Below are 55027 nucleotides of genomic sequence, written 5' to 3'. Positions count from 1 at the left end.
AGGGCCCAGGAATTTGTCTACTGGAAGCACGACGACTGGCACAATCACAAGGTCAGCCAGCTGGATTGGAAGAGCATAGAGGTCACTCTGCTGACGGTTGGGGTCAGTGCACCCATCGATAAGGAATGGAGCTTAAAGAGTAGATTCGATGTCGGTATTGGCGGCGACGGGCACCTGCTCGATCGCGATTGGGTCAGCAAGCTCCACGACAGCTGGAGCGGCCGCGCGGTTATGCCCGATACCGACCTCGATCACTATTTCGCCGGTTCGATCGAGGTTGACCGGATCGTCGGCAGCAATGAGACCGGCAGTCTCGCGGTCGGTGCGGGCTTGCGCTATACCGATGTTAAGTGGACAGCCTATGGGGGATACGGCATCGAATCCAGCGGGGATCCGCTCTTTCGCGACCGACACGAAATCTGGTCGGGAAACCATAAAGTCATCAGCAATCGGCAGAAAATTCCGGTTGGCTTCGTGAGCCTGAGCGGCGAACAAGTCCTCGGTGACCTTAGCGTCAGTGGGGGCATTCGAGCTGGCCTGAGCATCGGCTTCGAGGACATAGACGACCACTGGGGCGAGCATCGCACTTACAGTGACCTATACACAGCACCGACGATGGGAGCCGATATCGCGGTTAGTTACGCGGTAACGCCATGCACTTCGCTGTATCTGCGGGGGTCCTTCGATCGGGTGTTTCACACCCGCGGCGACGAACAAAGCTTAGACACGGCCAAAGGGCAGCTCAAGGGCCCGTGGAAAGACAGTGTCGCGGCGACGTTCCAAGCCATGTCAGTCTCCCTTGGTCTCAAGGCCACTTTTTGAGGATGCTGAGACATGCACCTTTGCCGAAGCGCCGAAGGAGGCCGAGACTGCTATGGGCGCTCGATCGCTTCCAGCCATTGCTTCAGCCGAAGCGGCACGCTCACCGAGTGACGTATTCACGATCGCTGGGCGCCGGTGCGCTTACGTTCTTGATTGTCGGGCCGTGATTTATCCATGGTCGCGCCAGCGCCGACAACCTTGCTAAAACCCGCTCCCGACGTACGATGATAGCGGGGTCGTTCACAAAACCTGTCTGGATTGCGCACGCTTCAGATCAGCTCGGGCCGCCATCGGGCATGCCAGACATTGTGTCTGGCGGGCCAATAAGCTGGCGCATCGCCGTAAACCCGCTTCGTCGCGAGGACGCGCTTTTCCAGGGCGCTGCTAAGATCGGATTTTGCCGCGATATGCGGCGCGGGACGGTACCCGCCGCGGATCTTCATCTACTCAAACGAGCACCGGGCGGCCCGATTTGCAAGACATGTGGGGCTTCGCTTGGGTCAATACCTTCCGTTCGTCCGCCACGGCATTGCGAACATGCTTGGGCGATGAAAAAGCTGCCAGTAGATTTTCGGGCTATTGCGGCGGATGGATTGCCAGGTGCGCTGCGAAATTCCCCCTGGGCAAGTTGCTGTCCCTGGCGCGCAATTCGGCAGGGACTTCCGGCTGGAGGTCCTTCGTCCCCGAGTTCCTGGGTGACATTTTCGTCGGCCCCGGGGTCGCGTTGGCTGAGGAAACGGAGCCTCCGCCGAATCCTGCCTCAGCCCGCATCGCCGTATGCTGCCACAAATGCTCCCGCCCGCAGGATGAGGCGAAGCGCCCCGGTCCATATCTCGCCACTGGCACTGCCGCCCGGTGTCGGGCTGCCGTCTTTTTTCTTGTCGGAACGCCAGTCAGCCGGCGAACAATTCCCTGTAGCCTGTCGTCACCATCCAGTTCGCCCGATCGAGATGGCTGCGGGCCGCATTGCGGGCCCGTTCCGGTTCGCGTTCGGGATCGATGCCGAGGATCAGCTGCGCCATTTCCTCGTAACTGGCACTGTCGGCGGCGGCGTCCAGGAACCGCATATAGGTCGTAAAATGCTCTTTGTCGTAGGCCGTGAGGCTATCCGACCAGGGAACTTCGTCTTGCATTTCGATGTCCAAGTGCTTTGTGCGAGTTCGGCTTCAGGGCGCGTCTTCCACGATCCCAGATGTGTTTTGAGCGGCTCACTATAACGAATAGGAACGATCGTTCCTAGAACGATAGTTCCGGTTCTGGTCCGTATATCGCCATGGACCTCAAAGAGGTGATGGCGATCAACATGCGTCGCGTGCGCCATCATCAGGACCTGACGCAGGAGGAATTGGCGGCTCTCGCGCAGCTCAGCATGCGTTATGTGGGCTCAATCGAGCGCGGCCGCGTCTCCGCGAGCGTAAGTGTCCTGGGTCGGCTCGCAAAAGCTCTTAATGTTGAACCTTGCGAATTGATCAAGCCGCCCCGGTGATCAAGGAATCCATATTCCCCGTCGGCATGACTCGTTAATGCATGTCGCCCAGAAGTGTGCAGCGGTTCTGGGACAACGACATGCATCAAAATAAAGACCTAAAAGCGCGTCGCCTGAATCCGTTTCAGCGCGACGCGCTCTGGATGGCGGCGTCCAACCCCTTGAACTGAGCGGCGGCTGCGCGCAGACGGCGCTCACCGGACGCTCGGGAAATCGAACCTGCTCGGCGATGCGCTCGGCCCGATGGCTGCGTCAGCCGTTTTCCGGCGTGACAGCAAAAGAGCTATCGTTGAGAGGTCGACAGCCAGGAATGATTGTGGCCGATTGTTTAATAGTCGCTTCGAAGTTCCGCAATCGTTAAACAATGTTGTAACGAAAGTTTCACAAAACTAGCTTTTATTGTTAGTTCTATTGTGTAAAGTGTTATAGATATGCTTCGATTTGGTTTCGGTGATGCTTTGGTGATCTGGGGGAAGATTGCAAGACATATTGGGTCGGCCACGTTATTGATCTCAGGTCGGCAACCGGATTCATAACTATGATAGGAGATGTGACCATAACCGCGAACTCTAACAATGGAACTCGCCAAGCATCCACCGCATCGGCGTTGCGGACTCTGGTATGTTCGAATGAAATCGCTTTCCTTATGGAAGCCCACGACGCCCTGTCGGCGTCGGTCGCGGAGGCCGCCGGCTTTCGAGGTCTGTGGGCCTCAGGACTGTCGATCTCGTCCTGCCTGGGCTATCGCGATGCGAACGAAGCGTCGTGGACTGAGATCGTCGATGCTGTGCACAGAATCGTCGAGGCCACGCAAATACCTGTTCTTGTCGACGGCGACAGCGGATTCGGGAATTTCAACAACGCGCGCCTGTTCGCCCGCAAGCTGCACCAACGCGGGGCGGCCGGTGTCTGCGTCGAGGATAAGAGCTTCCCAAAAAAGAACTCGTTTGTCGCAGACCGGCACTCACTCGCTGAGATCGGTGAGTTCTGCGGACGTCTAAAGGCTATTCGGGACCACGTGCCGGATCCGGAATTTGTTGTGGTCGCGCGGATCGAGGCACTCATCGCGGGGCATGGTCAGGATGAGGCGCTGACGCGGGCACATGCTTATGCTGACGCCGGTGCCGACGCGATCTTGATCCATTCGCGCAAACCAGATGCAGCGGAAATTCTCGCCTTTAGCCGCGCCTGGAGGAACCGTCTTCCGGTAGTGATCGTCCCGACCAAATATTACAGCGCGCCGGTCGCGCAATACAGAGCCGCACAAATCTCAACCGTGATTTGGGCGAACCATAATATGCGTGCTGCGATCTCGGCCATGCGCCAGGTTTGCGACCGCATCATCCGCGAAGAGAGCACCGCCGGGATCGAGCGCGACGTTGCGACGCTCGAAGACCTCTTTGATCTGCTGAAATATCAAGAGCTCTCCGCGGCCGAACAAAAATATCTGCCGCAAATAGCGAGCGGTGCACGATAAACGGGCCTGACTTCCCAAATCAAGGCAAGGAGGCGCCGATGCTTGCTCGACGCACAAGCTCGTTCGGTTCATCTGGAACCGCCGCGGCGCGGGCCGCCGCAAGACAGGCAGCCCACAGCCGCCAAGAGGTGATCGACCTGACCGCTGGCGAGATCTGGAGCGAGCTCGCTCCGACCATTCGCGAAGGCGCGATCAATGCTATCAACAACGGCGTCAATCGTTACACCGATACGCTCGGCATGATGGAATTGCGCGAGGCGCTGGCGCGGAAGGTCTCCTTCGATACGGGCCAGACCTGGAGAGCCGACGAGATCGCGGCAACGACAGGCGCCAAGCAAGCGCTCTTCAATGCGACCATGGTGCTGCTGAATCCAGGCGATGAGGTGATTATCCCTTGTCCCTACTGGACGACGTTCTCGGCCCAGGTCGTAATTGCAGGTGGCAAGCCGGTTTTCGTCGATACGCGTTCCAACGCATACGTCCCTCGGATCCAGGACATCGCTGCGGCATTGACCGAAAAGACCCGTGCGATCGTCGTCAATACGCCCGCCAACCCGTCGGGTGCGGTCTACGATTTTGATACGCTGACGGCGATCGCCCATCTGGCGATCAACCGCGACCTGTGGGTCATTTTCGATGAATGCTATGCCAACTTCGTCTACGGCCATCATGTGCATCACCCGATCGTCTCGGTTGTGCCCGAAGTCAGGTCTCGAACAATTATCGTCAACGGATTCAGCAAGTCGCTGGCCCTGACGGGCTGGCGGATCGGCTATCTGGCGGCTCCAAAGGAAGTTGTTGATGCCGTCAGGGCCTTGCAGTCCCATACCACCTCAAATCCCAATGTGATCGCCCAACATGCGGTGCTGGCTCACCTTGAGCGGGGAGACGGCCGCCATGAGAGCAAGCTGGGCTTGCAGCTGGCAAGTTCCAGACAGATCGGTCTCGGCATCCTCTACTCATTGAGGCGGATCCCCGCGCCTCGGGCGCAGGGCGGCATTTATTTCTATCTTGATCTTTCCAAGTTGCGACCCGCATTCAAGAATGGTCAGGCGAGCGCCGATGACGTTGTGACCTCGCTCCTTGCCGACGCCGGCGTCGCAGCTGTATCGGGCACCGCCTTCGGCGACCCCCTCGGTCTCCGCCTGTCCTATGGAATTCCTCCCGAACAACTCCAAACCGGGCTAACCCGGCTGGTTGATCTCCTCAACAGCTGGAAATGACACCACGAAGAAAGGGGATCGACATGCCTGTCGCCGCGCCCAAGAAAGCCGTCATTCTCGCCGCCGGAATGGGCTCACGTCTGCGCCCGCTGACCGATCTGCGGCCGAAGCCCCTGATCGAAGTCAACGGCACATCGATCCTGCACAATGCGCTGCGAAACCTCGCAGCAATCGGCGTGGAAGAGGTCATAGTTGTCGTCGGCTACCGCAAAGACGCTATTCAATACGCATGCGGCAACCGCTTCCACGGCATCGAGATCACGTATGTGGAGTCAACGGTTTTCGACCGCACCGGCAGCGCCTATTCGCTTTGGCTAGCCCGCGATATGCTGCTTTCGGGGGATTGCTATCTTCTCGAAGGCGACGTCTTCTTTGAACAGGAAGCACTCCACTGTCTTAACATAGCCGATGCCGCCGACGTTGCCGCCGTTGTAACGTTCGACGCTACGATGCAAGGGTCGGCGGCGGTGCTTTCGGCGAGCGGATTGATCTCGACTTTCCGCACAAAACAGACCGCGGCAGATCTTGCCGAAAGCGGGCCCAAGCTCTTCAAGACAATGAATCTGCTGCGTTTGGCCGCGTCTACCCTTGGAGGCCTCATCGTTCCCGCGCTCGACGAGGTCATCGGCTCAGGTGCTACTCAGGCTCACATAGAGGAACTTCTTGCCTATCTTGTGGAAAGGCGCGGGCTCCAACTAGCCGCGGCCCGTTGCGATGGCGTGAAGTGGTGCGAGATCGACAGTGCCGAGGATCTGCACAGCGCGCACAGCATCTTTGCTGATGCCGCGCAGCCGATCCACCCCGCCCGGGCATAGCGCCTGCGATAATCAGCGAGGGAGGTCTCGATGATCCGCCTGCTTGTCGATCCGGCAAATGCGATGACCGCCATGGGCCTCGCACTCTCCTCGATCGGCATCGATTTCTCGATCGCCGGGTTTCCGGAGATCGGCGTGGCAATCGTTTTGTGGGCGCTCTTGGCTGATCATTTCGACGGTGTCGTCGCGCGGCGAATGCGAGGCAGCCGTTCGGCGCAAACGGGAGAGGTCGGCAAGAATTTGGACTCACTCGCCGATCTCGTCAGCGCTGGAATTTTTCCAGCCGTGACCCTGATCGTCGTCGGGCACGGATCGCCACTGTGCGTTGTTTGCGGAGCCGTTCTCGTCGTCGCCAGCGCCTTGCGGCTGAGTTTCTTCAACGTGGTCGGGTCTCCGACAGGGCGGTTCGTCGGAGTGCCGACCAGCTGGGTCATGCCGGTGACGGCGATTCTGTTCTTGCTTCGTCCCACTCTCCCCGAAAGTATTTTTGCGAAGCTGTTCGCATTCCTCCTCATCCTGCTCGCCATTCTCCACGTCTCGCCGGTTCGCGTGCCTAAAACCGCGGGCTTCATGTATTTGGTCGTGACGGCGTTTTGCGTCGTTGCATCCGCGGCGCTCGCATTTCGGGGCGCGTCTTGAGGTTGGCGGAAAGTGCCGCGAGCACGGCAGGCCGACGTGCCCTTTGTGTCCGGGCGACCGTGCTCAGCCATTGCGGCAGGCCGACGTAGGGCTGAACAATCGATAAGGCATGTCACATCGCGCTATGTTTCCTCATTCGTCCATCGCCAATGTTGTATGATGCAGCTTCGCGCTTGGCCCTGTCGTCCCCGAGGTCGCTCGCCGGTACGTTCGCAAACGACGACAGCCACGACTTCAAGCTTCTTGCCCCTTGTCGGCACCCACGAAAACCAGGGAGCGCCTCATGAGCCGTCCGCGAACCAGCGCAATCGATCTTTCCACCGCGCTGCCGCCGTGCCCATCTTTTCTGGGAGAGGCTTTGTCTCGATCCCTCGTCCAACTGGCCTCGCAATCGCAGCTCCACTGGCGGATCCGGAAAAATCGGCCCGGTGGAGAGGAACGGGATCGCGAGATCGGCTCCATATGGATAAAGCCGCGCGTCGGTGAGATCCTCCCCGCGGATCGCATCCTGGTGACCAACGGCACCCAAAACGCGCTCGTCGTCATACTGCGGCACTTGTGCAAACCGGGTGACGTCATTGTGGCGGAAAAGCTGGCTTATCTCCTCATACGTCCGATAGCCTTGTCGCTCGGCCTTATCGTAATCGGTGTCGAAATGGACGCCGAAGGGGTCGAGCCGGCCGCGCTCGAGGCTGTATGTCGGCGAGCCAGTCCCAAACTTCTCTACTGCACCCCGACAGTCCAGAATCCCACCACGGCAGTCATGTCAGCAAGTCGGCGAGCCGAAATTGTCCGCGTGGCACGAGCGCACAACATTGCGATCATAGAAGACGATGTGCTCGGCCGTCTCCATCCGGAAGCACCACCATCACTGTACGCCCACGCCCCGGATACCACCTGGTACATTATGAGCGTTTCCAAGTGCTTCGCGATGGGCCTTAGATTGGCCTATCTGGCGATACCCGAGGGCCTCGCGGCGGCAGATGTCTTCAGGCCGCATCTAAGATCGTCGTCGATGTTTGCCAACTCTTTGTCCTGCGAGCTCGTTGCGCATTGGGTCGAAGGGGACAACGCTGGGCAAATCGTCGACACCGCGCGTGTCGAAGTCACGGCAAGGCAACAATTGGCCCTGCAGCATCTTGGCCGATCCGGCGCCAAAACCGTGCCGGGGGCTTTGCACTTGTGGATAGAACTGCCTCAAAATGCGAGCTGTGACGCAGTCGTCGAAGCCGCTCTGGCGGCTGGCGTCCAGATTAGACCCGCCAAGGTTTTTTCGGTGGACGATCAGCCACCTCCCAATGCGATCCGCGTGGCGATTACAGGTCCCCAGGATTACGCGCAGCTTCATGCCGGTTTGTCGATCGTTGCGGAAATCCTTTCCGACCATCTCTCACACGACCCACCATGAAGACGTTAAACAGTGCATCCATCAAGACAAGGAATACGGGAAATGAGCACAACAGACCGTCAAATAATGACCACCGCGCCTGCGGATCTGTTTGCGGGAGCCGCCTACTATTTTGCGCGCTACCAAGCAGACTATCCGACCGCGATGTTCGATTTCTTGACGCAAAATTACCTTTCTGGCCGAGAGGCCGTCTTGCTCGATCTTGGCTGTGGAACGGGCCAGATCAGTGTTCCGCTTGCTCGATTTGCCGATGAAGTCATCGCCGTGGACCCCGATCAAGGTATGATCGATGAGGCGCGCCAATACGCCGCCAGGTCCGGCGCTCGCAACGTCTCCTTCGTGACTGGAAAATCCGAGGAGCTTGGCTTGGACATCGGCCCGTTTTCACTGGTCACGATAGCAGGCGCGTTCCATTGGATGGATCGGGAGCGGGTCCTGAAGTACCTCGAGAAGGTGGCGGCGCACGGCTGTGCTATCGCTGTCATTTCGAGGCACCGTTCGAACTGTTCACCCGATGATTGGTGGTTGGAACAACTCGCCTATACCGAGGCTTTCTGGGGCGGTTTCTTTCCGGCGGGCAGCGAAGGTATCCGACCTGCCTTGAAGGTCGCGAATGGTGTCATCCTTGCCCGTTCTGCCTTCAGCGACATTCAGGACAAAAGCTTTCCTTACGAATATCATTGGGATCTGGATTCGCTCGTCGGCTATATCTTGTCCACATCCAAGGCTTGCCCTGGGGTACTCGGCGACCGACGGCCGGCATTCGAGGATGGCTTGCGGTCCCGACTCTCGGCGATGTCGCCCACCGGAACGTTCATCGAGCGCGGCGTCGCTTCTTTGCTCTTGGCAGCGCGGCCATAACGAGCAGTGTCTCGCCCGTTGGGGCGCGGATCATCTCAGCCTCGTTCAGCATGTCGCGCCGAGGCTTGGCGGGACATGCTGAACGGCTGATATCATGCAGAAACCGCTTCCAGTTTATATGGCGACTGCTTCAAACGACCAAGGAACTCACGAGCGCCATAGCTCAACATATGGTTCGCATGATCATAAACGAGCCGAACGCCCTTATCGACGAAGGACCCCACGTCGCTATGGTTGACGAGCGTGCCGCAGATCTTGCCTGCGTCCACTATCGTTTTGATCGCACGATCGACGACTTCGGCAACGGCTTGCGGCTTGTTGCCTTGCTGCCATTCGTAGGTGATGGGCTGAGCGCCGATCGTGAGGGCCAGGTCCCCAGGAGCAACCAAATAGGCGTCGACGCCTTCGACGGCCATGATTTGCGGCAAGTTGTTGACTGCCTCGATGGTCTCAATCATCAGGATAAGCAACCGGTCCTGGTGATCGAATGGCGCGGAGAACCTGAACCGGTCCACGATGCTCTGCGCTACTTTCGCGTCCGACACCAGCGGGATCATTAGACCATCGACGCCGCATTCGAGATACTTGGTCACCATCCATGGCGAGGGATCTTCCGGCCGCAGGATCGAAACGATTCCCGACAGACTCGAAGCGCGCGCCATCTCTTCCACCCGTTCCGGACCGGCCGAACCGTGTTCACAGTCGATGAGGACGGCATCGAACCCGCATTCAGCCAATTTTTCCACTAGGCTGGGCGACGGATGACTGGAGTGTACCAGGGTGCCGAAGCCCCCGGAACGGAGTTTTTCTTTTAGCGCCCGAGAGGCCGACAAGTCACGCTTTAGGAATGATGCCATTTGATAAAACCTTTTGATTGAGGAGTGGTTGGGATCAGGTCGGTCAATGCAACGGCAGCAGATCGGAGACGTCACGTCCCATCTGCTCCAGTGCCTGCTTGGGCGCGACTTTCAGCAAAACCACCGACGCCAGGTGGTTCTTTATCACGGTGGTGATCTTGACTGAGTTCTCGCCCGGGAACGCTTCCCATGGTCCCATCACCGACAACGCCGGGATCAGCGCCTGGAGGTTGGGACGCGATGCATAATATTCCCGGAGCGCTTCGGTGCCGAGCGCGAGATCGTTGGCCGGGAGATAAGCCGTGCGCGTCGCCACGATCGTCTGCCCCGCGACACCTGAAGCGAACTTCATGAACTCCCATGCCTTTTGTCGCTGCTCCGGATCCTTGGAGAACATGATGCTGATGGGTCCGGCGGCGGGCAGGTGACCGGCTTCATTGGCAACCGGGAACGGCCGCATCGCAATTTGAAACTGTCCTTCGGCGCGTTTGGCGATAGCCGCGTAACTGCTGCTTGAAGTGCACAGGATGCCGATCTGACCCGCAGAAAATGCCTGTCGTGCCTGATCGCGTGACATGTCCGTTCGCGCTTGTCCGCATGCGCCGAAATCCCGCAAAATTCCAAGAGCGGCGAGCCCTTCGGGCCCGACAAATCCGACGTTGCGTTCGTCATCGGCCAAGATGCGGCCGCCAAACCCATTCAAGAGGCAATGGAACGTCCAGTTGCCACCGTTGTCGTACTCCATAAACGCGCCCACGACCTGGCCTTTGCCCATGGCATCGAGTTTGCGGCCCAGCGCCGTGATTGCTTCCCAGGAGTCCGGCGGCTCGCTGACCCCAATTCGCTTCAAGAGGTCGAGGTTATAGAGGATCACCGGCATCGAGACCGCAAAGCCAAGGCCGTGCATGCTTGCTCCAAAGCGGCCGATTCGTGTCACGGCCGGTGAGAAACTTTGTCCCCAACCGGCTTCGTTGCGCTGGTAATCATCCAGGCTTTGCGCAAGCTTTCTGTCGGCGAATACACGAAGACAGTTCGGGCTGATGAACAGGACGTCCGGCAGTTCCCCAACCATTGCCGAACGCAGCACGGTGGTGACGGCGGTCTCATCCTCTCGAATCGAGGTGTCTATGTTCAACGCAACGTCATGTCCCGCCTGATAGGCAGCTCCCAGCGCGGAATACATGTCGGCGAATATGGAGGGGAGCGCGACTACGCGCAGCGCATCCGAGGGCGCCGCGCGCGCGACAGACCCCGTGGTAAGGAAGATGGATGATGAACCGGCGAGAAAATGGCGCCGCGTGATTTCGAACATTGGTTGATCCTCATTGTATTGTGAGCTGCGTTCATTTCACTGACCCACCAGTCATTCCCTCCACGAACCACTTCTGCGCGGCCAGGAATGCGATGAGCAAAGGGGCGACGACCAGTGTCGATGCGGCCATCAATGGGCCGTAGTCATTCCCGGCCTCTTCGTTCTTGAAGGCCATGATCCCGAGCGGCGCAGGCATCAGGTTGCCGTCGCGTACCGCAATCAGCGGCCAGAAAAGATCGTTCCAGTGAGCGACAACCGAGAAGATGGAAAACGCGATGACGGCAGGCAGCGCCATCGGCACCATGATTTTCCAGACGATGGCAAGTTCGCACAGGCCATCAAGCCGAGCCGCGTGGACAATGTCGTTCGGGATCTTCTTGAAGAATTGGCGCAAGAGAAAAATACCGAACGGTGAGACGACGTATGGAATAACCAGGGCCAGGTACGTGTTCAGGATGTCGAGCTTGTAGCAGAGGATGAACAAGGGAAGGGACAGCACCTGGTGCGGCAGAAGCAGCCCGACGAGAACCATGGCGAAAATGAAATCGCGACCCCAGAACTTGAGCTTGGCCAGAGCGTAAGCCGCCGGCGCGCACACGAGAATTTGTGCTGCCAGGATCAGCGCGCAGACAAGGAGGCCGTTGCCCATGTACCGCGGCAGAGGCACCGAAGTGATCGCCTTGGCGTAATTGTCGACACCATAAAATTGTGCCGGAAGGACCGAGAAGGTCGCCCGAAAAATCTCACCAGGCGATTTGAGCGACAGGCTGACCATCCAAACGAAGGGTACGAGAATGAATGCGGACGTGAGGACCAGCACGCCGTGGCGCAGGATGGCTGCCGCAGGAGAAAGGCGGATCGCGCTCATTGATAGTGTACCCGTTTGTCCATGCTACGCGCCTGGAGCAACGTCAGCGCCACGACGATTGCGAGAAAGACGATGGCGACCGCGGCGCCATAGCCCGCGCGCAAATATTCAAAACTTTCCCGGTAGATCGTGAAAAGCAGCATTTCCGAGGAGTGGCCCGGGCCGCCTTGGGTCAGGATCTGGATCGTGTCGAAGGTTTCGAAAGCTCTAAGCGCCACAACGATGACGACGAACATGGACACCGGTCCAAGCATTGGAAGGGTGACGGTTCGCAGGCGATCGAGCCACTGATCGGCCCCGTCAACATCAGCGGCGTCGTATAAATCGAGCGGGATCGACTTCAGCCCCGCCATGAAGAGCACCATGGCGTAACCGAGATTCTGCCAGATGCCGATAACGGCGAGAACAGGCAGGGCCGTCGTTTCGTCGCGCAGCCAGTTGGCGACAGGTAAACCAAGGGCCGCGAGGCTGTGGTTGACCAGGCCGATGGTGGGATGGAGCAAGGCCTCCCACGAGATCGCCATTGCAGTTGCCGTGGCCATGAAGGGCAAGAAATGAACTGCTCGATAAAGAGCGCGGCACGAATGGCTGCTCTCTATGAGCAGCGCGATCAAAAGTCCCGCAAGGACGGTTCCCGGAACAACCATCACTACATAGACGATAGTATTGATCAGCGACGCTCGAAAACCCTCGTCAAAGATGACTTCGCGGAAGTTTGCGAGGCCGACGAAGGAAAGCGAGCTGGCCCCGAACTGCCAGTCGCTAAACGCTATGACAAAGACGCCGATAACTGGCAGGAAGAACAGAACGACGAGAAAGATGAGAGCGGGCGCAATCAGTGTCCAACCCCACATTGCCTCATGCAACGAGTGTCTTCGTAGCAGCGAGACGCGCGACGATAGCTTCCCCGCGACCCCTTCCGCAGGCTGGGCAAGCCGACTGACAGCATTTAGGCTTGCGCTCATCAGGCCCATTCCCTGACTGGTGTGGACGAGTGAGCGCGCGAGACGTCTCGCGCACGAACCCGACGACCGTCGCTGTTGAAGACGAGCAGCTGGTCCGATCTGACTGAGACATGCAGCGTCTGTCCGGTGACAATATGGCGTGCGCGCTCGGCGGAAAGCCTGGCTATCAACGGTTGCTGGAGGCCGCACGGGTCGAAATAAACGAACAAATCGGAGCCCATATGCTCGACCATGCGTACCGAGCCGGTGATCACGCCCGGGCCGGAATGTTCAGCAAACTGGAAAGCCTCTGGGCGGATGCCGACAGTGAATCTGGACCCCGGCGCTATCTCGCAAGCAACCGAAAGGGCGGAGCCCGCAAGATCGACCAAGCCTGGTTCGCGCATTGTTGCGTCCACGATGTTGATCTTTGGCGATCCGAGGAACTCAGCCACGCGGATGTCGTTCGGGTCGGCATAGATCTCCTGGGGCGGGGCAACTTGCAACATCTCGCCGTCGCGCATCACAACGACACGATCGGACAGCGTCATCGCTTCCGCCTGGTCGTGCGTCACATAGACAAATGTCACCCCAAGGCGCCTGTGCAGGTCCTTGATCTCGGCACGCATTTGGACCCTCAGCTTGGCGTCGAGATTGCTGAGCGGCTCGTCCATCAAAAACACGGCAGGATGGCGCACCATGGCGCGACCGACCGCCACCCGCTGACGTTGTCCGCCCGACAGTTGTCCCGGTTTGCGATTGAGCAGATGCGCAATTCTCAGCGCTTCGGCGGTGCGAGAAACCTCCATCTCGATCCCGCTTGTCACCGGCCCGGAGCCTGGTAGCCATCGGCCGATGAGCGGCAGGCGCTGCGCGCGGCTCAGTCGTCGCATTCGCAACGGCAGGGCGATGTTCGCGGCGACAGTCATATGCGGGTAAAGCGCATAGGATTGGAACACCATCGCCACGTCGCGACGCTTCGGGCGTACTCCATCCACCACACGACCGCCAATCTCGATGCTGCCTGTGTCCTGGACCTCGAGTCCGGCCAGTATGCGCAACAATGTCGATTTTCCGCATCCCGACGGGCCGAGAAGGGTCAGGAACTCGCCATCCGCAATCGAGAGCGAAACGTCATGCAGCACCCTTGTGGCCCCGAACGACTTGCGGATATTTGTTATGGTAATCCCACTCACGCGGCGACCTCCTCATTCCTCACGGAAGCGACGACACGGCCAACTGACCTCGTCGCCGCGCACCACGGATGGTAAAGGACGCAGCGCTCAAGCGGTCTGATAGACCAGCTGTCAAACGTGCCCAACGCAAGACGATTGGGTAACCTGCGCCAGATTTGATGGCGACATGCAATGCGAGCTGTCGGCTCACGTTGCGCAAAGCAATAAGTAACAAAGCCGAGGCTATTGAGTGGAAATGTCATGCACCCATCCTGGGGCCGGAACTGATGGCTACGCGGTACCGCCGGGACACGACAGTCCGGTGACAAATATCGAATAATGTGATGGATGGTCCCAGTTTGGAGATGAATGGCCGTAAGGGATCAGCCCTCCAACTATTTTTCCGGAGCTACCGATGACGAGCGAAGACGAAGCAGTGCCTTTGAACGCAATCCGCGCTTTCGTAACGATCGTGCGCGAAGGAAGCCTGACGCGGGCAGCTAACGCATTAGGCACGACGCAGAGCTCAGTCAGCCGCTACCTAGCGGTTCTGGAAGGATATCTCGGGACAGACTTGATGGAACGGCGGGGCAGGCGAAGCGAACTGACCGAGTTTGGAAGATTATTCGCCAACACTGTCTCGGAGCCGCTCGATACAGTGTGCTTCACCGCTCAAAGAATGCGGCGGCGGACTCGGCCGAACGCCAACAGGATTGTCGTGCGCACATCACTTTCGACTTTTGCCTATTCATTCTTGATCCCAAATCTTCAGGCATTCTCCACCGAAATGGGCGGCGTGATGGTTGACGTGATCAGTTCGCTTTCGCTGCCGACATCCACCGACGATTTCGACATCTTGATTACACGCGACCTTTCGGTCGTCGAACCTGCCGATCATTGGGAAATCTACAACGAGCAACTCGTGTGTGTCGGCTCTCCAAATCACATAGCGGGCAAAAGTCTTTCGGTCGTTCGCTCGATGCCGATAATCAACGTCACATCTCGTCCCGACATACTCCCCACCTGGCTGAGAGGGATGAATCTGACATCAAGGGATATCAAGTCGGGCGCGCGATACGATCACAATTACCTTGCGCTGCCTGCCGTCATGACAGGAAAAAGCCTTCTTGTAGCGCCCGAGATCATCGTCAGTGACCTGGTGCGCACTGGCGCTTTGAATGTGGTGCCGGGATCGCTTACGCCAAGCGGTATGCAATACCGGGCCTATGCGGTCGATCGCTCTGACAATCCCGAACTCGCTCGCGCCTTTTGCCGGTGGTTGGCTCGACTGTGTAAGAAGGCGGCGATTTCGGAGGCTCGTTAATATCGCATTCGGCTATGGAAAGGTCTCAAAAATCGATCAATCCGTTTGATTGCCAACGACGTCGCTGAATACAGGTGGCAGTAATTCGATCATTCGTCGATTCCAGAGGCGAGCAAGATGCTGCAAAGTCAAAGCCCCAAGCACATCTCCGGAGCCTCCACGCTGACGAGCAGGGCATCTCTGCGAGCCCATATCTGCGCCGGCCATCTGGCCCACGTCATGGCGGCGCACAGTCCCTTGTCGGCAATCCTGGCCGAGGAGGCAGGCTTCGATGGCATCTGGGCCTCCGGTTTCGAACTTTCCGCTCTTTATGGACTGCCCGATGTAAGCCTTGTCTCCATGACGCGGCACCTCGACATGGTCCGTTCGATGGCCGAGCAATCATCGCTGCCGATCATAGCTGATATCGACACCGGCTTCGGCAACGCCATCAACGTGATCTACGCCATCGAGCAATACGAGCGTGCGGGCGCCGCCGCGGTGGTCATTGAAGACAAGGCTTTTCCAAAGGTGACGAGCCTCCTGGCAGATGGTCGCCAGGAACTCATCCGGACCGAGGAATTCGCGGGAAAGATTCGGGCGGCCGTTGCCACGCGCGCAGACGCGGACTTCCTCGTCATTGCGCGCACCGAAGCGCTGATCGCCGGACTGGGTGAAGCCGAGGCCCTGAAGCGGGCCAGGGCGTATGAAGAAGCTGGCGCGGACATGATCTTGATCCACTCCAAGCGCAAGACGCCCGACGAGGTGGAAAGTTTTGTACGAGCATGGCGCGGCGAAGTTCCGATAGTCATCGTGCCGACGGCCTACCCGGAAATGAACGAGTCGCGCATCCGCGCGCTCGGCAAGATTGCGATGGTGATCTATGGCAATCATGCCATTCGAGCAGCGGTCACCGCCATGAAGGACGTCTTTGCCCGCATCCGCGCCGACGGCGGTATTCACCGCATCGACCCCGAAATCGTGCCCGTGGAGGAAATCTTCCGACTGCAGAAAATGGACGCCGTCAAAGCGAACGAGGATAGGTTTCTGTGGTGACGTCACCAGGGCTACTTTCCGGACCATCGAAAATAGGTCTGAGGATGACCTCCTGATGCAGCCAAGTTCTTACCGTTTCTGCATCTTCGGTGTCGGGTTCGAGGTGCCGAGCTCATTTCGGTTTTCAGTTCGCAATGCGGGCACTGAGCTTCAGGCGCCCGCGTGTCTCTCGCGGCAACGGATTTTTCGATGCTATGGCTTGCGGCCGAGTTTTGTTGTCTTTCCATCCATGGAGCTCAGGCTGCTGCATGGTTCGGCGCCACCATCGTGCGAGCAGGCGCCGCTTGGCCAGCTACTTTTCGCGCGAGGTATGCCTCGCTGGTGCCCTACGGCAAATGATGCAATGGAGGTTTCGCCGAATTGAAAATTTTCGAAAGGCTTGAAGCGTTGATCGATGCGCCGGGCGCGGAAACGGTCAATGAGGCACGCTCGATGCTGCGTCAGTTCGAGTCGGTCGTGACTGCCGACGCGATCCACCAATTCTTGCTGGATCTGATGACCTTGGTGTTTGTGGTGGACGCTGCTCCTCAAAATTATCACGCGGCGGTGCGCAAGCTCGTCAAGGTCCGGCTGGCAATGCTCAAGATGCTTGGCGAAGCCTCGGCGTGAGCACCGGCCAAGCAAGCCTGTCGCGTGGCGCAAGCACTATCAGCCGGATGGCGAAACGGCTGAAAATCTGTCGCGGCTGCACGTTGAATGGCGCGTGCCGCGGATCCGGTGTCATCGCCTGTCGGTTCGAATTGGATGCTGAAGAGGTTCGAATCGGCATTCTCCCATCGTTGGAATGCCAGCCGGAAGGTGACGGACTGGCCATCGCGTAACGCTCCGTGCCGGCGAACGTGGCCATGTCACCTTGGCAAGCTGCCCGCCGGCTTCCGCGACTCCGAATGCCACGCGGCGGAAGGGTCTGGGGACGACTAGGCATGCAATTTGTCTTCGAGACCTTCCTGGAGCAGCTTTCGGAAAGCGTCGATGAGACGGATTTCCGCGACGCGATGGCGCGTGCTGCCGCGGCATTCGATCTCGTCAAATTCGCCTATCTGTGCCTGCCGCCACGGGCGCCGGGAAAGCCAAGGCTGATCTCGAACTATCCGCCACGCTGGACCGCTCATTACCTGAGCAACCATTATCACGCCATCGATCCGGTGATCGCGCGGGCGCAGGGCGGCCAATGCCCGTTTCTGTGGGGGCTTCACTACAGCCGAACCGGGCTGTCGGATTTCGAGCAGAAGCTCTTCGACGAAGCGGCCGCGTTCGGCATCCGCTGCGGTTTCACCATCCCGATCCTAGACAAGCGGGGCAACGTCGCCGCCATGAGCTTTGCCGCCGACGGGCTCAATCCGGCCCTCCTGCGGGTGACCGAGCGCTACCAAGAGGCATTTCGCTTCATGGCGACCTGCTTTCATATCTGCGTCCGCCGCAAGCTCTCGGCCGATCGGGTGGTCAATGGCGTGCAGCTGACGCCGCGCGAATATGAATGCCTGGAATGGGCCGCGCAGGGCAAATCCGCACGCGACATCGCCTCGATTGTTGGCATCAGGCGCCGCACCGCCGCCTTTCACCTGGAAAACGCCAGGAAGAAGCTTGGGCTGCGCACCCGCATGCAGGCCGTGGCGCAATTCTCAGCCGCCAGAACGGGTCTCGGCTGACCAGGCACCTGTACCGCTGTACAGGCTGCTTCGGCCTGACGCCTGGCCTCCAATGGCAGGGTCAATCCCGCCAGGAGGCCGATAATCATGCTGCAGCTCATTGCTCCCGAATGGTACGGCGACTTCGCCGACGAGCTCCACGAAATGCACCGTCTGCGCCACCGTGTCTTCAAGCAGCGGCTGGACTGGGACGTCGACACCAGCGGCGGCTACGAGATCGATCGCTTCGACGCGCTGAAACCCCACTATCTGCTGCTGCGCGGCTCAATTGGCAGCGTCGACGGCTGCGTCCGCCTGCTTGCCTCGACCGGGCCGACCATGCTTGGCGATATCTTTCCGGCCCTACTGGACGGGCGGCCGACGCCGCAGGATTCAAGAATCTGGGAAAGCAGTCGTTTCGCGCTCGACCTGCCGCCATCGGCCGCCAAGGGGGCAGGCGGCATCGCTATCGGCACCTACGCGCTCTTCGCAGGCATGATCGAGTTCGGCCTGTGGCGAGGTCTGAGCCGCATCGTCACCGTCACCGACCTGCGCATGGAGCGCATCCTGCGCCGGGCCGATTGGCCGCTCGAGCGGCTCGGCGAGCCGCGCGCGATCGGCCCCACCAAAGCCCTGGCCGGCTACCTCGAGGTCTCAAGCGAGCGCCTCGATGCCATTCGCCGCAATGGCGGTCTTGCCGGTCCGGTGCTGTGGGCGCCGGTCAATTCACGAGGCCGCATGATGGCTTCGCTTCATGCTTCAGGCGGAGAGACCTGATGAGCCTGCCAGAACCTGAAGCCGACCGGCCGGACTGGCGCGATGAGCGGTCCTATGACTACACCCTTGAGCTGACGCGGCGCGGCTGGGCCTGGGAATTCCTGCGGCGCAATCCGGCCTTCCGGGATGATCTGTCCCACGCATTGGAACGGGCGAGGTCCGTCGATCAGCGGCCGTCGCTCGACGTCATTTTATCCTCCGCCGACCTGTCGCGCTGGGGGCTTTTGTTTCGCGTCCTCGATGCACCGTGACGCAGCCACGTTCTGGTGTCCGAGCCGATGCGCTCAGGTCTTGCCGGTCGTCGCCGAACAGGTGTCCTCCTCGCCGGCCATGCCGGCATTCGAACCGGCGAGTCTTCCCTGCCGTGCGAGTGTGCTCAGGCTGGTTGACAGCACCCAGCATCTCCTGCTGCACAGCGCCGGCCGGCAGCTTCAGCTCGCCGTTTCGGGGTCGAGTATCCTCGGCCCCGTTCGGCTGCGCGCCGATGCGGTCTGGCCGGCCGGTGAGTGGCGGCAACGCCTCTGGGCGCTGAAATGCCTCAATAGTCTCGTTGCAGGGGGACGCTTGCCGAAAAGACTGTTTGCGCCGGAAGCGCGCGGTCGTCGCCTAGGCTTTGTTCTGCGGGCTCTTGACGGCTCAGTTGCGGGCGCCTCGTACCGAGACATCGCCGAAGCGCTGATTGGTCAGACGCGTGTGCGGGCCGACTGGACGGATCCGCGCGACCATCTGCGCGATCGCATCCGACGTGCCGTGGCACGGGCTCGCGTGCTCATGAATGGCGGCTATCTCGACTTTCTTGCCTAACCTGTCTTGCGCCATATAAATGCGTCACCTGGTGAACAGCTCCCTGTAGCCCGTCGTTACCATCCAGTTCGCCCGGTCGAGATGGCTGCGGGCCGCATTGCGGGCGCGTTCTGGTTCGCGCTCCGGATCGATGCCGAGGATCAGATCGGCCATCTCCTCGTAGCTGGCGTCATCGGCGGCGGCATCCAGCAAGCGCATATAGATGGTGAAGTGCTCCTTGTCGTAAGCCGTGAGGCTGTCCGACCATGGCGCTTCATCCGCTACCGGCATAGTCGAGTGAGGCTGCCTCATCGCTGATTCAATCTCCCAGAGCGGTCTCGCAAAACCCGTCCGCGAGTGGATCGAGACGCTTGGTGTGGAATACATATTATAGTTGATAAACTCAAGGAGCCTGATCCGCTGACTTCTCACGCATGGACATGCGTCAGTTGGTCGGTCGGAATGTGATAAGGATCAGGCTGAAGAAAGGTCTGACGCAGGAACAGCTCGCCGAAGTTTCCGGCTTCAGCCAGCAGTATATCAGCGGTCTGGAGAAGGGCCGCCGTAATCCGACGATCGTCACCATCTATGAACTGGCATTGGCGCTTGGCGTCAGCCACATGGATCTGGTTCGTCCCGACAAATAATCGGTCTTGGCGTGCAAATTGCTGGGCACCTGCGCGCCTCAAGGCGCGCATCGGGTGCTCGTGAACCGAGCCCGCTTGTCTTCGCGTCGCTCAGGCGGTCTCGGCCATTCGGCTTCGCCCCCTGGCGCGGGCAGCCCTTGCGGGCTGTGCCGGTCACCGCCCCAGGGGCGGCGTTGTTTTTTGATTTGGCCTTCCCGGCGACGCGGTGTGGGCGGCTCTCCCTTCTAGGCCCGCCGCGGCGGCCCGCAACCCTTCGCTCGCGCTCCGGGTCCTCCACTTGCGTTCCGGTCCTTCGGATGCAGGCCACCTCTGACGGCGGGCCTTTCCGGTCGTTTTTCGCCGCCCACCCCGCTTTGCGGGGAAGGGCGCGGCGAGATTGGCGAGCGGAGATTTTATTATGCGCAAGACCGGCAAACATGGCGCTAGCGGAGAAGTTGGCGGCAAGAAGGGCGAGCCGCTTAAGGGCAGCCTTTATTCCGAGATCACAGACCGCATCATCGCCGATCTGGAGCGGGGTTGCGTGCCTTGGGTGAAGCCTTGGGGCAGCGCCAAGGCCAGCCTTGGCCTGCCGAAGAATGCCGCCACGGGGCGCGGCTATTCCGGCATCAACATCCTCATCCTGTGGGGCGCGGTCATCGAACACGGCTATGCCGGCCAGAACTGGCTCACCTTCCGGCAGGCGCTTTCCCTCGGCGGCAATGTCCGCAAAGGCGAGCACGGCACGACCATCGTGCATGCCGATCGCTTCATCCCGAAAAACGAGAAGGAACGCGCCAAGGCGGAAGATACCGAGCCGCAGGCGGTGCCTTTTCTCAAGCGCTTCACCGTCTTCAATGTCGCGCAGTGCGAGGGCCTGCCCGACGCGCTTTACAGCCAGCCCGAGCCGCTGCCCGAACGCCACATCATCCCGCATGCCGAGGCGCTTGTCCGCAAAACCGGTGCCGATATCCGCATCGGCGGCGACCGCGCCTTTTACATGCCGTCTGCCGATTTTGTTCAACTGCCGCCGCAACCGGCGTTCTTCGAGCAGATCAACTATTACCGAACCTGCTTCCACGAGCTTGGCCATTGGACCGGGCACCCAACGCGGCTTGCGCGTGACCTCTCCGGCTCGTTCGGCAGCAAGGCTTATGCGCGCGAGGAACTGGTGGCCGAGATCACGGCTGCCTTTACCTGCTCGAGCCTCGGCATCGAGCCGACCGTGCGTCACGCCGACTATATCGCCTCATGGCTCGAGGTGCTGCGCGAGGACAACCGCGCCATTTTCCGCGCTGCCAGCCTTGCCTCGAAAGCCGCCGATTTCCTGCTGGCCTTGCAGACGGATGCCGAAACCAAGATGCGCGAAGGGATCGCGGCATGAGCGCTCCCGATCCCGTTGCGCTGCAGAGCGAGCCGACGCCGCAACGCGAGCAGACGCTCGTTCCCGATGTCCGTCCGGCCGACCTTCCTTCGCCCGCCGAAGCGGGCTTCGCGAAGGCGGGTCACCGCCCGCGACCGGTTTGACCTTTTGATGGACGCGCCGATGCGCCCGCGCGCGGCGCAGGAAGACACTCGATTTCGGCCGCTTCGATGAAGCCAAACGAAACCAGCTCGACCTGTTCCGAGCCAGTGCGACTTATTCTGACGAGGAAGCTTTGCCATGATCCTGATCACCGACGAATTGCGCGCCCGCCTTTGCGCCAATGGTGCCGCCGAAATCGAAACCGACCATGTTCCGGTCGTCAAACTGTTCAATCCGGTCGGCGCCGCGACTTGGCTTCTGAGCGAACTCGACGCCGACGGCGACACGTTGTTCGGCCTTTGCGATCTCGGCTTCGGCTTCCCGGAACTGGGCAGCGTCAGCCTCGCCGAACTGCAAGCCTTCAAGGGACCGCTTGGCCTCGGCATCGAGCGCGATCTCTATTTTCGTGCGCGATTTCCGCTCTCAGTCTATTCCGAAGCCGCGCGCCTTGCCGGCCACATTACCGAGGCCGAGCGGCTTTTGCGGCAGGCCGCCGCCGCTCTCGAAATCCCCACTCCCGAGCTTCCGCCAGACCGGGCGGAATGACCGCGCCGCCAGGCGCACAACATCCCGCCGCTCGGCCTGCGGCCTCGCGGTGGGGCTTTTGAAAGCCCAGACAAAGGAGAAAGACCCATGCAACTTGCCCATATTTCCATCGACCAGTTGAGCGTTTCCGCCATCAACATGCGTCATTCAAAGCGCGCGCCAGACATATCCGACATCCTGCCGTCGGTCAGGGCGCGCGGCGTGCTCGTGCCGCTTCTGATCCGGCCCAATGGCACGCCGGACAGCTTCGAAATCGTCGCCGGGCGGCGGCGCTATTTCGCAGCCAAAACGGTCGCCGACGAGCGCGGCGAGGCCGAACCGCTGCCCTGCGCCATCATGGAAGAAGGGGACGATGCCGATGCGCTGGAGGCTTCGCTCATCGAGAACATCGCCCGCCTCGACCCTGATGAAGTCTCGCAGTGGGAGACCTTTACGCGCCTGATCAAGGAGGGGAGGGGCATCGCCGACATTGCCGCCACCTTCGGCCTCACCGATCCTCAGGTGAAGCGCATTCTGGCGCTCGGCGACCTGTTGCCGAAGATACGCGAAGCGTATCGCCGCGAGGAGATCGACACCGAGACGGTGCGGCATCTCACCATGGCTTCCAAGGCGCAGCAGAAGGACTGGCTCGCGCTTTATGCCGACCCCGATCAACATGCGCCACGCGGCTGGCAATTGAAGCAATGGCTGTTCGGCGGCCAGTCGATTTCGACCAAGGTGGCGCTGTTTCCAATCGAGGACTATCCCGGCCTGATCGTCTCCGACCTGTTCGGCGAGGACAGCTATTTCGCCGATGCCGACCTGTTCTGGCAAAAGCAGAACGAGGCCATCGCGGCGAAGCGCAGCGCCTATCTCGAGGCCGGCTGGCCCGAGGTGGAAGTGCTCGAACCCGGCCAGTATTTCCATTCGTGGGACTACGAAAAGACGCCGAAGAAGAAGGGCGGCAAGGTGATCGTCACCGTCTCGCAGCGCGGCGAGGTGGAATGTCATGAGGGCTACCTGTCGCGCAAGGAAGCCCGCCGCGTCCGCGCAGAAGGCGAGTTTGGTGAGCAAGCCGAACCGCGTGCCAAACCGTCGCGTCCCGAGTTGAGCGGGCCGATGCAGAACTATGTCGATCTGCACCGTCACGCCGCCGTGCGCACCGCCTTGCTCGATCATCCGGGCGCAGCACTGCGCCTGATGGTGGCGCATGCCGTCGTCGGCTCGAGCCTGTGGACGGTACGCCCCGAACCGCAGCGCGCGGCCAACGAAACGGTGGCCGCCAGCATCGCTGCTTGCAAGGCCGGAGCGGCGTTTGCCGAGAAGCAGCGCGAGGTTCTGACCCTGCTCGGTTGTGTCGATGAGGATGGTCCAGTCGCCGGCGGCAATTGCGACGACTTTGCGCTGGCCTGCGTCTTTGCCCGTCTGCTGGCACTCCCACACGACGATGTCCTGCGCGTTCTGGCGCTGGTCATGGCCGAGACGCTTTGCGCGGGCAGCGCGATTGTCGAAGCGCTCGGCAATCATCTTGGCCTCGACATGCGCGGCCATTGGCAGGCCGACGATGCCTTCTTCGAGCTGTTGCGCGACAGGCAAGTCGCCACCGAAATCCTCGCCGATGTCGGCGGCAGGCTCGTCGCCGATGGCAATTCTTCGCAGAAGCTGAAGACGCAAAAGAAGATCATTCGCGACTTCCTTTGCGGCGAGAACGGCAGGCAAAAAGTCGACGGCTGGCTGCCGCGCTGGATGGCATTCCCGGTGTCGAGCTACACGGACCGTGGCGGTTTGCGCACCGCCGATCAGTGGGCGAAGGTCCAGACGCTGTTCGTGTCGGAATGATCCTCGCATGGCGGGCGGCGACGTTTTCTGGCGTCGCCGCTCGTGCGCCAACCGGGCAGCATTTATCGCTCGGCAAAGTCTCGAGTAGACCGCAGCGCCGGTCCGGTTTCAGCCGCGCGCACCGGCCGATGGATTTCGAAAACACCCGGCCCGCTGGTGGTAATCTGGCGCTTTTGTGCCTGGCACGATAGCGCTGGCACGGCGCTGGAGCGTCCGCAAACCTGTCCTCGGCTAACTTCTGCCTGGCTACCGCGACCGCGTCTTCGCGACATCTCCTTTTGCTCGTGCGAGCACCATTCCCCTGCCGCTGGCTTGATGACCTATGGGCGGATCCGGCCCGCCCGAAACCCTCGGCCAGCAGCTTTTTTCCCCGCCGCCTGCGGCGGCTCCTCGCGCCCGCTTCGCTTCAAAAAAGCTGCCCGCTCGGGTCCTCCGCTGCCGCTGCGGCCCTCCGGGTTCAGCCGGCCCAGACGCGCCCATCACGGTCCGCCATCGCAGGGGAATGGTCCCCGGCGACAAGCAAAAAGGAGACTTGAAATGACCGCGATCGGATACGTTACCAAGCAGGACAACGGCGCCTACAAGGGCCAGCTCAAGACGCTCAGCGTCCGCGCCGAGATCGCCATCGTGCCCAACCAGTCAAAGAGCGCCGACACCCATCCTGACTTTAGGGTGCTGACCCAAGGCGTCGAGGTCGGTGCCGGCTGGATCAGGATCGGCGAGGCATCCGGCAAGGACTATGTGAGCCTGTCGATCGCAGCACCGGAGTTCGGCCCGCGAAAACTCTACGCCAATCTCGGCCGCGCCGCCGGCCAGGATGACGACGACACCTTCGCCATCATCTGGAACCCGGCCGACTGACGCAACAGGCCCCCGCGCCACCGGCGCGGGGGCTCTTTGAGCCGAACTGAGCCAGCCCGCAGGGGCGGCGAAAACTCGCCGTTGACTCTTCGCCCGTCCCGCAAGCGCTTTTCCTTGCCGATCCTCCCCACCGTCTTCAGCCGACGAAACGAGGATCATCATGGACGACGAAAACGAACGCGCCGCCCGCGCCAAGAAGGGCAGTCCGTTCCTCAACACCGCGCAGGCCGCTTTCTATGTCGGGCTCTCTCAGCGGACTTTGGAAAAGATGCGGCTCAAGGGCGGTGGCCCGCAATTTCGCAAGCACGGCCGCTTCGTCCGCTACCACATCGACGAGCTCGACGCCTGGTCGAAAGGCCAGCCGAAGGGCTTTGACGCCGATGACAATCGCGCAGGCCAGCCATGATCGCGCGGCGTTCTCTTCATCTGATCGGCAGCCGTTTGCGGCGCGTTCGCGCGCGCAAGACGCTTGCCGCGGCAAGCATCGGCCTTGGCCTGATCGGCTTCACCGCTTTCGTCAAGCCGACGCCCGTCCTGGTCTGGAATGCCTCGGCCAGCGCGCCAATCGGGCTCTATGGCCTTGGCCTTGGTGCCGCTCGCGCCGGCGATTTCGTGCTTGTCCGCTTGCCCAAAATGGCCGCTCACCTCGCCGACCAACGCGGCTATCTGCCTCGCAACGTGCCGCTGGTGAAGCGCATCGCCGCACTGCCGCACGAGCATGTCTGCGCCTTCAATGACGCCATCATCATCGGCGGCGAGATCGTGGCACGCCGCGTTCCGGTCGACACGCAAGGCCGAAGCTTGCCTTGGTGGAACGAATGCCGGGCACTCGCCGGCGACGAAGTTTTCCTGATCAATGGCGAGGCTCCCGGCTCCTTCGACAGCCGGTATTTCGGGCCGGTGCCGGCCGCCAATATCGTTGGGAGGCTCGTGCCGCTATGGACCGAGTGACCCTCCTGATTTTGGGCATGGTGTCGATTGCACCATGCGCCTGTTCCGCCGCGACCGGCGCACAGCCGGCCGCCATCTCCCAAGGTCCGCTACTGGCAAGATGGCAAGAGTTCGTTGCCGAGGCAAGCCAGCGCTTCAGTGTTCCACAGTCCTGGATTTATGCCGTCATGGATGCCGAAAGCCGTGGGCAGACCATGCTCAACGGTCGGCCGATCACTTCACGAGCCGGTGCGATTGGGCTGATGCAGGTGATGCCCGACACCTATGAGGAACTGCACGTCGAGCATGATCTCGGAGCCGATCCGCACGATCCGCGCGACAATATTCTGGCCGGTACAGCCTATCTGCGCGCCATGTATGATCGCTTCGGCTTTCCTGGGCTGTTCGCGGCCTACAACGCCGGGCCCGATCGATATGAGGCGCATCTGGAACGCGGCAAGCCGCTGCCGACAGAGACAGTCTTGTATCTGAAACAGCTTAAGGCGGCGGGTGTTTCGGCGGCCGACATGGATCGGTTCAAGGGCAAATCTCGACCGCCAAAAGCGCCGAAAATCTCCTTAGGGCGCGAATTGTTTTTCCTGAGGGATGGCGTTTCGGCGGGCGGTTCGAGTGGCGGAATTCTGGTGCCGCTCGGGTCTCAGCCAGGCGGGTCGGCGCGGCCGGACGGCAGATGAGGGCAAGGTGCTGCGGCGACGGGTGGGAGCACGCTATCGCCCTCCCTTGAGCTAGCGCCAGATGGGCACCAGCCGTTACACGGTTTGGGCGCATCCGCGTGATGATCGTCTCGCGGCGCTGCGCCGCCAGTGCGGGATCGCAGCCGTTGACGTGGTGGGAGGGCGCAGGACCGGCTGGTCGCCGGATACGGACACGGCCCCGGTCGGGGCCGTGGGTTATCTCTCTCTGACTGCCCATTGTGGCACCGCCTCTGCGGCGTCAAGGACGAGCGGTCCCCCCAATTTTGCCGCCGGACGCTGAAGCGCCCGCCGACAAAATCGGCTCCCCCGCACGCCGCGTTGCGGTCGCTAAAGCGATCCTTGACCCCTCGATGCGCCGGTGCGGGCTCCTTCCGTCAGAGAACGAAAGGAGATTTCCATGACACATCGCAAAATCGTCAGCATCGACGGCGGCAGTGCAGAATATTGGCGGCAGCGCAAGCTGGGCTTCCTGCTCATCCATGAGGCCGAGTGGGCGCTTTCGCGCCTGAACCGGGCGCCGATGTACCTCCACGGCGGCTATGACGAGAACGGCGACGTCATCCCCATCGAAAACCTCCGGCCATATGCCGACATGGAGGACGCGATCCGGGCGATCGAGGCGAACGAGACGGCCGTCAGCATCCTGGTCGCGCAACGCCGCACCAAGATCGGGGACTATGAGGTCAAGGCGGTGATCTGGGAGCTTAAGGATCGGGACCGCGACTAAAGTCGAGACGAGAGGCGGCATCCGCCGCCTCTCGTCCTATGTCGCCGCCGCGGAATTCCGATCGCGCGGCCGCATCTCGGCGGCGCGTTGCCCGCCGTTAGGCGCCGAGCTCGAAGTAGCGCATGGACCGCCGGAGGCAACAATCCGGCCGTGAGCTTGGCTTATGTACGACTGAAATGAATCGTGCCGTCTTTACTGCGATGGAGTTGGAATTAGCAATTGATGTTGATGAATTATTGCAGGTTTATGGGGGTCTAATTGGTAAGGCAAGATAAAGGTACCGCCTCCATGAGGCGGTCAAGTCTTTGTCTGCACATCGTTTTCTCTGGAGGCTAGCAGCGGCATCAAGAGGCCGGGGCGCGCAAGCCGCTGATTTTGCTGCAGTGTGTCGGGAGACTTGCATGACAGATGACGAGTTCAGGCCAAAGCTTGGCAAAATCGGGTCGCGCGGCTCGAAGGCAGGAAAACGCTTCGCCGGTCAGCTCCGGGCAGCAATCAACAGGGCCGGCGGCAAGTCCCGACGCGGCAACTATTTCACTGGAAGTCGGGTTGGGCGCGGAGGGGCGGCCGCCGCGCTGCTCAAGTCACGCGATCGCTACGCCGCCTTCCGGCAGCGACGGGTTGTGATCAAGGCGCGGGTGGTCAAGCTGGCCGGCAAGGGTGTTGACGGCGCGCGCGCGCACCTGCGCTACCTCCAGCGCGACGGCGTTACCCGAGAAGGCGAGCCTGGCCAACTCTATGGTGCCGAGAGCGACCGGGTCGATGGCAAGGACTTCATCGACCGTGCGGACGGCGACCGGCATCAGTTCCGTTTCATCATCGCCGCCGAAGACGGCATTGAGTACGACGATCTCAAGCCACTGACCCGGCGCCTTATGGCGCAGATGGAAGAGGATCTCGGCACCAAGCTCGATTGGGTTGCCGTCGATCATTTCAACACCGGCCATCCGCATACGCACGTCATCCTTCGCGGCAAGGACGACCGCGGCGAGAATCTGGTCATCGCGCGCGACTACATCTCCTCTGGTTTGCGAGAGCGCGCGGCTGAGCTGGTGAGCCTCGACCTCGGTCCACGCACCGACCGGGAGATCGAGCAGCGCCTGCGCCATGAGATGGAACAGGAGCGTTTCACCAGCATCGACCGGCAGCTGCAACGAATGCGCGACGAAGACGGAGTTGTTTCTCCGGTTGGCCGCGACGCGTTTCGCCAGACGTTGCATCAGGGTAGGCTGCGCAAGCTCGAGCGGATGGGGTTGGCCGAGGAGGTCGCACCGGGTCGCTGGCGCCTGGACGATGAGCTCGAAGCGACGCTGCGTCGGTTGGCCGAGCGCGGCGATATCATCAAGACCATGCATCGCGAACTGACCAGCAAGGGACTAGCGCGCAGCGCCGCCGATTGTGTGGTCTACGATGCGGAACAGAATGCCGAGCCCGTGGTAGGCCGCGTGGTCGCGCGTGGGTTGTCGGACGAGATGAACGACCGGCACTATCTTATCGTCGACGGTGTCGACGGCAAAAGCCATTACATTGACATCGGCAAAGGCGAGGCCACCGAACCGATGCCCGACGGATGCATCGTGCGTATCACGCCCCGGAACACCGAGCCCAGACAGGTGGATCGCACTATCGCCGACGTCGCCGCAGCGAATGGCGGGCGCTACAATGTCGATAGTCATCTGCGGCACGATCTGTCCGCAACCGAACGCTTTGCCGAAACCCATCTCCGGCGGCTGGAAGCGATCCGGCGGGTCACCGGCGGGGTGGAGCGAAGGCCGGACGGCACATGGATCATCGTGCCGGATCATCTCGACCGTGTTGCGGAATACGAGCGGCAGCGGGCCAAGGCTGAGCCTGTTGTAGTCGACAAGCTCTCGCCGATACCGCTGGAAAAGCAAGTCGGTTTCGACGGTTCCACCTGGATCGACCGGGAGCTGGTTTCCGACAAGCCTGAAGTCACACGGAACTCTGGCTTTGGGCATGATGTGAGGGAAGCACAATCTCGCCGGCGGCAGTGGCTGATCGCGCAGGGGCTGGCGCATGAGGAGAAGGATCGGATCGTCTACCGCGTCAACATGATTTCTATATTGCGCCAGCGTGAGCTCAATCGCGTCGCAGGCCAACTGTCAGTCGAACTTGGCCTGCCCTATGCCGAAGCTCAGTCTGGTGACCGAATAGATGGCACGCTTCGTCGATCCGTCGACCTTGCCGGCGGGAAGTATGCCGTCATTGAAAAGTCGCGCGAGTTCACCCTCGTACCGTGGCGGCCCGTGCTTGATCGTCATGTCGGAAAGGAGGTTTCCGGGATCATACGGAGAGAGGGGATTTCTTGGACCATCGGTCGACAAAGGAGCGGACCGAGTGTTTCGTGACACGCAAATCGTTGCTCAGTCGAGAGGAGGATGCACGTTGTCTGGCCACAGAGCTAAATGACTGATAAGGCAACATTATCATTCGTTTTGTATTGCCGACAAGCTGTGCGTTTTAGGGTGAAAATTGTGGTGCAAAGCGCACGCAACATTTACCCTCAAAATCATGATTCGCCTCGATCCAGCGACCGCCAATCTTGCTCCGCCGACCGTGCCGGGTTGGGCGCTCGAGACCGTTGGCGTTCCGCATGACGCGGACGCTGCCTTCCGGGCCGGTGCCGCGCTGGCTTCTCTCGACAGCCTCGCCCGCGCGCAGCCTGCCTGGGCCGGCGCCTGGCGCCAGCGGCTGGCGCTTAAATGTGCTGCCGCCAGCATGCGGCTCGCCGGCCGCGCCGAGAATGAAGCCGCCCTGCGTGACGCCTGGCAGCTTTGCCCGGCCGGCGCCGATCCCGGCCCCGCCGGCGCTATTTTTGGGGCCTGGCGCCAGCTGGCGCTGCAGCCGCCGGCAGTCAGCACCGATCGGCTGGCAAAAGTGACCGAGACGCTAGGGCTCGCCTGGGACGATGAGGCTTTCGCCGACCTCTGCAAAGAGATCGAGGAAGTGGCGGGCTCGCCGCGGCCGGCGCCGTTCGCCGCGGCGGCAATCGCTGCGCACGTCGTCGCCATACGCCCCGAGGCCGAGCTTTTGGCCTGGTGGTTGGCCGATTTGGTGCTGGCGCAAAGCCTGCGCTGGCCGCGATCGGTACCCCTGTTGATCGTCCAGGCGTTTGGCCCGGCCTTCCGCATCGAGGGTGGCGGCGGCAAACGCATCCGACCGGGCGAAAAAGGTTTTGAGCACGCGGTTTGCCTGGCGCTGGTGCAAGCGGCGGCGGAGGCCTGCCGGCTGGCGACCGAGCTTTCGCGCCGTTCCGAAAAACTCCTTGCGGTGACGCCAAAGCTGCGCGCCAAGGGCGCCGGCGACGTGATTTTTTTGCTGCTCAATGAAGATGCCGTCCCCGGATCGCTGACGACCAAAAACCTGTCGCGCTTCGCGGCGCGACGGCTGTTCGAGCGCCTGCAGCAGCTCGAGGCCGTGCGCGAGCTGTCGGGCCGCCCGACCTTCCGGCTGTTTGGGCTGTAGCGATGAGCCAAGCCTCCGTCCGCCGCAAGCCGAACGATCAGCCGGCGCTGCTTGACACCGAGCTCGAGCACCTGCCGCCGGAACTGCGCTGGCGCGAGTGGATGGGCCGCACCGAAGCGGTGATCTTTGCCGCCAGCGAGCCTGTGCCGCGCGAGGTGCTGGCGCGGGTTGTGGGAAGAAACTGCAACATCGATCTGATCGTCGACGACATTCGCGCCGAGCTCGCCGGCCGCCCCTACGAACTGGTCTCGGTCGCCGGCGGCTGGCAGCATCGGACCAGGAAAGTTTTTGGCGACGTCATCCACGCCGCCTTCGGCGCGCCGGCGGGGCAGGGCACAAAAGAGCTGACGCAGTCGGAAGCGCTCGTCTTGATGTGCATTGCCTACTTCCAGCCGATCACGCGGGGCGAGCTGTCTTCCTTCTTCGGCAAGGAAGTGTCGCGCGATCTGATCGGCGTGCTGCGCACGCAGGGCCTCATCGCCTCGGGGCCGCGCAGCCCGCTGCCGGGCGCGCCTTACACCTATGTGACGACGAAAAATTTCCTGTCGCAGTTCGGGCTCGACACGCTGCGCCAGCTGCCGGATTTCGAGGCGCTCGAGGACGCGGGCCTGCTGTCGAAGGAGAAGCTCCTGGCAGGAGACACCTCTCTGGGGTTCATAGGAGCACAGTCGGATAAGAGCGATATTTTTTCTGACGATTAGCGCCGATAACAAGATGCGCATGATAGCCATCGGCGCCATCTTTCATCGCGGACAGAACACCTATTGCAAAACGATCAGTATCGGGCAGTACTGAAGCGGGAAAGGGGAGTGCTTCGAGTGATTGCTTTTGAAAGGGTTCGACAAAAGAGAGTGCGGTCTGTGCCCAATAATCTCCCCCCGGCACTCCGAGAGATTATCGATTACCGCAAATCCGGGCTGAGCCTTAATCACATTGTAGGCTGTCCTTTGGATTGCGGCTACTGCGTCAGGCACATCTTCGCAAACTACGAGATGAAACGCCCTCACCTGATCGTGGACGATGAGGTGGCGGTTGAGCAACTGGTCGGTCATTGGGCGTTCGTGCCGCATCGAACGCCTCTGCAGATATTCAACCGGGCGACAGACCCATTTCTCCCCGGTGTCAAAGATCATCTCTTTGCCACTTTGAAGCAGATCGATGATCGTGGTCTTTCAAACCCGGTGCTCGTGATCACCAGATGGGAAATCGATGCCTCGGACGTGGCTTGGCTGGAGACGCTAAGGAATGTCAAGCTGACGATCCTGGTGACGTGGTCGGGGATCGACAACGACAGGATCGAACCGGTCTCGTCACGCATCGCGGAACGATCGCTCGAGGTCTTGCGGAGCGCGGCCAGCCGAACGAAAATCGTGCTGTATTGGCGGCCGTTGATAGCGGGATTGAACGATACGTGTGCCAATCTGCAGCGCGCGCGCACACTCGCGCAGTATGCCGATGCGACCGTTTTTACCGGTTTGTTTTTCAGGGAGGAAATCCGGGAACATTTCCGGGCTGCCGGCATCCCTGACCTTTACCAGGAAGTTGCTCGGCGCAAAATCCTTCCCAGCTCGGTCGAGCGGCGCGTGCTTCGCGCGTTTGAAGGTGTCCCGATATTTCGCAAGACCTCGTGTGGCGTTGCATATGCCCACGGAACGGCGGATTACAACGGTCATTTCGGGATCAGCGAGATCTGCGATATCTGTCCCAACGACCAACGAGCACTCTGCGGCAAAGCGCATCGCCGCCCAGATATTGATGAGGTGCGGAAACTGGCGGAAATGGTCAACCTACAAACCGACAACGCTCTAGTGACGGACCGGGCCGTAGAGGTGAGCGGCAGCACCGAGTATCAGCGCTACTTCATACAACACGCGTTGAACTACCAGGTGCACGATCGCGCACAACCTCATCGACCATATCGTCACGGCAGAGCGGAGGTCGGTTGGGAATGAGTTCGGACCGATATTGGGTCATAGATGTCGAAGGCAACGGCGCCTCCCCCCCGGAGATCGTGGAATTGGCCATGATAGAGCTCTCAGCGTTGGTGCCGACTGGAAAGCAATTCCATTGGCTGGTGAAGCCTTCGCAGCCGATCCAACCAGCGGTGACCAGGATCCATGGGCTTACAGATGATGACATCGCCGATGCGCCGGAGATTGCAGACATAGCCGATGAAATTCTGACCTGGACTCAAAATGGGAGGATCATCGGTCACAATGTCCGTGTCGAGTTGGAGACCATCCAGCGCCAGATTCCGGAGTGGAGACCGGTCGCCGCGATAGATACGCTCAAGCTGGCTCGGTCCTTGAAACCGGGCCTAGATTCCTATGGCTTGGAAAAGCTCGGTTCATTCTTCGGGCTTATCGATGAGGCCGCTCGGCGAACGAACCGCAAGCATCATTCCGCCCTCTTTGATGCGATGCTTACCGCGCTGATCTTTGCTGACCTATTGATGCCACTGGAGCAAAGCGCGCGCGTGGATTGCCTTCGCGACGCCGATGTCCTCTTTAGCCGACAGAGCAGCTTCTTATGACACGAACCGTCGTGAAAATCGGGCTAGCAGGAACACACTCGACCGGAAAGTCCACTTTCCTGGAGAGGCTAAAGTCTCGGCTGTCTGATGGTGGGTACAAGACCGGACAAATCGAAGATCTTGCAGCGCGCGCCCGCGCCCGGGGCTTTCCGATTCTGACCCAACACACGTTCGAAAGTACACTCTGGATCATGGCAGAGGGTATGAGGCTGGAAGCTGAAGCCTCTCTCAATGAAGATGTTATCTTGATCGATAGGCCGGTCTTCGACGCTCTGGGCTATCTTCAAGCTGCGTTGCAGATTTCCGGCCGATCGCTTCCTCCTCGGCGAGTCGAAGAGCTCCAGACTATCGCCGCCGCTCACGCTGGCGACTACGACATCATTCTCCTTACGGAACTCGATCCAAGCATTCCCCTCGGCGAGGGGCGAGATGAAAATCAAGCATTTCGTATTGCGGCTGGCGAGCACATCGCAGCGATCGCCGATAGATTTGGATTGCAGCCACTTCGTCTCACCTCTGGAAATGCAGATGAGCTCCTGAAGACTGTCTACGACATGATCATCAAAAGTCTCCCGCAGGCACAGATCTCCTGCCATTGCTGCACAGAGTGACAGCATCAACGCTGCCACATCCATTTTTTAGTAGGTCCTTGTCACTTCTGGCGCCGGCCAAACATTTAATCTGAAATCATGCCGCTCAGGGCGAGCCGTCAGTAGCGCTTCTGAGTATTGCGTTCGGGCAATTGAATAGCCGGCGGCGTCAATCCATTCGATGCCGTCGTCGCGGACTACAGGGCGCACATCATAGGACCCGCGCCGACCGTCCGTTGCCGTGAGCCGGGCTGCGCTTCCCCGTACGGCCTCTGCAGCATCTCCTTGCCTCACGAGCGTCCTTTGCCATTCAAGGAACCGTTGCGGATCGATCAGCGTCTCAGCGCCACGATCGTAGCCTTCTTGTGCTAGCCATGCTTCGAATGCCAAACGTCTCGCCGCCGCCTCCTCGCGGGTCTGCGCTAGCCCTTGTGCGAGAGCGAATGCGACGAAGGGATCGAGCGTGCCCCAGCGCAGAAGTTCGCGGAACCAAAAACCTACCCACGGCAAGCGGGTCGTCGCCCGCCATGTATCGAGAGTGGGTGTTTCTAGACCGGCCGCATTCTCGCCCCAGGCTCGTGCCACCGCTGCACCAACTGCAACTCCCAGCTTGAACTCGATGTTGTCAGCGACAAAGCGTTGCCAGGAGCGTAAGCGCTCGGCCTCCGGGGCTTGAGAGCTGGGTAGCTGCATCCACCAGCCCATGATGCCGCGCCAATTCGCAAGCGAAGCTTGGTCGTTGACGGTGTCTCGCACGCGGAAGCCAATCCCGGGCTCTGCCCGGACGCGCTCTCCGAGACGGATGAAAAGTGCGAATTTTTGTTCTGTTGGCCACGCGCCATACTCGACTGCTCCTTGCAGCTCGGCGATCAGCTGAGGTGCCACAAGTTCGAAGCGCCGTCCGATGTAAGGCGTGAACCCGTACTGGTACAGCCGTTGACGCTGCTCCGTGTTTGGGTAGAGCCGCTCAACAAAGGCCCGTCCCCGCCTCACGAAGCTTCGTTCCAACCAAGCCTCTTCGGCAGCGGCAACGCGGGCGAATGTTCGTTGCCACAGGTCCTGCAACAGCGCCTCGGTTCGCGCCCCATCCAAAACCTGCTGGTCCGCCCGAGCGAGTTCTTCGATCGCGCTGAGCAGGAACCCGTCCAGCTCGTCAAGACTGTCGCCGAGCTGATCCGCCGGAATGCGCGATGCGACACCGAGATTGGCGCCGGCGCCTTCAGGCAGTGTCGCTTCCAGCCAGGAGAGAAACTGTTCTTCCGTTCGAAGTCCGGATTGCGCCGCAGCCTTTTGCCAGATGGAGCGCAGGAGTACGACAAGCGGACTGTGCACAGGACCGGCCGCTTGCTCCGCCTGAAGTCGGCCGAGCAGATTGTTATAGTCGGCCTCTGCTCGCCGGATTTGACGCGATTGCTCTCTGCGCTGGCCGCGCGCGGTGGTCGAGACAGCTTCCGGGAGCGCCACCAGCGTCATGCCCTCGATCGACTCCGCTGCGCCCGGCCGACCCGCACGGCCCGCCAAGTTGCGGAACTCAGCAGTCGACATCGGCACTACGATCGGCTGACGAGCTTGGGCGTCGTAGCTGCGACGCTCCAGGCTGGTCAGGAATATGATGTCGAATGGCAGATTTACGCCTTCCGTCAGCGTTGCCGTGGCGATCGTGACCGGACAGATCCTGCGATCGATAAGGTCGGTCATCAGCCGCCGCAGGCGCTGTGGCATCTGACCATGACTCGTCGCGATGCCGCGATCGAGCAGGCGGAGTTCGAACGACTGCTGGCCACAATAATCGATGCAAGCTGCACGGGCTTCCTGAAAGCGCGCCTGCCCCTCGGCGTCGGTCGGCGGGACGAAGGGCGGAACATTTTGCCATCCGGGAAGGTCAAACGCCTCGACATAGCGTTTCATCAAGCGCTCCGGCGATTGAGCGACTGAAATCAAAACGCGCCGGTTTCCCTCAAGCAGGTGCAGCGCCGTCCACAAAACATACAACTCGTTGTAGTGCGGCAAGCTGTTCCGAATGCCGGCTGCAGGAAGCGGCATGGCTGGGAGGCGTAGCGGAAGGTAGACTGGCGCGTCTCGTCCTCGGACATACAGCGGCTGACCATTCACGATATCGAGGACGGCTTCAGGCGCGCGTCGTGGATTTACCCGCAGGCCGCCAATCAGCTGCCGGCTGCTGCGATAACCCAAGCCAACCGGCATGGCGTCTGCACGCCCCTCTATCCATCGAGCAACGGGACCCGCCGCGCCGCCAGCGACCGCGGTCAAGGCTATTCGCGCCATTCCCGGCTTCACCGAGAATAGTCGCGATACCATTGCCTCCAACCGCATCGCTCGGCTGGTGTGGGCGGCGAGCGCCTCCTGCGCGTTAGCGTCATTCTCGCTGACGACCTGATGTGCCTCGTCAAGGATGAGCAGTCGCAGCCGCTGGACCAGCAGGTGACCCACATAGCGCATCAGCGCCTCGGCCTTCTCGACCGTGGCGATCAGTACCACTGGACGGTCAGCGGTGAGCCAGTAGTCGGTGATCCCCCAGTCGGCACCGCCGTAGAGCCCTGTCACAATCAGGTCGCTACCCAACTCTGCCGTCAGCTTTGCTTCCACCTCGCTCGCCAGCGCACGTGAGGGAACTAGGTACAGCGCAAGTGGTGCGGCCCCTGGTTGTGTGTCAACCAAAAGGAGTTCCTTCACGAGGGCCAGATTGGCAACCAGAGTCTTGCCTGAACCGGTCGGAGTGCAGAGTGCAAAGCTGTTGCTCGTGATGAGGCGTTCGAGACCTTGAACCTGCGACGTCCACAACACACCTCGACCGCGAGCATACTGCTCACGCGCGAACCTCCACATCCGCGCTTGCAGTCCCGGTACGTTTGCCGCCAGTCGCGAGACGCGGCCATGAAGGCTGTCGTCGGAATACCGCTTTGCGGTCGCCTCGATCAGATTGATCAGTATCCATAGTTCGTCGCTGGCGAGGCGTGTCGCCAACGTGCTCAGACCCGACAGTTTGTCCACCGCCTGCTCGATCCGGGAACTATTGCCTCTGCGGAGACTGTCGCCAATCAGACCGACAGCGCGCACCAATTCGACCACGACATACCAGCCAATCTTGCTCGCGGGAGGCGCGGGTGCGCCCTCGTCCCGATCGTCTGGCGCGCGAGCAACCTCGACGCCGTTCTCGGCCGGTTCGTCGCTCTCAATGTCCGCCTCGTCCTCCGCTGCAAGTAGCGGGCCCGAGCCGTCCCGCCCCGTAAGCGCGGGGTTGTCTCTCCAGAAGGCGGCAGAACGCTCGAGCAGACGGTCAAAGTCGGTACTCAAAAACGCAGCAAAGATTTCTGCAACACCCCGACCGTACCCCCCCTGACGCAGCAGACTTGTCGCCATCGCGGGCAGGCCAGCCAACTGATAGGCGCCGGCAGCAAGCAACCCGACGGGCACGTCGCGGGTGACTGAGTCAGAGGATCGTGCCAGCCATTCGAGTAACTCGGCGGCACGTCGGTAGCATCCGAGCGCGTCCACTGAGCCTTGTCCATCTATCTCCCGGAAGATCGCTGCGGCATGTAGCAGCCGACGAGCATCGTCGAACTGCTCATGTGACTCGCTCTGGGCCCACCCGATAGGTGGCACGTGCCAAGAGTTCTGCAGACTTCGAACGAACAGACGCGCCTGTGCCGGCGTCAGCTCGTTTTCGGCGGCCCGGCCAAGGCGGATATTCATCGCCAGTTCGCGACGCTGTTCGTCGAGCCGAGCCATCAGCGATTATTCCATAGAGACCGATAGATTTGCTCGATGAGCTCGACGCCGCCCTCAAGCACCAGCTCGACGACCTGCAGTGGCCGCCCAGCGGTATATTCCGGCGGCGGCGCCGCCACCGGAAGATAGGCTTGGCCCGCGCCTCTCCGCGCTGCCCGATTGCCGGCGACGAAGACCAGATCGGTTCGAGGAAGAGGTGCTGCCCCGATCAGCAGGGCCCGATCGAGAGACACGATCGCTTCTGCATACTCATCGCGCGCCTTTTCGCAAAGCAGTCGGTGCATTTGCTCAAGGCCCTGTGGCGCTGGAAGGCCGCGGTTCATTTCATTCCAAACGCCGTCGTTGCTTCGCACTCTCGCCCCTGCCGGGCCAGTCCAGCTGCCAAGCATCATGTCGTTCATGGCACTCGGCGTGAGCGCCGCGCGCCACTTCGCCTCCCCGGCAATGAACCGTACGACCTCACCACTGACCGGATCAATTCCAAGCGCAATGAAGTCATTCCCATGACGTCCGGAAACCTCACGAACGCGAGCCGGGTCGCGAGCCAGATCAAATATGTAGGCCTCCACTTCGGCATGGTACCGGAACAGGAAGATAGGAATCGTCCATTGGTGGCCGCCGATGAACCGATAAGCCTGGGTCATCAGACCGGCCATTACCTCACCGAACAGTCCTTTTTTCGCGGTCGCTGGGAGGCAGTTCGGATACTGTGCATCCGCGCCTGGGCTATCCGCGTCTGGATGGAGGTCGATTCTGGCGGCACGATGAAAGACTTCCCGGGCATCGAGGTGAGCGGACTCGAAATACGGGCGCAACTCCTCGACGACAGTGTTGTCATTTGCGACCGCCTGTTCGAACAGCAGGTGTCCATAGTTTCCGTTCATCTGCGCGGCCCCTCGGAGCCAGCGATTAAGAAGAGGCATTGGCGGCGGGTAATTATGCAGCATCGGATATTCGCCCGCCCAGCCCGATCGTCGTCATCTCGATCCGCCCCAAATCAAGCACTTCACTGACGGTCACGGCTGCACCTGATACCGGCCATCTCGTATGCGCTCGATGGCATCCCTAAGATCATTCCCTCCAGTCAGGCGCAGGATCTCGGCGACATAGTCTTTTGTCAGCAGGGTTTCGACGCCGGCCTTGACGGCATCATCGAGGTAAGAGATGCCGTCGGTCCCATCGCTCAGCCCTCTGGCGCTGGCCACGGCCATCTCGGCAAGGCTAGTCGCTGTCGGATCGAGAATGGTCGCGCCGATTCGGGTATAGAGCACCGTCGCGATGCCTTCGAAATTCGTTAGGCTCTCGATGATGATCCTGTTGGGCGTCGGCTGCTTTGGTGGCGCATAGCTTTTGGTCGATCCAACTTCGTGTAGTTCCCGTCGGTAAAGGCGGTCGGCCGCCTCTTTGGCGTCGAGCTCGACCACGAGTATCTCGGCTTTTACCGGGCAGCCGAGTTCGCTAGGGACCAGCGTTGGCGCCCCTTTTCTTGTTCGACTCTGCCGCGCGAACTCCACGGGAAATGGCGTTTGACTGGCAATGCGCGATGTGATGAAAGGCTCGATTTCGTCACCAGGATCGCCGATCAGCGATCCATACGCCAATATGCCGACCGTCCCGAGCATGCTTTCAGTACCTCTGACCGCCCGCCGTCCTTGATCAACGGCAATCTGCCGTCTATATTTATGGCAAGTTGCCATTTGCAGCAAGGAGGCTGTCATGTCGATCGCTATCGTCGAGGAAGTCGCACGAAAGCTCGGCGGCCAGAGCGTGCTTGGCCGGGTCGTGCGTTCGCAAGCCGACCTGGCCTTGGCCGTGCGCAATAGGCTACCGCTCTCTGCCCTTCGGGGGCTTAGCCAGGCCGGAATGTCCGAGCAGGAAATTGAGACATTTGTGATCCCGCAGCGCACTCGCCGTCACCGCGCGGACAAGCAGCAGCCACTGACCGTGGATGAGTCGGATCGTGCTGTCCGGCTCTTGCGAGTCCAATCTCTGGCCGAGCAGACCTTCGGTGATCAGGAGAAGGCGAACCGCTGGCTTCGTCGACCGCTCCTCGAACTCGGCGGTGAGACGCCGCTCGTGGTGGCGCAAACCGAAGCCGGCGCGCGTGTAATCGAGACCATCCTCGGCAAGATCGCTTGGGGCGCCGCTGCCTGATGTTCCTCTGGCGTCTGTCGGGCAAACAGTATGCTCAGGCACTCGACGGCGGCTATGGTCTTCATTTTGACGGACGCTGGAACACTGTCGGCCATGCGGTCACGTACTGCGCGACCTCTCCTGCGCTCTGCGTTCTCGAGAAGCTCGTCCATGTCGAGGACCCGGCGCTCCTGCCGGAACTTGTCATGGTCACGTATGAGCTGCCAGATTCGGTAGCGATAAAGGACATTGGACTCCCGGATTTGCCGCCGGACTGGCGTCGTCACGAGGCCTGGAGTCAGGACAGGGGAGACGAATGGCATGAAGGACGCTCCACCCTGTTGTTACGCGTACCTTCGGCCATTGTGCCGGTCGCCAATTCACCGGACGTAAATGTGTTAATAAATCACGGCCATCCGGCTGCGGCCGACATCCGAATCGTTGGCCAGGAACCCTTCTCACTCGATCCCCGACTGTTTTGAAGGCATTGACGCACAAGACACGACTTGATCCTCCCATTTGCGGGCCTTCGTCGTGATAGTGATGGAAATCGGCGCGAACTTCTTGTTTTTCTCCCTCATCTGAGGCAGAAAAAGCGGAACTTGGGCGATTCGAGGATTCGATGACGACACCTTCTCCGCTAGTTCTGTCGCAGCCCGATCAGGTGATTGGGCGTCTTCAGGGGCTCGGCCTGACGGAAGAAAACCTACTGCACGCTGCGCGCCGCTGGCATGTAGCCTGGAGTGGATTCACGGCGAACCACCCGCCGTTCGGAATCGGCATCGCAGCTTGGATGGAGGCGGTGGCGGCATTGCGCGAGACGACTATGCCCTTGGGCTGGGTGCGATCAGATGAGCGCAACTATGCACTTGTGATCAGCCCCGACGGCGCGATGGCAATCAGTGTTGCCACCGGCGACGCCGGAACTGGCCGGCCTGATACCAGCCCGAGCAACAAGGCCCCCAAAGGCGTCAGCACAGCTGATGCGATCTCGGTCAATCAAATCCAGTTGGAACTCGATTTGCCGGTGCCGGAACTTCCGTCATCGGAAGACGATGGACCGCTGACCTGGTTCTTACTCCTCCACCGTGCACACGACGAAATTCGCTGCGAATTGTCCTTGCCTCTCGAGATGTCGCCCGATGGCAGGATCAGTCGCTGGAAGGAGCGGTTGATCCTGTCCTCAATCCCGCTCGATGGAGATATTGTCGAGGTTGTCGCACCGGAGGGGCCCGATCTGGATATCGACGTGAAGCGAAAGGCATGAGCACCATCGAGATTTTTAACTCGTCTCGATTGACATGGGCGCGGCGCCGCCGTGGCTTAACGAAAACGAAGCTCGCCGTCTCACTGGGCGTCGATCTGCGGTCAGTCTCCGCGTATGAGACCGGGGAATTCGCTCCGGAAGCGGACAAGCTGACCCGAATCGCGCGCGTGCTTCGGTTTCCCGAGAACTTCTTTTTCGGCGACGATCTCGAGGAGCCGGCATTCGATACCGCCAGCTTCCGATCGATGTCGAAGATGACCGCCTCACAGCGGGACACAGCGCTCGGGAGCGGCGCGATCGCGTTGCTACTCAATGAATGGATCGAAGGGCGTTTCGATCTTCCTCACGCCGATGTTCCCGATCTTGGGCGTGACGGCAGTCCCGAGGGCGCCGCAGAAGCTGTGCGGCGAGCTTGGGGCCTCGGCGAACTGCCGATCAAGAACATGGTCCACCTTTTGGAAGCGAAGGGCGTGCGGGTCTACTCGCTCGCCATCGACGCCGTTGAGGTCGATGCATTTTCTATGTGGCGGCAGGATCGTCCTTTCGTGTTCCTCAACACTTTGAAGTCCGCTGAGCATGGGCGTTTCGATGCGGCGCATGAGCTTGGACATCTCGTGCTGCACCGCCATGCCGCGCCGAATGGTCAAGAGGCGGAGCAGGACGCCAACTCCTTCGCCTCGGCATTCCTAATGCCGGCAGCGAGCGTTCGTGCACACGCGCCTCGTTTCCCGACCATCGACAATCTTATCCGACTGAAGAAAATCTGGGGCGTTTCGCTCGCTGCCATCACATATCGTCTGCACAAGCTTGGTTTGCTGACAGATTGGCATTACCGCAAACTCTACATTGAGATCGCATCGCGCGGATATCGCAAGACCGAGCCTGCCGGCGGGCCGCGGGAGGTCTCGCAAATCCTTCAAAAGGTCTTCGCAGCGTTGCGGGAAGACGGAATCGGGAAGCACGATATTGCTTGCGCCCTGAATGTGCATGCCGAGGACGTCGATGAGCTCGTCTTCGGTCTCGCCCTTACCGGTCTCAACGGATCCGGCCGTCCTCCCACGCCGAAACGTCGGCCGGAGTTAACGGTCGTATCTTCGCGGGAGTAAGTCGATGCTGGGCTTTCCTGAGGCGCAGGCCGTCGAAGATCTTGCAGACCTCCTCTATGACTTCTTGCCGGGAAGCGGAAACAATCGCACGGCGTTTCCACTGGCAGCCGCGCAGGCCGGCGTCGGCGACTTGTGGGTTCCCGGCAGCAAGCGTCCGGCGATCGTTCAACTTCTCACCGCTACTCTGGAGCGACGCCGTCACCTGTTCACGAAGCTGATCATGTCGATTGTACGCCAAGCGATGACCTATCGCCGTGGCAAAGGCAATCCGTTGACCCGTGCCGAGGTCGAACGGCTGAATAGCCTGCTCCCGGGCGTCTCGTTCAAAATTCCCGAACTGCTTGATCGCGCGTTCCTTGAGAGTCTGAGCGGCACATCAGAGGTACGGCGCGAACCGCAATCGGGCCCCCTCAGCGTAGAGCGGAGCAAGGTGCTCGCTTCACTCCTAATCGAAATCGGTCGTCTAAATCCCCAAGAGCGCGGCCTGCGTTTCGAGGGCTTCCTTAGTGAACTCTTCTGCGCCTTCGAGTTGGCGCCGCGCGGCTCGTTCCGGCTCGTTGGCGAGCAAATTGACGGGAGTTTTCGACTGGATGGGCAAACCTACCTTGTCGAGGCAAAGTGGCACGGACCGCAGATCGGCTTCGCCGATCTGATGACATTCTCTGGCAAGGTTGGAGGAAAAGCATCCTGGTCGCGCGGCCTGTTTGTGAGCAATTCCGGTTTTACCGCGGAGGGGCTCGAAGCGTTTGCGCGCGGCCGCCAGACCAATCTGATCTGCGTTGATGGCCTCGATCTTTATGAAGTGCTGGATGGCCGCGTGAGCCTAACCGACGTATTGCGCCACAAGGACCGGCGTGCAGCAGAAACCAACCGGGCCTTCGTGCCGGTGCGCGACCTGAACCTAAGGCGAGCCTAGATGAGAAGGGCGAAAGGCTCCGCTCGTCACATGTTCCCTTCATCGAGACCTCATCATCATTGGCATTTTTCCGGGTAGGTGCCCTATATTGAGGGGTAGTTGGCGTGGTCGGACGGTCAGCCGGCCACCGAACAAGAATACCTGCACCGAGGATATTCGGAGCAGCCCAGAAATTCGCCGAACCTGCCCCTCTTTCTAACGAGGTGGCCGCGACAGCTTTCTGTCGGGCATGAATGCTTGGCGCCTTGCTGCGATATTTCTGTTTCTTGAATTCCCAAGGATGGATGTTGTCCTTGAAGGCCCATATGCCTCGCTTTGCGCGTCGGGCCTCTTCGAGGGCATCGAGGTAACGCTGATCGGGTCCGTATCGCTCCAGAACCCAAGCCCAGCCATTCACGACCATCTCTAGCTCGATGTTTCTCGTCACGCGGAAGGGCGCCCCAAACGTTGTTATGACATGAGGGCATGACGACGGTGTTCTGAACTCGCCGGCGGCGTAATCCAGCGTCAGATAGGGGACGCAGACGACACGGCCGTACGTGTCTACTGACCGCCCGGTATTCATCTTCATCAAGATGGCAAGTTCGACCCACTTGCCGCCGATCAGGGCGGTGAGGAAATCCTTGGCTTCGCGGCCGCCGGGCTGTTCAATCTCCGGAGCATCGATGAATCCGAATCTCGCGGTTACCTCGATCTCGGCTTGATCCTTAGGGTTTCCTGTCACCTCGGAAACCCTGACCCGAGTTAGAAACCCATCACCGTCGAACACCTTCAGCACCGGAACCCTGACTGTGTCCGTTTGTGGATCCTCAGGCACAATGATCATGGGATCTACTTCTTGAGCCATTGTATCGGCGGCAAAGGGAAACGGGACTATACCGTCCCTGTTCTTCCTTTCGGAAGTGCTAAATTAAGACAACATTCTGGATCCGGAGCACGCGTTCTCGTCACCCTGGAGGCTCATCGAGCATTGTGGGGTCAGAAGGGCCTATTCGAACTGCACCGGTCGGGCCGATAGCCAAGAGCGTGGTGAGCGATACTGCGTGGATCCGACCAGACCCCATTCCAACTGCTAATCCGTCTCGACGCTTTCGGCCGCGTTGGACGTTTGGCTAGGTCGCTTCGCCCGGCCTACGGAAGTTCGATCTCGCCATCCACCACGTGGTTGAGGCCGGTGCCTTCCGCCGTCAGCGTCATGCGGACGTTCAACTTCTTCTCGCCGCCGATTTGCCCTGCGCGCACCGTTTCCTCAATCTTGCGCTGGGAGGTTACACCGACTTCCTTCAGGAACTTGCGGATCGACATGTTGAAGGCGTCTTCGCTCATGGCGGAACTCCTCTGTATCCAGAACGGATTGTAAGGGAAGGCAAGGGATCAAGGAAGTAGGACGGTGACGCTCGGTCCCATAGAAACAGTTCCCGAGCCGGGAGGATGCGTCGGGTCCTTAAACTTCATCGGCCCTTGGAAGGAGGAAGAGCGCTGCCAAACCGCTACCGTGAATCGGTGTCCTAATAATGCACAGGGGCCGTCTTTGTGCGGGCAGCAATTTTCCCGAGAGCACGGCTGGGGAAGCGTCAGACAATCCGCCGCGCCGCGCGTCCCAGCTGCCGTTCCGCGTCGTTGTAGTAGCAGCGCGAAGCTTGCTGGACGGATCGGTGCTGCGACTGCTGCATGGCTTCGACGAGGGAGATGCCACGGCGGGCGGTTTCGGTGAGGTAGCCGGCGCGCAGTCCGTGCGCGGAAAACAGGTGCGCATCGATGGCATGTTGACATAAAGATGTCTTTATGTGATCACTGGCTTGGGCGGTCGTTACAAGGACAAAGAATGTCGCGAAGTCCGTCCTCACTGGACGATTTGTTTGGTGCGGCCAGCAAGAAGCGAGACGGGTCGGAAGTCCTGGCTACGCTTCAAGCTACTGCGCGCGAACGCATCCTGATCCTCGACGGTGCCATGGGCACCCAGATCCAGGGTCTCGGCTTCGACGAAGACCATTTCCGCGGCGACAGGTTCGTCGGTTGCGCCTGTCACCAGAAGGGCAACAACGATCTTTTGATCCTGAGCCAGCCCAAGGCGATCGAGGACATTCATTATCAGTACGCTATTGCCGGCGCGGACATCATCGAGACCAACACCTTCTCATCAACCTCCATAGCGCAGGCCGATTACGGCATGGAGAATGCCGTCTACGACCTCAATCGCGACGGCGCTCGGCTTGTCCGCCGTGCTTTGATCCGGGCACAACAGGAAGACGGCAAGCGGCGGTTTGTCGCCGGCGCTCTCGGGCCGACCAACCGCACCGCCTCGATGTCGCCGGATGTCAACAATCCCGGTTACCGCGCCGTGACTTTCGACAAATTGCGCTATGCCTATGGCGAGCAGCTGCGCGGGCTGATCGATGGCGGCGCCGACCTCATCCTGATCGAGACCATCTTCGACACGCTGAACGCCAAGGCGGCGATCTTCGCCTGCAACGAGATCTTTGTCGAAAAGGGCGTGCATCTGCCGGTCATGATCTCCGGCACGATCACCGACCTGTCCGGCCGCACGCTCTCCGGCCAGACGCCGACGGCTTTCTGGCATTCGGTCCGTCACGCCAGCCCGTTCACGATCGGCCTCAATTGCGCGCTCGGCGCCAACGCCATGCGCGCGCATCTGGATGAGCTTTCGGGCGTCGCCGGCACCTTTGTCTGCGCCTATCCGAATGCCGGCCTGCCCAATGAATTCGGCCGGTATGACGAGAGCCCGGAATTCATGGCTGAACAGATCGAGGGTTTTGCGCGCGACGGATTGGTCAATGTCGTCGGCGGCTGCTGCGGTTCGACGCCGGACCATATCCGCGCCATCGCGGCGGCGGTGAAGAAATATCCGCCGCGCGCCATCCCGAAGATCGAGCCGAAGATGCGCCTGTCGGGCCTCGATCCGTTCACGCTGACCGACGAGATTCCGTTCGTCAATGTCGGCGAGCGCACCAATGTCACGGGCTCCGCCAGGTTCAGGAAGCTGATCACGGCGGGCGACTATGTCGCCGCGCTCGATGTCGCGCGCGACCAGGTTGCCAACGGCGCCCAGATCATCGACATCAACATGGACGAGGGCCTGATCGATTCGAAGAAGGCGATGGTCGATTATCTCAACCTGATCGCGGCCGAGCCGGACATTGCCCGCGTTCCCGTGATGATCGACAGTTCCAAGTGGGAGATCATCGAGGCCGGCCTGAAATGCGTGCAAGGCAAGCCGCTGGTCAACTCCATCTCCATGAAGGAAGGCGAGGAAGCGTTCCTGCATCATGCCAGGCTGGTGCGCGCCTATGGCGCTGCGCTGGTCGTCATGGCCTTCGACGAGGACGGTCAGGCCGACACCAGGGCGCGCAAGAACGAGATCTGTACCCGCGCCTACAAGCTGTTGACCGAGCAGGCCGGCTTCCCGCCCGAGGATATCGTCTTCGATCCGAACGTGTTCGCCATCGCCACCGGCATCGATGAACACAACAATTACGGTGTCGACTTCATCGAAGCCGCTAGGCAGATCACCGCGACGCTTCCTCATGTCCATATTTCGGGCGGCGTGTCGAACCTCTCCTTTTCGTTCCGCGGCAACGAACCGGTGCGCGAGGCCATGCATGCCGTGTTCCTCTACCACGCCATTCAGGCGGGCATGGACATGGGCATCGTCAATGCCGGGCAGCTTGCCGTCTACGACAACATTGACCCGGAACTGCGCGAAGCCTGCGAGGACGTCATCAACAACCGCCAGCCGAAGGGTGGCGGTACGGCGACCGAACGCATGCTGGAACTCGCCGAACGCTTCAAGGGCACAGCGGGCAAGGAGGCGCAGGAACGCGATCTCGCCTGGCGCGACTGGCCGGTCGAGCAGCGCATTTCGCATGCTTTGGTCAACGGCATCACCGAATTCATCGACGCGGACACGGACGAGGCGCGGCGCGCCGCCGAGCGACCGCTGCATGTCATCGAGGGCCCGCTGATGGCGGGCATGAACGTCGTCGGCGACCTGTTCGGCGCCGGCAAGATGTTCCTGCCACAAGTGGTGAAGTCGGCCCGCGTGATGAAGCAGGCGGTGGCCGGCCTGCTGCCGCACATGGAGGCCGAGAAGCTGGCGAACGCCGCTAGCGGGATCGACAATGGCGAGCGCCAGACCGCCGGCAAGATCCTGATGGCGACGGTAAAGGGCGATGTCCATGACATCGGCAAGAACATCGTCGGCGTGGTCCTTGCCTGCAACAATTATGAGATCATCGATCTTGGCGTCATGGTGCCTGCGGCGAAGATCCTGCAGACGGCGCGTGAGCTAAAGGTCGACGTCATAGGCCTGTCCGGCCTGATTACGCCGTCGCTCGACGAGATGGCACATATGGCGGCCGAGATGGAACGTGAAGGCTTCGACATTCCGCTGCTGATCGGCGGCGCGACGACCAGCCGCGTGCATACGGCGGTAAAGATCCATCCGCGCTATGCGAAAGGCCAGACGGTGTATGTCGCCGATGCCAGCCGCGCCGTCGGCGTGGTGTCGGCACTGCTGTCGAACGAGGCCAAGGCCGGCTATGTCGAGAACGTTCGCGCGGAGTACAAGAAGGTTGCCGACGCGCATGCGCGCAGCGAAGCCGACAAGCAGCGGCTGCCGCTCGCCAGGGCGCGGGCCAATGCCCACAAGATCGACTGGGCGGGCTACGAGCCGCCAAAACCGTCCTTCCTTGGCCTGAAGGTCTTCGAAGGCTGGGATCTGGCCGAGCTTGCCCGTTATATCGACTGGACGCCATTCTTCCAAACCTGGGAGTTGAAGGGCCGCTATCCCAAAATCCTCGACGACGAGGACCAGGGGCCGGCGGCACGTCAGCTCTTTGAGGACGCCCAGGCGATGCTGGCGAAGATCATCGCGGAAAAATGGCTTGCGCCCAAGGGCGTGATCGGCTTCTGGCCGGCCAATGCCGCCGGCGACGATATCAGACTGTTCACGGATGAGGCCCGCTCGCACGAACTGGCGACATTCTTCACGCTGCGCCAGCAGCTGGCCAAGCGCGACGGCAAGGCCAATGTCGCACTGTCGGATTTCGTCGCGCCTGCGGACAGCGGCAAGGCTGACTATGTTGGCGGCTTCATAGTCACCGCGGGCATCGAGGAAGTGGCGATCGCCGAGCGCTTCGTGCGGGCCAACGACGACTATTCCTCGATCATGGTCAAGGCGCTGGCCGACCGTTTCGCCGAAGCCTTCGCCGAGCGCATGCACGAGAAAGTGCGCAAGGAATTCTGGGGTTACGCGCCCGATGAGATCCTAGTCCCGGACGACCTGATCGGCGAGCCCTATCGCGGCATCCGCCCCGCGCCCGGCTATCCGGCGCAACCCGACCACACCGAAAAGGCGACGCTGTTTCGCCTGCTCGACGGCGAACGCAATGCGGGCGTGAGCCTAACCGAAAGCTTCGCCATGTGGCCTGGCTCCTCCGTCTCCGGCATCTACCTGTCGCATCCCGAAAGCTACTATTTCGGCGTCGCTAAGATCGAGCGCGATCAGGTCGAGGACTATGCGCGACGCAAGGCCATGCCGCTGGCCGAGGTCGAGCGCTGGCTTGGGCCGATCCTCAACTATGTGCCGGCGCGCTACGCCGAAGCGGCGGAGTAAGTCCCCATTACCAGCCTGTCGTTCTTGCCCCCTGACCGATCTCGCATTCCTGTGGACCGGTTTGGGTGATCGATGATTTGATCAGGGTGCTTAAGGTGCCTACTCGTTTCACTATGGGTGAAGAGTGACTAGCCGACGCCGGTTCGGCGACCTGTAGTCGACGACAACCTTCCACCATTGCGGCAGTTCGCGCGCATCCTGAAGGCTAACGGAGATCGAGCCGTGCTGGTCGGATGGCTTACTTGCGGCGCAAAGCGGACAGTCGAATACTGTACAAAGAAAAAGTGGTCATGACCTATGACCAACCTCTCGCAGCGGCCGCGCCGCGTGTCTTAGAGACGTGCAGCTATCGATGCATCGGTAGCAACAATCGCTTGCGAAAGCTTGCGCGCATACTCTGCGCGGCGGTTTTTCGGCTGCCGCAACGCGTAAGAGGGATGATGGAGAAAATAGACCGGTGTATCGGACGATCGTTCTGCAGCGAGAGCAGCGAATGCGCGTTTGGCTTCCGCGCCAAACGCAACAATCGCCGCTAGCGTATCATCTCTCCAGAGCCAATGGTCACGCAGCCAGGGTAACAGTTCTGCCCACGTCGGATTGCGCTCCACGCCATTCTGTCCAAATACTGGGCCGGGTATGATGTTGTCACGCGCGATGGCAATTTCGCCTAGCGGCAATTCTGCCAACAAAGAGGCTAGGAAACTGCCCGAGCGGGATGTGGGAGCGAGCGGCGCATGCAATCCGCCGTCGGCGTTCTTTTTGGCGCACAGTCCGAGAAACAAAATCTTCTGTTCGATCATCTCGCATTTTGTAACGCCATAATGGTGTATAAGTTCTTTCGAACCTGGTCCACGGGAACTTCCCCGAACTGAATCCCAGTCGAGAAATTGAACTCGTCGCGACCCGCAACGGCCTGAATTCCGGGGGACTCGGGTGAGCTATAGGCCAGCATTGCAGACGGCGAGTAACCTGCGCGAAGGAGGCGGAGCCAGTCCGGGGTGCCAGGATAAGGTCTGTATTCAAAAGCACTGCAACGAAAACGCCCTGGAAGGGCGTCTGTTACCGACCAAAGGGTCTCGATCAGATCCAACGTTGCGCGATGTTCTTCGCGTGTTTCGGTTGGCAAGCCTAGGATGAAATAGCCCTTCACCGAAATGCCAGCGCTGCAGAGGCGGGTGACCACTCTGATGGTCTGCGCCACGGAAATTTTCTTGTCGATGTGCTTGAGCAGCCGGTCGCTGCCAGCCTCTATACCGAGAGCAACTTCGCGGCAACCGGACGCCACCATAAGGTCGATAGTGTCGTTCGGAACCTTGTCGAGGACGTTGATCCGGCCGGTCGCGTCCCAACGAAGCGAAAGATTGGCTCGGACAAAGGCGTCGAGCGTTCTGACAATTATCTTGGAGTTGGCGAGAAAGAGGTCGTCGACAAATCGTATGCGGGTAACGCCGTATCGATCGCGTAGCGTGGCCATCTCGGCGATAAGATTGTCTGGACTTCGCATGCGGATGCTCACGTCAGGATTCGCGCTCACCGCGGCGCCGCAGAACGAACAATCGAAGGGGCATCCCCGTGAAGCGACCATGGCTGATTCCAGTTCGCCGGCGTCGAGGTAAGGGTCTTGCACCAGATACTTGCGATCCAGAAACGGCATAGCATCGATGTTCGGTGCCAGGAGGGCCTTGTCACCGCGCATCTGCGGCATGGTGAGACCGTCACCGTTCCGCCAGCCGATTGAGGGCAGGCTGCTGCGTGACTCGATATCGGCCAAGAGAAGCGGCACCCGGGTTTCCGCTTCGCCGACAACAAGTGCGTCGATACGGGGAATGCAATGATCCTCCAGAATTTCCCGGGGCATTGCTTTCGCCTGATGACCGCCTAGCATCACAGAAATGCCCGGATCCAGGCCGGCAAGGATTGCGCGGCTATGGGCGTAGGTTGGCGCGAGCAGGTTGAATCCCGCCCAACCTGGCTGTGCGTCGTTGATAATGCCGACCGTCTCTGAGAGCCCAAGCCCAAGCGCTTCGCTGTCGAGCAGTCCGACGCTAAAACCGGTTGCCGCGGCTACAGTAGCGATGTAGCCGAGCCCAAGGGTCGGCAGAGTGAAGTCGTTGACGCGGCGCGCGTGGCCGTAGTCCTTCAGCGGCGAATTAACGAGCAGCAGGTCAAGGCGGCCGTCCGCGCCTAGAATGCGCGGATCATTCATGACATTGGCCACAAGCAGTGATTAGATTCACAGCGTTCATCGCGGTGTCTTCGATGGTTCCTCCCGCATCCAAGGTGATAACGACGTGGCCTTTGGATCGAAGGAACTCCGCACGCTCGGCGAAAAGCGATATTTCTGTTTCGATATCCAATCGGTCCTTAAAGAAATCCGATCGCATCGGTCCACGTGATCGCCTGCGTTTGCCAAGCTCGATAGCGGTGATCTCGAGAGCAACTGTTGTAACCCCTTCAAGCAAGGGCGCGTTGCTTGCGTAGACGAAATCCTGGTCGACCCCGGAAATGGGTTGATAGACAAGGCCGGACAGCACGAATCTGTCGAGCAGAAGGTTGCCCATGTTACTTTCGATAAGTTCTGCGCGAGCTGTGGAAAGCGCCAAGCTGAGAGTCAAACCGGGTGTTGCGGAGCTAGCGAGCTTGCGTATCAGCGTGTTGAGGGAGGAAGACTCCACATTGCTGAACAGCTCGTACTGCTGTCCTCGATCAGCCAATAGGGAGATGACCTGCGGCAGCAAGCTTGACTTGCCGACGCCGCTGGGGCCGTCGAAAGCTACAATCGTGCGACCCATCTCGCTTGCACCCAAGCATGCGTTGCGGAAGAATCAATAGAGAATCATTATTATACGCGCACATTATTAACTGAGGAAACTTGAGAAAAATAGAAGATCAGAGCTAGTCGGCTTCACTCTGAAGTGGAACTGGCACATACGGATCCGTTGGCGAATGAAGGAACATTTGCTCAATCCGATGCCCTGCCGCTTCAACCAAAACCCTGGCCATCGCGGGAAGTTCGGTTCTTGCTCGGCGGTGGTCGTCTAGGGCTATAGGCGAAGGGGCTTCGGGCGCATCGATCCGCATCACATTGTCCTTGCCAACCAGCAGATATGCTTGTCCGAGGGCATTTAGTGATTGGGCCCGCATAGCGCCAAAGTAGATGTCGCGCCATTGTAGGATCCCACCTTTGGACTTGGTAGCGTCGACCGTGAAAGCAGTCTCTCCACAGCCGAGGCTCAGAATCTGGATATTGGCACGGTCGATTTCGAAACACGTCAGCGTATCGACAAGGGCGTTCATCGTCGGGTTGTTTGCCCATAGGCCACCGTCGACCATCATGTAGCCATTGTTGGGAAGAGCCTGAAAGAACGTCGGCGCCGCCGCCGTCGCAAGCCCGACCCGGACCATCCGCTCAAACCGGTCCTTTTTGTAATCGGGATGGTGAGGGGTCTTGTACAACCACGGCTCGCCATAGCGCCCCTCAAAGCTTGGGATCACAAGGCGGTTGCGGGCCATCCCGAACGGGGTGTCGTCGAAAATGCGCAGCAGCTCGCTTTCGAGGTTATCGCGATCATAGGCATAGCGGCCGAAGCGCCGCACCCTGCGCAACACGCGCTGAAGGGGATTGGGCGGCGGGAAGATCAAGCCGCCGCGTTCGACGTAGATTTCACGGATCTCGCGTGCGGTTTTGCCGTGCGAAAGCCCCAGCGCGATAATGCCGCCGGTGGAGGTCCCGGCAATCATATCAAAGCAACCCGCCACCGATTTGCCGCCCAGGAACCGCTGCTCGAGCTCGGCGAGGACAGCTGCCGGCAGGATGCCGCAGATACCCCCACCATCTATCGACAAGATGCGGAAGGGCCGGCCCTTCGGCCAAGGGCGTTGCAGGCGGCGTTTCTGGGCGGTGCCGTCCGAGCGGCGAGGTGGGAGGTAGGTCATCTATTCACTGCACTGCCAAGCGCGGCTCGCGGCTGTTCGATATGTTTACCGGTGCCGGTCCACGTTCCCGTGGCGCGCCAGCCTTCATAGGAGGTCAGCCAGTCAATCGCCCACGGCACGGTGGTTTCGGCAACCGACATGAAGGGCGACCATTCATCCGAATCCGGATCGAACATGCACAGCACCACATCGAGCGGGCCGCAGCCGATGTAATAGACGTGCGGCAGCTGGCCTTCCGGGTCGCCGCGCCGGGGCCGCAGCTGCGGGGTCAGGATTTTCACCCGCGGCTGCATGCGGCGATTGTTGAGCTTTTCGATAATGGAAGGGGCCCGGAACGTGATCTCAACCTGGAAGGTCTGCAGCAGCGGCCGCAACGGCCCCCGCCATGTCGCGGAGGCGCCTTCACGGGTGGCTAGTACTAACTGCGGCCAACGGTCGGCCATGGCCGCAATCTGACGTTCTATTGTGAAAACCTCGCTGCTCACCGCCGTTCTCCCATATTCGTGTGGGAGCGCGCGGCCACTGGCGACGCAACGGCAATCGAACCGACAACGGCCGGTACTGCCGGCACGAACAGACCGCCCTTGCGGGTATAGCTTTGATCCAGGGAACGGATCGCCCGGCCGGTGCGGTCGTTGAAGGTCTTCAGCGTGTTCGACACAACCCGATCGCCGAACCGATTACGCAACCAGTCCTGCAAATCCTCCAGCTGCACGTTGCCCTGCTTGATTGCTTCCAGTCCGTCGGCCAGATCACGCAGGGCGGCGGCGAATGCATCCTGCTGCATCTTGTTCTCCGGCCAGCGGTCGGTGAACCGGTCTTCGTCCCACTCCGGATTGCGGACATCGAGGAGCTGCCCCTGGCGTGACGCTTCCTCGATAGCGCGTTCCGTCCACCGCGCCTGCCGGATCACCATGTCGGAGAGCAGCATGCCCGGCAGGGCCGCCTTGCCGGCATGACACGACAGCATCACCGATGGCGGGATCCGGCCTGTGGTGGAAGCGTAAAGGACGTTGCGGAACCGCTTGATCAACTGCAGCGCCACTGTGGCGGTGTTCTTCACGATGAGGGGGGTCTGTGCCGGCACTAGGTGCACATCCGCATCGGCGGCGAACTCGATGCCGTCGGCTTCATAGAGCCGCTTGTTGTAGGCCAGCGCGAACCGCTCCTCCATCGGCGTCCGCGCATTGTACCAGCGACCGAACGCCCAAGCGTTCATCATGACCGGCCTGTGAAGATGGGTCGGGTCGCCGTGCTTGGCATGGAAGATCACGCTTTCGCGGTCTTTGAGGGTTGCCAGGCGGCGGGACGGCGTCAAGTCGACGTGCATGTTGTCGGCGTAGCGCAGCGTGATGCAGCGGCTCTGGCGCTCGACCGCCTGCACGGGGTAATCGGCGACGGCGCTTTCCAGAAGGTCAAGGACCTCCTCAGGCGACGTGTCCTCCGACACGTCGAGCTCGACCACGACGTCAAGATCGTATTCGTTGTCGGTTCCCCGCGTCGAAATGGTTGCGTCGATTGCCATGGAACCCTGCGGGTAAAAGCACAAGACCCGCCCGTAGAGCGGACTGCCAGGGCACTCGATGTGCTTGCGAATGGCTTCGTAGCGGTCGCCGGTCCTGGCGTGCAGGCCGGCAGGCAACTGAACGCTGATGGCCAGGTCGGCCAGAATTGCATCCAGTGGATTGAGGAAGGGCTCGACGGGCCCTAGGACCCCAGGAAAGCGCGGCTTATCGTTCATTGCAGGGGTCCTTTCAGGGTTTAGCCTTTCGGCGGATACGGATCGTTGCCGTAGGAATTGGAATCGCGGATCTGGCCATTCGGCCGGTGGATGACGACTTCACTATGCTGGTTGATGGCGATCTCACGCGCGGCTGAAATCGCATCGGCCTGCGTGGAATGCACCGAAGTGGCGCGGCTATTACCGGCACCTTGCACAGCCCACTGGCCGTTGTGAGGTACGACATGTTGATTCTTGCCCATAAAAAGCTCCATTAGTTGAGTTGCTAGACACTATCGTAAAGATAAATCTTACGGCGGCTTGCGTCAAGTCCCATATTATGGTCTTGTAAGCTGTGATCAGACGGCGCGGACGCAGAAGCGACCGCGTCGATATGACTCGTGGAAAGGACTTGTATGGTGGAGTTGGCTGTAAAATTGAAACAGCTGCGAATGCGAAGCGGAAAGTCGCTGCAGGAAGTGGCCGATGCGGTAGGGGCCTCGAAGGCTCATGTGTGGGATCTCGAACGCGGCGCGAGTAAAAACCCATCGTTGACCCTTATTAGGAGCCTGGCAGACTTCTACAGGGTAGGGGTAGCGGATCTGGTGGGTGAAAATCCCCGGGCACCGGAGGAAGATGCCGAACTGGTGGCGATGTACCGCAATCTTAGCGAGCTTTCGCCCGGTGACCGCGAAACCATCGCGCTACTGATGGAGCGGTTGAAAGCCAGTCGGAAACCATGACGGTCAGCCGAATCGATCTGGCCGATGCGGCC

At 60.5% G+C, this 55027-nt stretch carries 58 protein-coding genes and 2 pseudogenes (2 of these 60 running past the window's edge); 39 read left to right on the top strand and 21 right to left on the bottom strand.

All coding sequences use genetic code 11. From position 1 onward, the window contains the following. Positions 1-822 carry the 3' portion of an omptin family outer membrane protease gene (locus tag RFM41_RS24240; RefSeq protein ID WP_320253008.1) on the top strand. 294 nt of this gene lie to the left of the window's left edge, so 822 of the gene's 1116 nt are visible here — the last part of the coding sequence; its start codon lies beyond the left edge, outside the window; the stop codon is at positions 820-822. An 893-nt stretch (positions 823-1715) separates the two neighbouring features. Here RFM41_RS24240 and RFM41_RS24235 read toward each other — a convergent pair. After that, a complete protein-coding gene (locus RFM41_RS24235; protein WP_040972983.1) occupies positions 1716-1955 on the bottom strand; it encodes a DNA -binding domain-containing protein in 240 nt (79 codons plus the stop codon). Between the two features lie 140 nt (positions 1956-2095). Between RFM41_RS24235 and RFM41_RS24230 the strand changes: the two genes are divergently transcribed. From RFM41_RS24230 to RFM41_RS24200, 7 genes are all read left to right on the top strand, one after another. Next, entirely contained in the window at positions 2096-2308 is a 213-nt protein-coding gene (locus RFM41_RS24230; RefSeq protein ID WP_320253007.1) for a helix-turn-helix domain-containing protein, read from the top strand. 538 nt (positions 2309-2846) lie between these two features. Continuing rightward, on the top strand, positions 2847-3785 hold the full coding sequence (gene aepX, locus RFM41_RS24225) for a phosphoenolpyruvate mutase (protein ID WP_320253006.1): 939 nt from the start codon (positions 2847-2849) through the stop codon (positions 3783-3785). Positions 3786-3823: 38 nt separating this feature from the next. Next, positions 3824-5008: an aminotransferase class I/II-fold pyridoxal phosphate-dependent enzyme gene (locus tag RFM41_RS24220; protein WP_320222811.1), complete on the top strand. Its 1185-nt coding sequence runs from the start codon at positions 3824-3826 to the stop codon at positions 5006-5008. A gap of 23 nt (positions 5009-5031) precedes the next feature. Next, positions 5032-5823 carry a phosphocholine cytidylyltransferase family protein gene (locus RFM41_RS24215; protein WP_320253005.1) on the top strand — a complete coding sequence of 264 codons (792 nt, stop codon included), beginning with the start codon at positions 5032-5034 and terminating at the stop codon, positions 5821-5823. Between the two features lie 30 nt (positions 5824-5853). Then, positions 5854-6462 (top strand): CDP-alcohol phosphatidyltransferase family protein, encoded by a 609-nt coding sequence (locus RFM41_RS24210; protein WP_320253004.1) that lies wholly within the window; start codon positions 5854-5856, stop codon positions 6460-6462. Positions 6463-6745: 283 nt separating this feature from the next. Next, positions 6746-7870: an aminotransferase-like domain-containing protein gene (locus RFM41_RS24205; RefSeq protein WP_320253003.1), complete on the top strand. Its 1125-nt coding sequence runs from the start codon at positions 6746-6748 to the stop codon at positions 7868-7870. A gap of 42 nt (positions 7871-7912) precedes the next feature. Continuing rightward, entirely contained in the window at positions 7913-8731 is an 819-nt protein-coding gene (locus RFM41_RS24200; protein WP_320253002.1) for a class I SAM-dependent methyltransferase, read from the top strand. A gap of 92 nt (positions 8732-8823) precedes the next feature. Here the strand turns inward: RFM41_RS24200 and RFM41_RS24195 are convergent, their stop codons facing one another. The 5 genes from RFM41_RS24195 to RFM41_RS24175 all read right to left on the bottom strand — a co-directional run bounded on the left by RFM41_RS24195 (position 8824) and on the right by RFM41_RS24175 (position 13908). Then, positions 8824-9588: an HpcH/HpaI aldolase family protein gene (locus RFM41_RS24195; protein WP_320253001.1), complete on the bottom strand. Its 765-nt coding sequence runs from the start codon at positions 9586-9588 to the stop codon at positions 8824-8826. A 43-nt stretch (positions 9589-9631) separates the two neighbouring features. Next, positions 9632-10900, bottom strand: a complete 1269-nt coding sequence (locus tag RFM41_RS24190; RefSeq protein ID WP_320253000.1) for an extracellular solute-binding protein — start codon at positions 10898-10900, stop codon at positions 9632-9634. Between the two features lie 31 nt (positions 10901-10931). Further along, positions 10932-11768, bottom strand: coding sequence for a carbohydrate ABC transporter permease (locus RFM41_RS24185; protein WP_320222804.1), 837 nt, complete (start codon positions 11766-11768; stop codon positions 10932-10934). After that, positions 11765-12622 carry a carbohydrate ABC transporter permease gene (locus RFM41_RS24180; protein ID WP_320253018.1) on the bottom strand — a complete coding sequence of 286 codons (858 nt, stop codon included), beginning with the start codon at positions 12620-12622 and terminating at the stop codon, positions 11765-11767. The genes RFM41_RS24185 and RFM41_RS24180 overlap by 4 nt, the downstream gene beginning before the upstream one ends. A gap of 110 nt (positions 12623-12732) precedes the next feature. Next, positions 12733-13908: an ABC transporter ATP-binding protein gene (locus RFM41_RS24175; protein WP_320252999.1), complete on the bottom strand. Its 1176-nt coding sequence runs from the start codon at positions 13906-13908 to the stop codon at positions 12733-12735. A 394-nt stretch (positions 13909-14302) separates the two neighbouring features. Here RFM41_RS24175 and RFM41_RS24170 point away from each other — a divergent pair, with 394 nt between their 5' ends. The 7 genes from RFM41_RS24170 (at position 14303) to RFM41_RS24140 (ending at position 19455) form a co-directional block, all read left to right on the top strand. Beyond that, positions 14303-15211 carry a LysR family transcriptional regulator gene (locus RFM41_RS24170; protein ID WP_040980212.1) on the top strand — a complete coding sequence of 303 codons (909 nt, stop codon included), beginning with the start codon at positions 14303-14305 and terminating at the stop codon, positions 15209-15211. A 117-nt stretch (positions 15212-15328) separates the two neighbouring features. After that, on the top strand, positions 15329-16246 hold the full coding sequence (locus RFM41_RS24165) for a phosphonopyruvate hydrolase (protein ID WP_320252998.1): 918 nt from the start codon (positions 15329-15331) through the stop codon (positions 16244-16246). 360 nt (positions 16247-16606) lie between these two features. Next, entirely contained in the window at positions 16607-16855 is a 249-nt protein-coding gene (locus tag RFM41_RS24160; protein ID WP_320252997.1) for a hypothetical protein, read from the top strand. 314 nt (positions 16856-17169) lie between these two features. Then, entirely contained in the window at positions 17170-17895 is a 726-nt protein-coding gene (locus RFM41_RS24155) for a helix-turn-helix transcriptional regulator (RefSeq protein ID WP_320252996.1), read from the top strand. An 87-nt stretch (positions 17896-17982) separates the two neighbouring features. After that, positions 17983-18651, top strand: coding sequence for an acyl-homoserine-lactone synthase (locus RFM41_RS24150; protein ID WP_320252995.1), 669 nt, complete (start codon positions 17983-17985; stop codon positions 18649-18651). Beyond that, the gene (locus tag RFM41_RS24145; protein WP_320252994.1) at positions 18651-18902 is read left to right on the top strand and encodes a transcriptional regulator domain-containing protein; all 252 of its coding nucleotides are present in this window, start codon (positions 18651-18653) and stop codon (positions 18900-18902) included. Before RFM41_RS24150 ends, RFM41_RS24145 begins: the two co-directional genes overlap by 1 nt. A 40-nt stretch (positions 18903-18942) precedes the next feature. Then, on the top strand, positions 18943-19455 hold the full coding sequence (locus RFM41_RS24140) for a DNA -binding domain-containing protein (RefSeq protein WP_320252993.1): 513 nt from the start codon (positions 18943-18945) through the stop codon (positions 19453-19455). A 24-nt stretch (positions 19456-19479) separates the two neighbouring features. Here RFM41_RS24140 and RFM41_RS24135 read toward each other — a convergent pair whose 3' ends face one another. Beyond that, positions 19480-19746: a DNA -binding domain-containing protein gene (locus tag RFM41_RS24135; protein WP_320252992.1), complete on the bottom strand. Its 267-nt coding sequence runs from the start codon at positions 19744-19746 to the stop codon at positions 19480-19482. A gap of 122 nt (positions 19747-19868) precedes the next feature. Here RFM41_RS24135 and RFM41_RS24130 point away from each other — a divergent pair, with 122 nt between their 5' ends. The 16 genes from RFM41_RS24130 (at position 19869) to RFM41_RS24055 (ending at position 33810) form a co-directional block, all read left to right on the top strand. Next, positions 19869-20081 (top strand): helix-turn-helix transcriptional regulator, encoded by a 213-nt coding sequence (locus RFM41_RS24130; RefSeq protein WP_320222794.1) that lies wholly within the window; start codon positions 19869-19871, stop codon positions 20079-20081. Between the two features lie 397 nt (positions 20082-20478). Further along, a complete protein-coding gene (locus tag RFM41_RS24125; RefSeq protein ID WP_320252991.1) occupies positions 20479-21441 on the top strand; it encodes an ArdC family protein in 963 nt (320 codons plus the stop codon). After that, entirely contained in the window at positions 21438-21584 is a 147-nt protein-coding gene (locus tag RFM41_RS24120) for a hypothetical protein (protein WP_320252990.1), read from the top strand. The genes RFM41_RS24125 and RFM41_RS24120 overlap by 4 nt, the downstream gene beginning before the upstream one ends. A gap of 136 nt (positions 21585-21720) precedes the next feature. Further along, positions 21721-22128 (top strand): DUF2958 domain-containing protein, encoded by a 408-nt coding sequence (locus RFM41_RS24115; protein WP_320252989.1) that lies wholly within the window; start codon positions 21721-21723, stop codon positions 22126-22128. Positions 22129-22215: 87 nt separating this feature from the next. Continuing rightward, entirely contained in the window at positions 22216-23946 is a 1731-nt protein-coding gene (locus RFM41_RS24110) for a ParB/RepB/Spo0J family partition protein (RefSeq protein WP_320252988.1), read from the top strand. 537 nt (positions 23947-24483) lie between these two features. Beyond that, positions 24484-24807: a DUF736 domain-containing protein gene (locus RFM41_RS24105; protein WP_320228044.1), complete on the top strand. Its 324-nt coding sequence runs from the start codon at positions 24484-24486 to the stop codon at positions 24805-24807. A 160-nt stretch (positions 24808-24967) separates the two neighbouring features. Continuing rightward, positions 24968-25213 (top strand): helix-turn-helix transcriptional regulator, encoded by a 246-nt coding sequence (locus RFM41_RS24100; RefSeq protein WP_320222788.1) that lies wholly within the window; start codon positions 24968-24970, stop codon positions 25211-25213. Beyond that, positions 25210-25758: a S26 family signal peptidase gene (locus RFM41_RS24095; RefSeq protein WP_320252987.1), complete on the top strand. Its 549-nt coding sequence runs from the start codon at positions 25210-25212 to the stop codon at positions 25756-25758. The genes RFM41_RS24100 and RFM41_RS24095 overlap by 4 nt, the downstream gene beginning before the upstream one ends. Continuing rightward, positions 25746-26432, top strand: coding sequence for a lytic transglycosylase domain-containing protein (locus RFM41_RS24090; RefSeq protein ID WP_320252986.1), 687 nt, complete (start codon positions 25746-25748; stop codon positions 26430-26432). The genes RFM41_RS24095 and RFM41_RS24090 overlap by 13 nt, the downstream gene beginning before the upstream one ends. Positions 26433-26850: 418 nt before the next feature. Then, positions 26851-27180: a hypothetical protein gene (locus RFM41_RS24085; RefSeq protein ID WP_320252985.1), complete on the top strand. Its 330-nt coding sequence runs from the start codon at positions 26851-26853 to the stop codon at positions 27178-27180. A gap of 401 nt (positions 27181-27581) precedes the next feature. Then, positions 27582-29549 (top strand): relaxase/mobilization nuclease RlxS, encoded by a 1968-nt coding sequence (gene rlxS / locus RFM41_RS24080; protein ID WP_320252984.1) that lies wholly within the window; start codon positions 27582-27584, stop codon positions 29547-29549. 163 nt (positions 29550-29712) lie between these two features. Next, positions 29713-30666 (top strand): DUF1403 family protein, encoded by a 954-nt coding sequence (locus RFM41_RS24075; RefSeq protein ID WP_320252983.1) that lies wholly within the window; start codon positions 29713-29715, stop codon positions 30664-30666. Between the two features lie 2 nt (positions 30667-30668). Continuing rightward, the gene (scpB, locus tag RFM41_RS24070) at positions 30669-31367 is read left to right on the top strand and encodes an SMC-Scp complex subunit ScpB (protein WP_320252982.1); all 699 of its coding nucleotides are present in this window, start codon (positions 30669-30671) and stop codon (positions 31365-31367) included. 117 nt (positions 31368-31484) lie between these two features. After that, positions 31485-32618, top strand: coding sequence for a radical SAM protein (locus RFM41_RS24065; protein WP_320252981.1), 1134 nt, complete (start codon positions 31485-31487; stop codon positions 32616-32618). Next, positions 32615-33199, top strand: a complete 585-nt coding sequence (locus RFM41_RS24060; RefSeq protein ID WP_320252980.1) for a 3'-5' exonuclease — start codon at positions 32615-32617, stop codon at positions 33197-33199. Before RFM41_RS24065 ends, RFM41_RS24060 begins: the two co-directional genes overlap by 4 nt. Continuing rightward, positions 33196-33810 (top strand): AAA family ATPase, encoded by a 615-nt coding sequence (locus RFM41_RS24055; protein WP_320252979.1) that lies wholly within the window; start codon positions 33196-33198, stop codon positions 33808-33810. Before RFM41_RS24060 ends, RFM41_RS24055 begins: the two co-directional genes overlap by 4 nt. Positions 33811-33837: 27 nt before the next feature. On the opposite strand, the gene RFM41_RS24050 is transcribed toward RFM41_RS24055, so the two are convergent. From RFM41_RS24050 to RFM41_RS24040, 3 genes are all read right to left on the bottom strand, one after another. Further along, positions 33838-37539: a DEAD/DEAH box helicase gene (locus RFM41_RS24050; protein ID WP_320252978.1), complete on the bottom strand. Its 3702-nt coding sequence runs from the start codon at positions 37537-37539 to the stop codon at positions 33838-33840. Beyond that, a complete protein-coding gene (locus RFM41_RS24045; RefSeq protein ID WP_320252977.1) occupies positions 37539-38423 on the bottom strand; it encodes an aminotransferase in 885 nt (294 codons plus the stop codon). Before RFM41_RS24045 ends, RFM41_RS24050 begins: the two co-directional genes overlap by 1 nt. 132 nt (positions 38424-38555) lie before the next feature. Next, entirely contained in the window at positions 38556-39257 is a 702-nt protein-coding gene (locus tag RFM41_RS24040) for a hypothetical protein (protein WP_320252976.1), read from the bottom strand. Here RFM41_RS24040 and RFM41_RS24035 point away from each other — a divergent pair. The 5 genes from RFM41_RS24035 to RFM41_RS24015 all read left to right on the top strand — a co-directional run bounded on the left by RFM41_RS24035 (position 39256) and on the right by RFM41_RS24015 (position 42961). Continuing rightward, a complete protein-coding gene (locus RFM41_RS24035; protein ID WP_135909132.1) occupies positions 39256-39693 on the top strand; it encodes an Xre family toxin-antitoxin system antitoxin in 438 nt (145 codons plus the stop codon). The two genes, RFM41_RS24040 and RFM41_RS24035, sit on opposite strands and share 2 nt — an antisense overlap. Next, positions 39693-40154, top strand: a complete 462-nt coding sequence (locus RFM41_RS24030) for an RES family NAD+ phosphorylase (RefSeq protein ID WP_320252975.1) — start codon at positions 39693-39695, stop codon at positions 40152-40154. Before RFM41_RS24035 ends, RFM41_RS24030 begins: the two co-directional genes overlap by 1 nt. 140 nt (positions 40155-40294) lie before the next feature. Then, the gene (locus RFM41_RS24025; protein WP_320252974.1) at positions 40295-40939 is read left to right on the top strand and encodes a hypothetical protein; all 645 of its coding nucleotides are present in this window, start codon (positions 40295-40297) and stop codon (positions 40937-40939) included. Then, positions 40936-42045, top strand: a complete 1110-nt coding sequence (locus RFM41_RS24020; protein ID WP_128346524.1) for a helix-turn-helix domain-containing protein — start codon at positions 40936-40938, stop codon at positions 42043-42045. The genes RFM41_RS24025 and RFM41_RS24020 overlap by 4 nt, the downstream gene beginning before the upstream one ends. A 4-nt stretch (positions 42046-42049) precedes the next feature. Beyond that, positions 42050-42961 carry a restriction endonuclease gene (locus RFM41_RS24015; RefSeq protein ID WP_320252973.1) on the top strand — a complete coding sequence of 304 codons (912 nt, stop codon included), beginning with the start codon at positions 42050-42052 and terminating at the stop codon, positions 42959-42961. A gap of 116 nt (positions 42962-43077) precedes the next feature. Here the strand turns inward: RFM41_RS24015 and RFM41_RS34205 are convergent, their stop codons facing one another. From RFM41_RS34205 to RFM41_RS24005, 4 genes and pseudogenes are all read right to left on the bottom strand, one after another. Further along, entirely contained in the window at positions 43078-43266 is a 189-nt protein-coding gene (locus RFM41_RS34205; RefSeq protein WP_430691576.1) for a topoisomerase DNA-binding C4 zinc finger domain-containing protein, read from the bottom strand. A 5-nt stretch (positions 43267-43271) separates the two neighbouring features. Further along, positions 43272-43787 (bottom strand): annotated as a pseudogene (locus RFM41_RS34200) (thermonuclease family protein); the annotation flags it as partial. Positions 43788-44092: 305 nt separating this feature from the next. Then, positions 44093-44287: a DUF6494 family protein gene (locus RFM41_RS24010; protein WP_320252972.1), complete on the bottom strand. Its 195-nt coding sequence runs from the start codon at positions 44285-44287 to the stop codon at positions 44093-44095. Between the two features lie 248 nt (positions 44288-44535). Next, positions 44536-44712, bottom strand: a pseudogene (locus tag RFM41_RS24005) (integrase); the annotation flags it as partial. Between the two features lie 74 nt (positions 44713-44786). Between RFM41_RS24005 and metH the strand changes: the two are divergent. After that, a complete protein-coding gene (metH, locus tag RFM41_RS24000; protein ID WP_320252971.1) occupies positions 44787-48596 on the top strand; it encodes a methionine synthase in 3810 nt (1269 codons plus the stop codon). A 332-nt stretch (positions 48597-48928) separates the two neighbouring features. On the opposite strand, the gene RFM41_RS23995 is transcribed toward metH, so the two are convergent. The 7 genes from RFM41_RS23995 to RFM41_RS23965 all read right to left on the bottom strand — a co-directional run bounded on the left by RFM41_RS23995 (position 48929) and on the right by RFM41_RS23965 (position 54515). Next, a complete protein-coding gene (locus tag RFM41_RS23995; RefSeq protein WP_320252970.1) occupies positions 48929-49396 on the bottom strand; it encodes a uracil-DNA glycosylase family protein in 468 nt (155 codons plus the stop codon). Next, positions 49393-50802 (bottom strand): B12-binding domain-containing radical SAM protein, encoded by a 1410-nt coding sequence (locus RFM41_RS23990; RefSeq protein WP_135909128.1) that lies wholly within the window; start codon positions 50800-50802, stop codon positions 49393-49395. Before RFM41_RS23990 ends, RFM41_RS23995 begins: the two co-directional genes overlap by 4 nt. Then, positions 50795-51388 (bottom strand): nucleoside/nucleotide kinase family protein, encoded by a 594-nt coding sequence (locus tag RFM41_RS23985; RefSeq protein ID WP_320252969.1) that lies wholly within the window; start codon positions 51386-51388, stop codon positions 50795-50797. Before RFM41_RS23985 ends, RFM41_RS23990 begins: the two co-directional genes overlap by 8 nt. A 103-nt stretch (positions 51389-51491) precedes the next feature. Beyond that, complete coding sequence (locus tag RFM41_RS23980) at positions 51492-52532, bottom strand: CBASS cGAMP-activated phospholipase (RefSeq protein WP_320252968.1); 1041 nt, start codon at positions 52530-52532, stop codon at positions 51492-51494. Beyond that, complete coding sequence (locus RFM41_RS23975) at positions 52529-53017, bottom strand: type II CBASS E2 protein (protein WP_320252967.1); 489 nt, start codon at positions 53015-53017, stop codon at positions 52529-52531. The genes RFM41_RS23980 and RFM41_RS23975 overlap by 4 nt, the downstream gene beginning before the upstream one ends. Beyond that, positions 53014-54273 carry a nucleotidyltransferase domain-containing protein gene (locus tag RFM41_RS23970; protein ID WP_320252966.1) on the bottom strand — a complete coding sequence of 420 codons (1260 nt, stop codon included), beginning with the start codon at positions 54271-54273 and terminating at the stop codon, positions 53014-53016. Before RFM41_RS23970 ends, RFM41_RS23975 begins: the two co-directional genes overlap by 4 nt. A gap of 20 nt (positions 54274-54293) precedes the next feature. Continuing rightward, on the bottom strand, positions 54294-54515 hold the full coding sequence (locus RFM41_RS23965) for a DUF2188 domain-containing protein (RefSeq protein WP_320252965.1): 222 nt from the start codon (positions 54513-54515) through the stop codon (positions 54294-54296). Positions 54516-54668: 153 nt separating this feature from the next. On the opposite strand from RFM41_RS23965, the gene RFM41_RS23960 reads away from it, so the two are divergent. Both RFM41_RS23960 and RFM41_RS23955 read left to right on the top strand, forming a co-directional pair. Next, the gene (locus RFM41_RS23960) at positions 54669-54995 is read left to right on the top strand and encodes a helix-turn-helix domain-containing protein (protein WP_320252964.1); all 327 of its coding nucleotides are present in this window, start codon (positions 54669-54671) and stop codon (positions 54993-54995) included. After that, a protein-coding gene (locus tag RFM41_RS23955) for an ImmA/IrrE family metallo-endopeptidase (protein ID WP_320252963.1) crosses the window boundary here: on the top strand, positions 54992-55027 show its 5' end (the start). It continues 861 nt past the right edge of the window; only the first 36 of its 897 coding nucleotides appear in the window; it begins with the start codon at positions 54992-54994; the stop codon falls past the right edge of the window. The genes RFM41_RS23960 and RFM41_RS23955 overlap by 4 nt, the downstream gene beginning before the upstream one ends.

It is taken from the genome of Mesorhizobium vachelliae, assembly GCF_033977325.1.
Lineage (GTDB): Bacteria > Pseudomonadota > Alphaproteobacteria > Rhizobiales > Rhizobiaceae > Mesorhizobium > Mesorhizobium vachelliae.
The sequence above is the reverse complement of the archived record's forward strand: the minus strand, read 5'-3'. Positions and strand labels throughout refer to the sequence as shown.

What these genes read in the sequence shown, in the direction of transcription:
- RFM41_RS24125 (WP_320252991.1), top strand. Translation starts at nt 20,479, where the DNA reads ATGCGCAAGACCGGCAAACATGGCGCTAGCGGAGAAGTTGGCGGCAAG.
- RFM41_RS24230 (WP_320253007.1), top strand. Translation starts at nt 2,096, where the DNA reads ATGGACCTCAAAGAGGTGATGGCGATCAACATGCGTCGCGTGCGCCAT.
- RFM41_RS24055 (WP_320252979.1), top strand. Translation starts at nt 33,196, where the DNA reads ATGACACGAACCGTCGTGAAAATCGGGCTAGCAGGAACACACTCGACC.
- RFM41_RS24205 (WP_320253003.1), top strand. Translation starts at nt 6,746, where the DNA reads ATGAGCCGTCCGCGAACCAGCGCAATCGATCTTTCCACCGCGCTGCCG.
- RFM41_RS24145 (WP_320252994.1), top strand. Translation starts at nt 18,651, where the DNA reads ATGAGCCTGCCAGAACCTGAAGCCGACCGGCCGGACTGGCGCGATGAG.
- RFM41_RS24210 (WP_320253004.1), top strand. Translation starts at nt 5,854, where the DNA reads ATGATCCGCCTGCTTGTCGATCCGGCAAATGCGATGACCGCCATGGGC.
- RFM41_RS24190 (WP_320253000.1), bottom strand. Translation starts at nt 10,900, where the DNA reads ATGTTCGAAATCACGCGGCGCCATTTTCTCGCCGGTTCATCATCCATC.
- RFM41_RS24100 (WP_320222788.1), top strand. Translation starts at nt 24,968, where the DNA reads ATGGACGACGAAAACGAACGCGCCGCCCGCGCCAAGAAGGGCAGTCCG.
- RFM41_RS24010 (WP_320252972.1), bottom strand. Translation starts at nt 44,287, where the DNA reads ATGAGCGAAGACGCCTTCAACATGTCGATCCGCAAGTTCCTGAAGGAA.
- RFM41_RS24045 (WP_320252977.1), bottom strand. Translation starts at nt 38,423, where the DNA reads ATGAACGGAAACTATGGACACCTGCTGTTCGAACAGGCGGTCGCAAAT.
- RFM41_RS24020 (WP_128346524.1), top strand. Translation starts at nt 40,936, where the DNA reads ATGAGCACCATCGAGATTTTTAACTCGTCTCGATTGACATGGGCGCGG.
- RFM41_RS24215 (WP_320253005.1), top strand. Translation starts at nt 5,032, where the DNA reads ATGCCTGTCGCCGCGCCCAAGAAAGCCGTCATTCTCGCCGCCGGAATG.
- RFM41_RS23980 (WP_320252968.1), bottom strand. Translation starts at nt 52,532, where the DNA reads ATGACCTACCTCCCACCTCGCCGCTCGGACGGCACCGCCCAGAAACGC.
- RFM41_RS24155 (WP_320252996.1), top strand. Translation starts at nt 17,170, where the DNA reads ATGCAATTTGTCTTCGAGACCTTCCTGGAGCAGCTTTCGGAAAGCGTC.
- metH (WP_320252971.1), top strand. Translation starts at nt 44,787, where the DNA reads ATGTCGCGAAGTCCGTCCTCACTGGACGATTTGTTTGGTGCGGCCAGC.
- RFM41_RS24130 (WP_320222794.1), top strand. Translation starts at nt 19,869, where the DNA reads ATGGACATGCGTCAGTTGGTCGGTCGGAATGTGATAAGGATCAGGCTG.
- RFM41_RS24050 (WP_320252978.1), bottom strand. Translation starts at nt 37,539, where the DNA reads ATGGCTCGGCTCGACGAACAGCGTCGCGAACTGGCGATGAATATCCGC.
- RFM41_RS24075 (WP_320252983.1), top strand. Translation starts at nt 29,713, where the DNA reads ATGATTCGCCTCGATCCAGCGACCGCCAATCTTGCTCCGCCGACCGTG.
- RFM41_RS24200 (WP_320253002.1), top strand. Translation starts at nt 7,913, where the DNA reads ATGAGCACAACAGACCGTCAAATAATGACCACCGCGCCTGCGGATCTG.
- RFM41_RS23970 (WP_320252966.1), bottom strand. Translation starts at nt 54,273, where the DNA reads ATGAACGATAAGCCGCGCTTTCCTGGGGTCCTAGGGCCCGTCGAGCCC.
- RFM41_RS24195 (WP_320253001.1), bottom strand. Translation starts at nt 9,588, where the DNA reads ATGGCATCATTCCTAAAGCGTGACTTGTCGGCCTCTCGGGCGCTAAAA.
- RFM41_RS24095 (WP_320252987.1), top strand. Translation starts at nt 25,210, where the DNA reads ATGATCGCGCGGCGTTCTCTTCATCTGATCGGCAGCCGTTTGCGGCGC.
- RFM41_RS24235 (WP_040972983.1), bottom strand. Translation starts at nt 1,955, where the DNA reads ATGCAAGACGAAGTTCCCTGGTCGGATAGCCTCACGGCCTACGACAAA.
- aepX (WP_320253006.1), top strand. Translation starts at nt 2,847, where the DNA reads ATGATAGGAGATGTGACCATAACCGCGAACTCTAACAATGGAACTCGC.
- RFM41_RS23985 (WP_320252969.1), bottom strand. Translation starts at nt 51,388, where the DNA reads ATGGGTCGCACGATTGTAGCTTTCGACGGCCCCAGCGGCGTCGGCAAG.
- RFM41_RS24135 (WP_320252992.1), bottom strand. Translation starts at nt 19,746, where the DNA reads ATGAGGCAGCCTCACTCGACTATGCCGGTAGCGGATGAAGCGCCATGG.
- RFM41_RS24115 (WP_320252989.1), top strand. Translation starts at nt 21,721, where the DNA reads ATGATCCTGATCACCGACGAATTGCGCGCCCGCCTTTGCGCCAATGGT.
- RFM41_RS24220 (WP_320222811.1), top strand. Translation starts at nt 3,824, where the DNA reads ATGCTTGCTCGACGCACAAGCTCGTTCGGTTCATCTGGAACCGCCGCG.
- RFM41_RS23960 (WP_320252964.1), top strand. Translation starts at nt 54,669, where the DNA reads ATGGTGGAGTTGGCTGTAAAATTGAAACAGCTGCGAATGCGAAGCGGA.
- RFM41_RS24035 (WP_135909132.1), top strand. Translation starts at nt 39,256, where the DNA reads ATGTCGATCGCTATCGTCGAGGAAGTCGCACGAAAGCTCGGCGGCCAG.
- RFM41_RS24025 (WP_320252974.1), top strand. Translation starts at nt 40,295, where the DNA reads ATGACGACACCTTCTCCGCTAGTTCTGTCGCAGCCCGATCAGGTGATT.
- RFM41_RS24110 (WP_320252988.1), top strand. Translation starts at nt 22,216, where the DNA reads ATGCAACTTGCCCATATTTCCATCGACCAGTTGAGCGTTTCCGCCATC.
- RFM41_RS24120 (WP_320252990.1), top strand. Translation starts at nt 21,438, where the DNA reads ATGAGCGCTCCCGATCCCGTTGCGCTGCAGAGCGAGCCGACGCCGCAA.
- RFM41_RS24185 (WP_320222804.1), bottom strand. Translation starts at nt 11,768, where the DNA reads ATGAGCGCGATCCGCCTTTCTCCTGCGGCAGCCATCCTGCGCCACGGC.
- rlxS (WP_320252984.1), top strand. Translation starts at nt 27,582, where the DNA reads ATGACAGATGACGAGTTCAGGCCAAAGCTTGGCAAAATCGGGTCGCGC.
- RFM41_RS24180 (WP_320253018.1), bottom strand. Translation starts at nt 12,622, where the DNA reads ATGTGGGGTTGGACACTGATTGCGCCCGCTCTCATCTTTCTCGTCGTT.
- RFM41_RS23995 (WP_320252970.1), bottom strand. Translation starts at nt 49,396, where the DNA reads ATGATCGAACAGAAGATTTTGTTTCTCGGACTGTGCGCCAAAAAGAAC.
- RFM41_RS24090 (WP_320252986.1), top strand. Translation starts at nt 25,746, where the DNA reads ATGGACCGAGTGACCCTCCTGATTTTGGGCATGGTGTCGATTGCACCA.
- RFM41_RS24105 (WP_320228044.1), top strand. Translation starts at nt 24,484, where the DNA reads ATGACCGCGATCGGATACGTTACCAAGCAGGACAACGGCGCCTACAAG.
- RFM41_RS34205 (WP_430691576.1), bottom strand. Translation starts at nt 43,266, where the DNA reads ATGGGCCTTCAAGGACAACATCCATCCTTGGGAATTCAAGAAACAGAA.
- RFM41_RS24015 (WP_320252973.1), top strand. Translation starts at nt 42,050, where the DNA reads ATGCTGGGCTTTCCTGAGGCGCAGGCCGTCGAAGATCTTGCAGACCTC.
- RFM41_RS23990 (WP_135909128.1), bottom strand. Translation starts at nt 50,802, where the DNA reads ATGAATGATCCGCGCATTCTAGGCGCGGACGGCCGCCTTGACCTGCTG.
- RFM41_RS24060 (WP_320252980.1), top strand. Translation starts at nt 32,615, where the DNA reads ATGAGTTCGGACCGATATTGGGTCATAGATGTCGAAGGCAACGGCGCC.
- RFM41_RS24040 (WP_320252976.1), bottom strand. Translation starts at nt 39,257, where the DNA reads ATGACAGCCTCCTTGCTGCAAATGGCAACTTGCCATAAATATAGACGG.
- RFM41_RS24170 (WP_040980212.1), top strand. Translation starts at nt 14,303, where the DNA reads ATGACGAGCGAAGACGAAGCAGTGCCTTTGAACGCAATCCGCGCTTTC.
- RFM41_RS24085 (WP_320252985.1), top strand. Translation starts at nt 26,851, where the DNA reads ATGACACATCGCAAAATCGTCAGCATCGACGGCGGCAGTGCAGAATAT.
- scpB (WP_320252982.1), top strand. Translation starts at nt 30,669, where the DNA reads ATGAGCCAAGCCTCCGTCCGCCGCAAGCCGAACGATCAGCCGGCGCTG.
- RFM41_RS23965 (WP_320252965.1), bottom strand. Translation starts at nt 54,515, where the DNA reads ATGGGCAAGAATCAACATGTCGTACCTCACAACGGCCAGTGGGCTGTG.
- RFM41_RS24030 (WP_320252975.1), top strand. Translation starts at nt 39,693, where the DNA reads ATGTTCCTCTGGCGTCTGTCGGGCAAACAGTATGCTCAGGCACTCGAC.
- RFM41_RS24150 (WP_320252995.1), top strand. Translation starts at nt 17,983, where the DNA reads ATGCTGCAGCTCATTGCTCCCGAATGGTACGGCGACTTCGCCGACGAG.
- RFM41_RS24165 (WP_320252998.1), top strand. Translation starts at nt 15,329, where the DNA reads ATGCTGCAAAGTCAAAGCCCCAAGCACATCTCCGGAGCCTCCACGCTG.